Genomic DNA, 51,336 nt, shown 5'->3' with positions numbered 1-51,336 from the left:
ATCCTTCATGGACACCTCCAACGTGGTTTCGGTGTCCACAGGATTACGCGATGGCTATTCGATTGTCAGAGAACTTTGTCTACGATGTGGTGGCACTTATTTGTGTCCACGATGTCGTGGCACTCAACACGTAGAACGTAGAACGTAGAACGTAGAACGCTGAGACGTTGAACGTTGAACGTTGAACGTTGAACGTCTTTGCTTTTTCTATTGACCCGTCTACAGCTTCACGGTTTAGTATTCCTGCTGTCATGGCCACGACGCCACTAACAGCAAAAGGAGCGAGACTATGAGCAAGGTAACGGTTGAGGAGTGGACTGCCCGGTTCCGGGCTATCGGGCTGGACGACGCGGCCATGGAACAGTGGCACCGCCTGTTCGAGAGGGAGAACCCGCAGGGGCACCAGGAGTTCCTGGAGTTCCTGGGGCTTCCCGCCGAGCGCATCGCCGCCATCCGCAAGCATCACGCCTGACCTCGCGGCCCCGGGTTCGCCCGGGGCCGCCCATCGCAGGAGGCATCATGTACCGCATCAGCCAGTTGGCCAAAAAGTTCGGCCTGTCGCGCAGCACGCTGCTCTACTACGACCAGGAAGGGCTCCTTTCCCCTTCCGGTCGCAGCGACGCCGGCTACCGCCTTTATTCCGAAGGCGATCTCGAGCGCTTGGCCGCCATCGTCTCCTTCCGCAAGGCCGGCCTCTCGGTGGAGGAGACCCGCGCCGTCCTGGAGTCGGAAGAGGGGGAAGCGTCGGTGCTCAGAAAGCGCCTGGCCGCGATCGGCGCCGAGATCCGCGCCCTCCAGGCCCAGCAGCACCTGCTGGCCCGGATGCTCCGGGTGCAGTCGGAGGGGGGGCTCCCCGAAAGCGTCGACAAGGAGACCTGGGTGGCCATGCTGCGTGCCGCGGGCATGGACGACCAGGCCATGGCAACCTGGCACGCCGAGTTCGAGCGGCGCGCGCCCCAGGCGCATCACTCCTTCCTGCTCAGCCTCGGCATTTCCGAACAGGAAGCGCAGGCGATCCGGCAGTGGTCGGCGGCCGCGGCGGCCGGCCTGTCTGCACCGCTGCGCTAGAACTTCCCGCCTCGCGTTGAATTCTCCAGGCATGTGGTTAGAATGTGCTAATTGTTTGTGCGCCATTCCAACCTGACCAAGGAGAACTCAATGAAAACAACAGAGATGTTCGCCGCCCACCCCAGAAAACTCACCATGGATATCACCGCCATTACCGAGTGCATCAACTCGCTGGTCGAGTGCGCCGACGTCTGCACCTGCTGCGCCGACGCCTGCCTGGGCGAGCAGATGGTGCAGGACCTCACCAAGTGCATCCGGCTCAACCTGGACTGCGCCGACATCTGCCAGACCACCGCCCGCATCCTTGCCCGCCAGACCGATACCGTCCCGCAACTGCTGAGGACCCAGCTCGAGAGCTGCGCCGTCGCCTGCCGGCTCTGCATGCAGGAGTGCGAGGTTCATTCCGAGATGCACCAGCACTGCCGCATCTGCCGGGCCAGCTGCCAGAACTGCGAGAAGATCTGCCAGGACCTGATCTCGCGTCTGTCCGAGGGGACCAGGACCACGTTCCTGTAACAGTGGCGGGGGCGGCTTAGGCCGCCCCTTGGCACGCGCAAGCGGGGCCAAGACAGGAGGCTGCAGATGAGCAAGCTGGCCTGTAACGTCGTTGCCTATCGACCTGATCCGGAAATGCTTGCCGCACGTTTTGAGCCGCGCCAGGTGGAGGTGCTGCTGGAGCAGGCGGAGGGGCTTTTGGCGCGCGCCGTGACGGAATTCCGTGAGTACGCGGCCCTGGACCGGGCCTGGCAGGAATTGAGCCACGACCTGGAGATCCTGGAGCAGGAACTGGAACTGGACCGGCGGCGCGTCGAAGGGGAGGAGCCGGCTGGGGAGGAGGAGCCTGCACCCGAAGCGGCGGCTGCCGAAGAGCAGGGAAAGGCACCGGAAGAAGCGCCGCATGAAGAGGCAGAGGGCGCGGCTGCCGCAGAGGGGGCCCCCGAGGAAGAGGTTGCGGAGGCCCCGGCGGCGGAGGAGCCGCTTGCCGTCACCAGCATGCTCGAACTGCGCGGCGAGTCGATCCGGCGCAGGAGGGAGCTGGCGGGCGCGGGGGGACCCCTGGCGCTCGACGAGCAGCGCGACCTGGTGCTCAGGCGCCTGTGCCGGGACTACGAGGAGGGGCTGAACCGGGTCGCGGTGGCGGAGGAGGGGTTGCGGCGCATCTTCGGCTACGAGGTCGCATCGCCGCTGAGCTCCTGGTCGGAAACCCTGGGCGCCTCCCTCGCCAGCAACATCATCTGGACCAGGAATGCCTTGGAGTGGCTCACCCTCTACCAGCAGGGAGAACAGGCCTTCACCCGCGCCTTTTCGGTCCGCGCGCTGATGAACCGCAACGCCTGGGGGCAGCTGCGCCATGCCCGGGACAGCTTCTCGGTGCGGCTCCAGATCCCGGCCGAGCTGTTCCAGGGCTTCGAGAACTGCCGCTTCCGCGGCGTGAGCGCCTCGCTGCTCGGCGAGGCGGGCGGGGTCCCCTGGTCGGCGCTGGTGCGGCTCCCCGAGGCGGCCTATTACCAGAGGTCGGGCCAGCGGGTGGAGGTGGACCAGCGCGACCTGCCCCAGATCATCCTGGGGCGGGTGGAGAACCGCCGCTCCGTGCGCCGCTCCGAGTTCTGCGGCATGGCCACCCATCTCAATGCGAGCCCGGTGGGACGGCCGGTGAACGAAGGACAGTGGTACGTGGAACTGCTGCGGCCGGTGGGCGCGGCCTCGGAGCAGTTTGCCCAGGTGGAGGACCTGGTGATAGAGGTTAAGGTTTCCGCGGTGACGCAAAGGACGGAACGTTGAGGGATGCCGGCGCATCCGGCGCCGGTACAGGACAAGGGGGTGACTCATGGAAAAGATGCGGTTGACCAGCCCGGCCTTCCAGGACAACGGGCGCATTCCTGCGCGGTATACCTGCGACGGTGACAACATGAACCCCGAACTGAGGTTCGAGAACGTCCCGGCCGGCACCAAATCCCTGGCGCTGGTCATGGAGGACCCGGACGCCCCGAACGGGTTGTGGGTGCACTGGATACTCTGGAACATCGGCCCCAGGGTGACGACGCTTGTGGAGCAGGCCGAGCCGCGCGAGGTGGTGATCGGGAAGAACAGTTGGGGGCATAACCAGTACGGCGGGCCGTGCCCCCCCTCGGGGAGCCACCGCTACATCTTCCGGCTCTACGCGCTCGACACCACCCTGGACCTGGCGGGGACGGCCAGCAAGGGGCAGCTGGACGTGGCCATGCAGGACCACATTCTGGCGGAGGCCTCGCTTACCGGGCTCTACGGCGGGGGGTAACAGGAAGCAAAGAGAAGGGACGGGGGCACCCGGCAGCTGTCACAGGGCCGGGTGCCTTTTTCGTTCAGAGCTCGGTGCGCTCGCTGATGAAGTTGGTGAAGGCGCGATCGGTGTTCTGGATGTGCCCCACCAGCCAATCCTTGAGGAAGACCAGCACGTCGATGGCTACGAAGGATTCGCCGGCATCGGAGCGGTCCTTGAAGTTGTGGATGGAGTTGATGAACTTGCGGTGGGCGGCGGCGTGCGACGGTGCCGCGGCATAGTGCAGTTGCGCCATCAACTGCTCCTCCGTCGCGAAATGGTACTGGGTGTAATCGAGCAGCTCCGCGACCACTTCCTGCAGTTCGTGGCTGTGGTCGTGCAGCATGAGCGCACGGTAGCACCGGTTCAGGATGTTGACCAGCTTGTGGTGATCTTCATCTATCTGCGGCATTCCCAGGATCAGCGTGTCGTCCCACTCTACCAGTGTCATTGGTTGCTCCGACCTGTAACTGTGAAAAGTAATCCCCTCGTTTCATTCTTCGGCAAAAAACGGACTGAACTGCAACCTTTTTTGCGGCTACTTGAAAGCGATCACTTCCAGGTGACCGTAGTCCCCACGCTGTGCCTTCAGGGCGCGCCGCTCGAACTCTCTCTCCCTTCTTTGCCGCGCGACCTCTGCCGGCTCACCGCTGCCGGCGCGCGAAAGCGCCCGCTGCAGGACCAGCCCGCCCACCAGCAGCGAGGCCAGGGCGTACCTGCGCCTGTAGATCAGGCCGAGCGCACCTCCCACCAGCAGCGCCGCCCGGGGGTCGGCCAGCAGGTCCAGGGCCGACTGCAGCCCGAGCTTCAGGTTCAACTGCCTCACTTGCGGGTCCAGGTTGCCCCGCTGGTCCTCCCGGTAGTTGAGGGGGAGGTCCGCCAGCTGTGCCAGATTGTCGCTGTTCATGCGTTAGCTCCTTTTGCCGGGGATGTCGACGAAGGTTATCTTAACAGCGCCGCACGCTTACTCAATACCGTCACGTTTTTTTCGCCGGCGCAGGAAGGTGGCTATGCCGGCGCTTGACTTCGCCACCATCACCGATAAAGTGAGGATTTGTTAATTTTCCGGAGTGGTGTGGGGGAATGGTCATGGCTGCCAACGTGCGCAGGGAGCTGGCCGAGGGGACCCTCGGCAGCAGTGTCAGCATCATCGACCCGCTGCGTAACCACCGCTGGGATCGCTTCGTGGAGCAGCACCCTTACGGCTGGATTACGCACCTGTCGGGATGGAAGCGGGTACTGGACAAGAACTTTCCTCACATGACCGGCTACTACCTGGTCCTCAAGGACCCCCTGGGGGGGATCCGGGCCGCGCTCCCGGTGTACGCCGTGGAGAGCTGGCTCACGGGACGGCGGCTGGTCAGCATCCCCTTCGCCACCCTGTGCGACCCGCTGGCGACCGAAGCCGCCGACGTGGAACTCTTGAGCGAGGCGGTGCTGCGCCTGGGGGAGCGGCTGGGCATCTCGCGGATCGAGATCAGGACCGCCGCGGCCGCGCACCTGCTGGACCGGGACCGGTTCCACGTCGACTGCCTGCGCAAGCACCACTTCCTGCCGCTTTGCGAGGACCCGGAACTGGTCAGACAGCGCTTTCACCGCACCTGCGTGCGCCAGCGCATCGCCCGCGCCGAGAAGAGCGACCTCTGCTTGATCCGGGGCAAGCGCGAGTCCGATCTCAGGGAGTTTTACCTGCTGCACCGGATCACCCGGAAGAGGAAGGGGCTGCCGCCTCACCCCTACCACTTGGTGAAGGCGCTCTGGCAGACCTTCGAGCCGCAGGGGATGGTGGAGCTTTTGCTGTGCCGCAGGGGGAACGAGACCATCGGCGGGTTGCTCCTTCTCAAGTACAAAAGCCGCGTCTCCATCGAGTACTCCGCCGTCAACGCCCTGCACAACGACTTGAGCCCGGTGCATTTCCTGTTCTGGAACGCGATCCGGGAGGCCTGCCGGGAGGGGTACGGGGTGCTCGACTTCGGGCAGACCTCGCAGCACAACAAGAGCCTGATGGAGTTCAAATCCCACTGGGGGGCGCAGGTCATCGACCTCCCCCATTTCCTCTACCCCAACGTCCCACCCCGCTCCTGCGCCGCGGGCGAGGAGTCGATGTCCAAGAAGCTGCTGCAGTTCGTCTGCAACAAGGCGCCCGACACGGCGCTCAGCTACCTGGGGAATTTCTGTTACCGTCACCTGGGCTAGCGACGGTTGGTTTTGAGGGTTTCTCTGCTACCCTTTTCAACGCCGGGTTAGCATGGATTAATGGCCCGGCGAGCCACAGCGGTTCGGGATCATCCCACACCGGGATGGAAGGAGGAAAACATGGCCGAGGCAAGAAGGATACAGATCCAAGAGGCGCGCAGGAAGGTGCAGGCAGGTGAGGCGCTCTTCGTCTGCGCATACGACAGCGAGGAGATGTGCGGCGGCATCCGCCTGGAGAAGGCCTGGACCCTGGGGGAGTTCAACGCCAGGCTTCCCGAGGTGAAGAAGGACCAGGAGATCATCTTCTACTGCAATTGACCGCAGGAGCACACGTCTGCCGGTCGGGCAGCTGAATTTGCAGAGAAGGGATACACCAGGGTATGGGCGCTGCAGGGTGGGGTGAACGCCTGGAAAGAGGCGGGGTACAAGTAAAGGGGAGATGCATCGAGTGAAAAGGGTCCTCCGGCAGCTGCCGGAGGGCCCTTTTGCGTTATTCGGCGTCGTTCGCCTCGGTGGACTCCTTTTTGTCCGGCGCCTCGCCCAGGAAGGTGGCGATGCCGTCCCGGGTCCACATGACCGCCTGTTTGCTCCGGAAGGGCTGCAGGAAGTAGTAGTCCTTGGGGTTTATGGGCACCGTGTCCTTCTCGTAGCTGATCAGCGCGATCCTGTCGTGGCTCGCCGCGTAGGCGCGGATCTGGTCGCGGCTGCGGAGCTCGACCAGGGGCTGGCTCAGCCGCCCCATGAAATGGAACTGGCCGTGGTACTTGCCGGTGTGCAGCACCTGGTATCCCTCGGCCTGTTTCTGGCGCACCGCCTGCGCGATCGGGTGCAGGTCGTAGCGCTGGAACATGGCGTTGCCGCCGACCAGGACCAGCATGCAGCAGGCAAGGGAGGCCAGGGCGACCTGGTTGACCAGGGCCGGCATGGTGCGCGGGCGCAGCAAGAAGAGCACCGCGCCCAGCACGATCAGCCCGGCGGCAGCGATCCTGATCTCCATCAGGTCGAAGTGCTTCAAAAGCCGGCCGTGCTTGATGACCGACGCCGCGATCAGCCCGGCGCCGAGGAAGACGTACAGGCCGGCAATGGGAAACCGGAAGCGCGCCACCTCACCCTGCTCTTCGGCGACGCTCCTGGCCATGAGCAGGCTGAAGGTCGGCAGCACCGGGATCAGGTAGTGCACCTGCTTGCCGCTCAGAAGCGAAAAGATGACCAGGCTCCCCGCGCACCAGATGAGCACCATTTTGAAGCCGGGGTCGCCGGAGAGGCGCTTCCAGGCCCGCCAGGCGGGAGGGAACAGGGTCCAGGGCATCAACAGGGTCGGGATCCAGGGGAGATACCACCAGATCGGGCGCCTGTGTGCGAAGGACTTGGCCATCCGGTTTACCGTCTGCCCCCACAGGATGGCGCGCCGGTAGGTTTCGCCCCCGGTGAGCGCGGCCGGGACCAGCCAGAAGAGCACCACCCCGATGCCGATCAATATCGAGAGCCCAAGCCAGGCGTACCACTTGCCGGAGAAACGCTCCTTGGGTACCCAGAGAAAGCCGAGCAGGGCCACCGGGAGGACGTACACCAGCACCACCGGCCCCTTGGTGAGGATGCCGCCGCCGATGGCGACGCCCAGCTGCAGGTACCAGGCGAGCCGGTGCTCCCGGGCCGCCGAGACCACCGCCAGCACGGCGAGGAGCACCCAGAAGGCCAGGATCACGTCGAACATGATCACCGAGGACCAGAGCAGGTAGGAGAGCATGGAAGCGAGGATGACCGCGGCGTAGCGCGCCACCTGCCGGTCGTCCCACAGCTTGAGCGCGATGCGGTACACCAGGGTGAGGTTCAGCAGGCTGAAGATGAGCGGGATGAAGCGCAGCGTCCCCTCGTTGACCCCGAACAGGAGCCAGTCCAGGTTCAGCAGCCAGAAAAGGAGCGGCGGCTTGTGCGAGTAGGGGAGCCCGTTTTGCAGCGGCACGATGAAGGAGTGGTTGTTCCACATCTCCCAGGCCACGCCGAGATAGCGGGTTTCGTCCACCGGGAAGTAGGGGAGCAGCAGGGACAGCACGATCCCCGGGATGATCAGGATCGCGAAGGGGAGGCCCAGCTCCCTAATCAGCGGCCGGGTCGGTTGCGACATCTTTCTTTTCCTTGTGGATGAAGAAGAGGTTCCTGAGGTAGACGGTGGTGCCGAAGGCCTGTCCCAGGATGAAGACCGGGTCCTTGCGGTACAGGGAGTAGACCAGCAGGATCAGCGAGCCGAAGATGCTGAAGTACCAGAACGACTCCGGAATGACGCTCTTTCTCTTTCTCTCGGTGGCGATCCATTGCACCACGAAGCGCATGGTGAAGAAGAACTGCCCGGCCAGGCCGATGGCCACCCAGGCCTTTTCCGTTAAAACCATCTAGTCACACCTCGTGATCTTGACGTTCTTGGCGCGCATGCGCAGCCAGCACACCCCGAAGATGTCGACGATGCCGACCCAGAGGCGGTTCAGGGTGCCGTACTTGGAGACCCCGGCGGTGCGCGGGCGGTGGTGTACCTCGACGGAAATGACGTCCCCCCCCTTCATCTTGATCAACGCGGGGAGGAAACGGTGCATGTGGTCGAAGAAGGGGAGCTCCAGGAAGGCGGAGCGGTAGAAGACCTTGAGGCCGCAGCCGGTGTCGGGGGTCTCGTCGCGCAGGAAGGAGCGGCGGTACGCGTTGGCGAGCTTGGAGGAGATGATGCGCCAGGGGGGATCGTCCCTCTTCTTGCGGTACCCGGCCACCATCTTCAGGTTGGGATTGTCGCTGTTCAGGATCGCCTCGACCATCTTCGGCACGTCGGCCGGGTTGTTCTGGCCGTCGCCGTCCATGGTGGCGATGATGGCGCCGCTGGCCTGCCTGATGCCGGTGGCGACGGCGGCACTCTGCCCGTAGGCACGGTCGTGCTGGACCACCTTCAGGGAGGGGACCGTGTTCTTCAGGGCGAGCAGCCGCTTGTGGGTGTCGTCGGTGCTGCCGTCGTCCACGACGACGATCTCACACTCAAGCCCGGTGACGACGATTTCCTGTACCAGGGTGCCGATATTGTCGGCCTCGTTATGGGCAGGTATCACGATTGAGATAGTGTTCATAAATTCTCTGCTTTTTCACATGGATGCTGCAACAATATGTGCCAGTGGACAATTCGACAACATAGCACAAGCCTGTGCGCAAATCATAGCTTTTTCTATATGACAAAGCTGTCATCTTCCGCTGCTATCAAGGCTGATCGAGGACCTGCCCGGCAGACAGCGGCGAGGAGCAAGAGAGCAAGGAAAATTTGGTATACGCGGTTACGTTTACAACTGTTTAGTGCTAGTCTTTGCCAATGGTTACTTCACTGCTCTCCACCGACGATCTCACCCAGGCCCGGGCCCTGCTGGAAGCAACCGGCCTGCAGTTCGAGACCCCCTATGACGACATGGTCGGCATCTTCGAGGCCGGGCGCCTGGTCGCGGTCGGCGCGAGGCAGGGGCGCACCCTGAAGATGCTGGCGGTAGCGCCGTCGCACCAGGGGGGGACCCTCCTGGACGAGGTGGTCACCGAACTGGTCGGGCGCGGCTACCAGGAGGGGGTGGACTCCTTTTTCGTCTTCACCTCGCCCGCCCTGGCGCCCAACTTCGAGACGCTCAATTTCCACCTCCTGGCGGCTTCCGGCAAGACGGCGCTGCTCGAGTACGGCGACGGCCTCAAGCGCTACCTCGCCCGTTTCACCCGCCTGGTGCGCCCCGGCAACAACGGCGCCATCGTCGCCAACTGCAACCCATTCACGCTGGGGCACCGCTACCTGGTGGAGCAGGCCGCGGCCGCCGTGGACCAGCTCTTCCTGTTCGTGGTGCGCGAGGAACGCTCCCTGTTTCCCTTCGGCGCCCGCATGCGCATGGTGCAGGACGGCACCGCCGATCTCGCCAACGTCACCGTGGTGGACACCTCGTGGTACGCCATCTCCAGCATCACCTTCCCGACCTATTTCCTGAAAGACGGGGACCCCGGCGGGGCCATCCAGATGGAACTCGACCTCACGCTCTTCGCGCAGCGGATCGCGCCGCACTTTTACGTGAAGACCCGTTTCGTCGGGAGCGAGCCGTTGTGCGGCACCACCGCCGCCTACAACGAGGCCATGCACCGGATACTCCCCCCCCTGGGGATCGAGGTGCGCGAGATAGAGAGAAAGAACGCGGACCAGCAACCGATCTCCGCCTCCCGCGTGCGCGACATGCTGCTGCGCGGCGAGCTGGAGGGGATCGCGGAGCTGGTGCCGGTCAGCACCCTGGACTTCCTCCTCTCCAGCGAGGGGATCAAGATCTGGGACAAGGGAGGAGCTAGATGAAGATCGTGAAGAAGGCGCAGGCCGGGACCATGCAGTCCAGCGACCTGATGGTGTTCCTGGAGCCGGCCGAGACGCTGAACGTGACCATAGAGTCGACGGTTCTGAAGCAGTTCGGGCCGCTGATCCGGGCCAAGGTGGACGAGGTGCTGCAAAAGCACGGAGTCGAGGCGGGAGAGGTGCGCATCACCGACCGCGGGGCGCTCGACTACGCCATCGAGGCGCGCCTGGAGACGGCGATCATGCGGGCAACGGAGGGGTAAATGGAAGGTCTCTGGTACAAGGAGTGCAGTAACGGCAGGCGCTTCATCATCAAGATCACACCCGGGGAAAGCCTCACCACCCGGCTGTTGCAGTTCGCCCACCTGACCGACGTGCGCTACGCCATGATCGTGTCGGCGCTGGGGAGCGTCAAGAACGTGCGCCTGCGGGGGATCAAGACCGGCGCCAAGCTGCCCATCACCACGCCGCGGGTGACCATCCACGACATCGAGGGGCCCTGCGAACTGTTGGGTCTGCAGGGGAACATCGTCCCCGGCGAGGACGATCTTTTGGACTGCCACTTCCACATCATCATGTCCAAGTCGTCGGGCGAGGTGGTGGGGGGGCATCTCTACGACGCCGAGGTCTTCGCCACCTGCGAGATCGTGCTCACCGAGCTGGACGTCTCCGGCGTCGAGCGCCACGTTTCCAAGGTCGGGGGGATCCCCACCATCTACATCGACGAGGAGGCGCCCTGATGGCCGGCTTCAAGCTGCGACGCTCCCTGCTCTACGTCCCGGGCAACATGCCCTCCATGCTCCAGAACATCCCCATCTTCAACTGCGACAGCGTCATCATCGACCTCGAGGACGCGGTGCCCCTCTCCGAGAAGGACGCGGCGCGCCACCTGGTCAAGCGCTTCCTGTTGAACTACACCGACCGCAACAAGGAACTCTTGGTGCGCATCAATCCGCTGGACACCAAGTGGGGCTACGAGGACCTGAAGGTGGTGCTGCCGGCCATGCCCGACGGCATCCGGCTTCCCAAGGCGGACACCCCGGAGATCGTGGAGCGGCTGGACACGCTTTTGACCGAATTCGAGGAGGAACTCGAGGTGGAGATCGGCCGCTTCGGCATCCTCCCCTCGCTGGAGAGCGCGCTCGGCGTCATCAACGCCGTCGGCATCGCCAACAGCTCCGAGCGCATCTTCGCCCTCGCCTTCGGCGCCGAGGACTACACCGCCAGCATGGAGATCGAGCGAAGCCGCGGCGGCGAGGAGCTCTTCAACGCCCGCACCCGGGTGCTCTGGGCCGCCAAGGCCAAGGGGATCCAGGCGGTGGACACCATCTTCGCCGACGTCTCCGACATGGAGGGGCTGCGGGCCGAGACCGAGCTGGCCAAGAGGCTCGGCTACACCGGCAAGTGCCTGGTCAACCCGCGCCAGATCGAGGTGGTGCACGACGTCTTCGCTCCCAAGCAGCACGAGGTGGAGTACGCCCTGCAGGTCATCGAGGCGATCCAGCGGGCGCGCCAGCTGGGGACCGGCGTCATCGCCCTGGGGGGCAAGATGGTGGACGCCCCGGTGGTGAAGCGCGCCGCCCGCGTGCTGCGCACCGCCTACGCCCACGGCATGGTGGACACCCTGATCGACGAGGAGGCGATACATGGCGCTCAATAGCCTGGGACGGGAGATCCCGGAAAGTTACGCGGGGAAACCGCTCATCCCTTACGGCGACCCCTACGCCATCCGGCCGCAGGGGAACGTGGCGGCCCGCCCCCTGAAGCGGGTCAACCCCGGGCACAACAAGCGCCTCTCCTCGCTGCGGGAGGCGATCGAGGCCAGCGGGCTGAAGGACGGCATGACCATCGCCACCCACCACAGCCTGAGAAACGGCGATTTCCTCCTGAACCGCATCGTCGCCGAGATCGCGGCAATGGGGCTGAAGGGGATCTGGATCGCCTCCTCCTCGGTGCACCCGGTGCACGCCGAGATCATCCCGCACATTAAAAGCGGCGTCATCGCCGGCTTCCAGTGCGGCGTGAACGGCCTGATCGGCGAGATGGCCACCAAAGGGGAGCTCACCTGCCCCATCGTGGTCCGCACCCACGGCGGTCGCGCCCGCTCGGTCATCGAGGGGAGCGTGCACATCGACGTCGCCTTCATCGCGGCGCCGTGCTGCGACGAGTACGGCAACATGAACGGCTACTACGGCCCCTCGGCCTGCGGCAGCCTCGGCTACGCCCAGATCGACGCCACCTACGCCTCCTGCGTCATCGCGGTCACCGACAACCTGGTCCCGTTCCCGGTGGTCCCGGTCAGCATCCCGCAGACCCTGGTGGACTACGTGGTGGTCGTGGACCGGCTCGGCGACCCGGCCAAGATCGTCTCCACCACCACCCGCGTCACCACCGACCCGGTCGGCCTGCAGATTGCGAGCTACGCCTCGCAGGTGATCGAGGCGTCGGGCCTGTTGCGGGACGGCTTCTCCTTCCAGACCGGCTCGGGCGGCATCTCGCTCGCCGTGGCCGAAAAGGTGCGTAACGCCATGCGCAAGGGCTCCATCAAGGGGAGCTTCGGCTGCGGCGGCATCACTGGCTACTTCGTGGACATGCTGGAGGAGGGGCTCTTCTCGGCCCTCATGGACGTGCAGTGCTTCGACCAGGAGGCGGTGCAGTCCATCGGCAGGAACCGCGCCCACCAGGAGATCAGCGCCGACATGTACGCCAACCCCTTCAACGCCGGGGCGGTGGTGAACCGGCTCGACTGCGTCATCCTCGGCGCCACCGAGGTGGATACCTCTTTCAACGTCAACGTGAACACCGAGTCCAACGGCTACCTGCTGCACAACACCGGAGGGCACTCCGACACCGCGGCCGGCGCCAAGCTCTCCATCATCGTCGCCCCCTCCATCCGCGGGCGCCTCCCCATCGTCAGGGACCGGGTCACCACCATCACCACGCCGGGCGAGACCATCGGGGTGGTGGTCACCGAGCGCGGCATCGCGGTGAACGAGAAGCACGCCGAGCTGAAGGAGGAGCTGGTCCGGAGAAAGCTCCCGGTGAAGGACATCGCCGAGCTGCAGCGGGAAATCTGCCGGGTCACCGGCACGCCGCGGCCGCTCGAGTTCGAGGACGAGGTGGTGGCGGTGATCGAGTACCGGGACGGGAGCATCATCGATGTCGTCAGACGCGTTAAGGAATAGCATCCTGGCAGCGCGGGACCGCCGCCAGGAGCTTCTGGACGGGCTGTTCCCGACCCCGTTCCCTGCCACGGTGATGCTGTCGCTGAACCTGCCGGGTGCGGAGAAGAGCGGCCCGCACGCGGACCGGCTCTTTGCCTGGGGGGAAAAGGAACTCCTCTCCGCCCTGAAGGTCACCCCGGCCTTCTCCGGTGCCGATGCCCTGGGGCCGTTCGCCCTGTACCGCACCCGGCTCCAGGCCACCCAGGTGAAGCGGCTGGGCATGGCGCTGGAGGCCCTGCACCCGGCCGGGCGTCTTCTGGATCTGGACGTCTACGACCATGCCGGCCGCCAGGTCGGTCGCGCCGAGCTCGACATCGCCCCCAGGAGTTGCCTGATCTGTGGCGAGCCCGCCCTCGCCTGCATCCATGCCAAGCGCCACAGCACCGAGGAACTGGTGCTGAAGGCACGGACGGTGATCGATGCCATCTGAACTGAGGCGGCTGGCGGACAACCTGGTGCGCGGCGCCTTCCTGGAACTGTACCTGACCCCCAAGCCGGGGCTGGTCGACCTGAACGATCCCGGCTCCCACCACGACCTCTCCATCGGCCGCATGGAAGCATCCCTCGCAGTCGTCTCCGGTTACCTTGGCCGCCTGGCCGATTCGCTGGCGCAGGGGGAGGAACTTGCGGCCCAGGTGCGCCTGGGCGTCGAGGCGGAAGAGGCGATGCTGGAGCACGCCGGCACCAACTGCCACAAGGGGTACATCTTCCTGAGCGGCCTTGTGCTGACCGCGGCCGCGCGCTCCCGGGGGGGAGGGGAGGCGGCATTGAGTGCAGCGGTCGCCGACATCGCTGCCCGCCTGTTCGATCGGTCGCAGCAGGGGGAGAGTAACGGCAGCCGCGCCTGCGACAGCTACGGCGCCCGCGGCATCAGGGGCGAGGCCCTGGACGGGCTCCCGGCGCTGTTTCAGGAGGCGCTCCCCGCCTTTCGCCGCGAGCTGGCTGCGGGCAACAGGGGGAGCGCGGTGTACGCCATGCTGGGGCGCCTGATGGCCACGGTGGAGGACACCACCGCGTTGCACCGCTGCGGCAGGGAAGGGCTGGCAACGGTCAGGGAGGACGGCCGGGCGCTGGAACAGTTGGTCGAGCAGCGCGATGACTTCATGAGTTTTCTGTCCCAGCGCAACGAGCACTACGTCAGCCGCAACCTCACCATGGGGGGAGTGGCCGACCTCCTGGCCCTCTCTTTTGCCTGGCTTAGCCATACCGGCGAACTGGAGGTTCTGCCGCAGTAGCAGCACGGTTTGACAATGGCGAGTTAATGATCTTTAATTTCGCCTATGGCTCATTACACCCTGACCCATAGCGCCATCGCCCTCCTCATTTTCCTAGGCAGCGCCGCACCCGCGGCCGCCGCTGCCGACTACTCCGCCGCACCCGCATCTCAACAGTGCCAGCATTCTGTGCCTGCCGCGCCGGCAGAGTCCGGGCCGGCGACCTTGCCGTCGATACCGGCCTCCCAACCGGCGAGTTACATTCCTTCCGAACACGCCCTGGCTGAATCTGCCCTTCCCCCCCTCCCTTTGCGGGAGGGGGCTGGGGGGTGGGGGAAGCTGCCATCGCCAACAGAGCTTGCCGCTGCTGAGTCCCCCTCCGTCGAGGACCGCGATTTCCTGATCCGCCCCGATGGCGCTGCCGGTTCGAGCGCCGGTGGCCCGGCCGCCACCGGCGACCCGCGCATCAGCGCCGACTTCCCCCCACCCACTTGGCGCTGGCACCGGGCCGGGATACCCGAGTACCTTGGCATTGCCGTTCTGGGCGCAGGGGCCATCTATGTGGAAAGCGCACACGGCGATCCGGAACCAAAGTGGAAGGGGACCAACGGCTTTGACGAATCGGTGCGCGACGCCCTGCGGCTGCACTCGCGAGGCGCCCGCGAGGTGGCGCACGATGTCGGTGACGCGCTCATGTACGCGATGATTGCCGCCCCGGTGGTCGACTCCTTTGCCACCCTGGGCCTCCGTGACGGCGCCTGGGATACCTTGTGGCAGACACAGGTGGTCAACCTCGAATCGTTCGCCTTCACCTCCTTCGTGTCCTCTCTGCTGCAGAATCTGGTGGCGCGGGAAAAGCCCTTCGTGCGCAACTGCAGAAACGGCGCCTGCGAGGGTGATGCTCCCAACCGCAGCATGCCGAGCGGCCACGTCGCCTTCGCCTTTACCGGCGCGGGGCTGGTCTGCAACCACCACCAGTACCAGGAGCTCTACCACGACCCCGACGCCGACCGGGCCGCCTGCTGGACCGGCATGGGACTCGCGGCTGCCGACGGTATCGCCCGCATCATGGCCGACCACCACTACGCCACCGACGTCATGGCAGGGGCCGCCATCGGCCTCTTTTCCGGATTCCTGCTCCCCCGCCTGCTGCACTACAACGACCTTGAGAAGCCGAAACCAGAAAAAACAGGCAGTCACTCCGTCATCAAGGGACTTTCGTTCCGTCCGCTCATTATCGCGGGGGGCGCAGGTCTCGCGTGCGAGATGAGGTATTAGTCATGGGCGCTGGTGAAAGGGACGAGGCCTCCTCCAGTCATCCTTGGGAGATGGCGCGGGCCGGGGCGCTTGCCGCCTTGTTGGCCACCACGCTTCACGAGGGGGTAAAAGTGCTCGGCGTCGGCTGCGGCGACGGCTACCTGTGCCGCACCGTCTTCGGGCGGCTCTCGCGCAAGGAGGTGGCGGCGGTCGACCCGGACCTTCCCGAGGAGCGCTTGAACGAGCTGGAGGCCGAACCGGGTATCAGCTACGGCCGCGAGCTCCCACCGGCAAGAAACAGCTACGACCTGACCCTGATCGTGGACGTCCTGGAACGGGTCCAGGACGACCGGGGCTACCTGAAGCGGGTGGTGCGGCAGCACGTGGCCGCCAGGGGGCGCGTCCTGGTCACCGTCCCCGCCTTCGACGCGCTCTACAGCGGCCATGACTGGTTCCGCGGCCACTATCGGCGCTATCGGCTGCGGCAGGTGGAGCAGTTGGCCTGGAGCGCCGGGTTGGTCGTGGTCAGTTCGGGGTACCTGTTCGGCTCGCTGCTCATTCCGAGGTTCCTGTCCTCCCGGCTCTACCACTGGGGCAGGGTGCGGGACCGGGGGCGCTGGCGTGGCGGCCGCCTCTTGGGCGCACTGGTCGCCAAGCTCCTGACCTGGGACAATGCCCTGATGATCGCCCTGGCGCGGGGGGGGATACTGCTCCCCGGAGCCACCGCGTGGGCCTTGTGCGAGACCCGGCGCGGCGGCAATTGACACATTGTTTTAATTTGACAGCGGGCTCGTTGATAACGTATACAGATTTAACAAAATTACCGGGGGTTACTTGGGCATGATTGTTTCATCAGAACAAACTGCCGGTTCGGAGCCCACCACACAGAGGACGGAAAAGTACATGTTGAATCTGAAACCGGAGGTCGTAGCCCAGCTCGAGCGCGTGCTCAGCTCTGTCGAAATGTTGCTTCCCAAGGCGGTCAAGGCCGTCAACTGGGCCACCTGCCCCGCCGCCAACTGGCGCCGTCATTCCTTCTCGGGATATCTGGAAGCGGTCAAGGTCACCGACCAGACCAGGCTGGACGACCTGCTGGGCTGCGAGAAGCAGAAAGAGATCATGGTGTACAACACGCGTCAGTTCCTGAAGGGGCTCCCGGCCAACAACGCGCTCCTGTGGGGTTCGCGCGGCACCGGCAAGTCCTCCATGGTGAAGGCGCTCCTGAACGAGTATGCCGCCGAGGGGCTGCGCGTGATCCAGGTGGAGAAGGAAGACCTGATCTACCTCTCCGAGATCTTCAGCGCCGTCGAGGACCAGCCCTACCGCTTCATCCTGTTGTGCGACGACCTGACCTTCGAGATCGGCGAGCTCTCCTACAAGATGCTGAAAAGCGCACTGGACGGTTCGGTGTACTCGGCGCCGGAAAACGTGCTCATCTACGTCACCTCCAACCGGCGCCACCTGCTGCCGCAGTACAACACTGACCTCTTGGGCGGCAAGTACGTGAACGGTGAACTGCAGGAGAGCGAGGCGATGGAGGAGAAGGTTTCCCTGTCCGACCGTTTCGGCCTCTGGGTCGCCTTCCACGTCTTCACCCAGGACCGCTACCTCGACGCGGTGCGCCAGTGCGTGGAGCGCGAGGCGAAAAACCGCAACGTCAGCATCCCCTGGAGCAAGGAACTGGAGCTGGACGCGATCCAGTGGTCGCACGACAAGACCAAGCGCTGCGGCCGTACCGCGATGCAGTTTTCCAGGCACTGGGTGGGGCGCTACCTGCTCAACCAGCCCTCCGCCTAGGTAGGCGGCAACCCGCACAATCACGACCGGCGTGCTCCAGGTGGAGCACGCCGGTTTTTTTTTGCCATGCCGTAGCGACCGTTTTTTTCATGTGAAAGCGGACGGCCCCTTCCTAAGTGATAGAATGTTTCCGTTCTGCACCTCCCAAATCCTTCCGAAACCGTTGCTTATGCAGTTATTACCTTGACAACTGTTGAGTCTGCATATATACAAGAATTCGAATATATCTTCAGTCAACATTCCGCCTGTACCGGCAAGGAGGTTTCGGGTGAATCACGGGTTTTTGCCGCTCATCGCTGTGCTCGTCGTCTCGTTGGCGGCGCCGGCCTTTGGCGAGGTGGTCACGCTGCCGGAGGCGGTCCAGCGCGCCCTGCAGAGCAACCACCTGCTCAAGGCCGCCGCTCTGGAGCGGGGCGCGGCGGAGCAGGACGCGGCCGCCAGCCGGAGCCGTTACCTGCCCCGCGTGGCGCTGGAAAGCGGCGCCGTCCTCTCTACTACGCCGAGCACCGTGTTCATGATGAAGCTGGACGAGGGGCGCATCAACCCCGGCAAGGACTTCGCCGCCGACACGCTGAACAATCCCTCAGCACGCGGCGACTTCAAGACCGCGGTGACGCTGGAGCAGCCGCTGCTCGATTTCGGCATCGCCACCGGCGTGGCTGTGGCCGGCAAGGGTTCCGAGGCGGCGGCCCTGGTCGAGGAGGCGAAGCGCGAGGAGATCGCGTTCCGGGTCTACCTGGCCTACCTGGGGGTGCGCAAGGCGCTGGCCTACCGGGAGGTGGCCGACCAGGCGCTTTTGAACGCGCGGGAGCACGACCGGTTGGCGGCGGTGCGCGAGAAGGACGGCATCGGGCTCAAATCGGACCGGCTGCGCACCGCGACATCGGTGGCCCAGGCGGAGCAGCGCGTGATCTCCGCCAAGAACGATCTGCTGCTTGCGCGCCTGAGGCTCAACCTGGTGGTGGGGGGCGCGCAGGGAGAGCCGCTGGACGTGGCCGAGCTCCCCAAACTGGCGGAGCCCGCGCCGGAGCTGGAACAGCTGATCGCCCTGGCCAGGCACAATCGCGCCGACCTGAAGCTGGCCGAGAATTCGGAGCAGCGCGGTGAGCTGGCGGTCCGGCAGGCCAGGAATGCCTATCTCCCCACCCTCTACGCGCGGGGGAGCTACCAGATCAACGACCGTGACCTGCCGCTTGGGACCGACAAGGATTCCTGGACCGTCGGCGTCAACCTGCGCTGGGACCTCTTCGATGGCGGCAAGCGCTCACACGACAGGAAGAAGGCGGAGCTTGCGCGCCAGGGCGCGGCGGAACTGCTGGAAAACGAGCGCAGGGAAGTGGCGCTGCAGGTGACCGAGAGCGTGCTGCACCGCCAGGAGGCGCGCCTGAAACTGGAGAGCGCGCAGTCCGCGGTGCGCGATGCCGAGGAGAGCCGGCGCCTGGTGACGCTGCGCTTTGGCAACGGCCTCTCCTCCCTGGTCGAGGTGATGGACGCGGAAAGCGCGCTCACCCAGGCCCGCGCCAACCTGGTGGAGGTCGAGAACGGCTTCCATGCCGCGACCGGAGAGATCTACTTCCGCACCGGCGTATTTGTGAAGGAGGTGCTGCAATGAGAACTTACCGGGCGGCTTTGGTTGCCCTCGTCATAGCAACCGGCTTCGGCTGCGGCAAACAGGAAGGGCACAATGCGGCCCCGGCGCCGCCGCCGGTGGTGACCGGCGCCACGGTGCAGACCCTCGCGGCGGAGGACCTGCCGGATGTCCAGGAGGCGGTCGGCACGGTGCGGGCGCGCAACAGCGCCCAGATCGCCGCCCGCATTCCCGGCAGCGTCAGCCGGGTCTTCGTGCGGGAAGGCGACCAGGTCGGGCAGGGGAAAGTGCTCGTCGCCATCGAGGCCGTGGAAAGCGGCGCCGCTGCGGCCGGTGCTGCATCCGGTGTCGAGGAGGCGGCGCGCGCCCTCTCCGAGGCGCAGGCGCAGAAGAAGCTCGCCGACGTCACCTTCGACCGATACTCCCGGCTCTTCGCCGAACAGGCGGTGACCCGGCAGGAATACGACACCAGGAAGACCGAGCAGGACGTGGCGGCCGAAGGGGTGGCACGGGCGCAGGCGCGCCTGGCCCAGGCACGGCACAGCGCGCAGGCGGCCGGTGCCGTGGCCGGCTACGGCAGGGTGGTCTCCCCGATTTCAGGCGTGGTGGTGGCCAAGCAGGTCGAGGCGGGGCAGACCGTCTTCCCCGGCACGCCGCTGATGACCGTCGAGGGTGACCAAGGGTTCCGCCTGGAAGTGGCCGCTCCGGAGACGCTTTTGGGCAAGGTGAAGGCCGGCGACCAGGTCGCCATCGCGGTCGAGGGGGCGCCGGCGACCGGCCGCGTCTCCGAGGTGGTCCCGGTGGTGGATTCCGCCACCCGCACCTTCACCGTCAAGGTCGATCTCCCCTCCAAGGGGCTTCGTTCCGGCAGCTACGGCAAGGCCTTCTTCAGGACCGGTTCCCGCAAGGGCGTCGCGGTCCCGGCGAGCGCGGTCGTACAGCGTTCCTCGCTCACCTCGGTGTGGGTGGTGTCCCCCGAGGGGGTGGCCCGCCTGCGCCTGGTCAAGCCGGGGCGGACCCAGGGCGGCCGCGTGGAGATCCTCTCCGGTCTCGCCCCCGGCGACAAGGTGGTCACGGCAGGTATCGACAAGATGGTAGACGGCGCCAGGGTGCAGTAGCGGAGAACTTATGAACAACCTCGGCTTCGCGGGGAGGATTGCCCGCGCTTTCATAGATTCCAAGCTGACGCCGCTCATCGTGGCGGCTTCGCTCCTGATCGGGCTCTACTCGGTCATCGCGACGCCGCGCGAGGAGGAGCCGCAGATCGTGGTCCCCATGGTGGACATCTACCTCCCCATGCCCGGCTCCTCACCGAAGGAGGTCGAAGAGCGGGTGGTGACCACCTTCGAGAAGAAGATCTGGGAGATCAACGGCGTCGAGTACATATACTCCGCCAGCCGCCAGGGGATGGGCATCATCACGGTCCGCTTCCTCGTCGGCGAAAGCATGGAAGACTCCCTGGTCAAGCTCTACAACAAGGTGATGAGCAACCGCAACCTCCTCCCGCCCGGCGCGGGGGAGCCGCTGGTGGTCTCCAAATCCATAGACGACGTCCCGATCCTGTCGCTCACCCTCTGGTCGGACCGCTACGACCACAACGCCCTGCGCCGCGTGGCCCGCGAACTGTGCGACGACCTGCAGAAGGTGGAGAATGTCGCCCACTCCGAGATCAAGGGGGGGCTGTCGCGCGAACTGAAGGTGCAGCTCGACCCGGCCCGGCTCGCCTCGTACGGCCTTACCCCGCTGACGGTGATGGGAGCCCTGGAGAAGGGGAACGTGTCGCAGCGGGCGGGGACCTTCGCCTCGGGGAACCGCGAGTACAGCCTGGAAGCCGGCGGCTTCATCGCCGACCCGGCCGACGCCGGTCGCCTGGTGGTGAGCGTGAAGGAGGGCCGTCCGGTCTACCTCTCCGATGTCGCCACCGTGACGGACGGTGTGCAGGAACCAAAGGACTACGTCTTCTTCGGCCTCGGCCCCGCCGCAGCGCACAAGAGCCTGAAAGGGGGCGCCGCCGACTATCCTGCAGTGACCATCGCCATCGCTAAGCGCAAGGGGGCCAACGCCACCTGGGTCGCCGAAGACCTCCTGAAGCGGGTGGAGTTCCAGAAGGGTAAGCTGATCCCGTCGGAGATGCAGGTCACCGTGACCAGGAACTACGGGGAGACCGCCAAGGACAAGAACGACGAGCTGTTGTTCCACATGTTCCTGGCGGCCATCTCGGTCACCATCCTGATCGCGGTGTTCATGGGGTGGCGCGCGGGCGCCGTGGCGGCCATCGCGATTCCCGTGACGCTGGCGCTCACCATGTTCATCTTCAACCGGATCGGCTACACGCTGAACCGGATCACCCTGTTCGCGCTGATCTTTTCCATCGGCATCCTGGTGGACGACGCCATCGTGGTGGTGGAGAACATCCACCGCTACTTCACCACGACCAAGTTCAAGCCGCTGGAGGCGGCGGTACGGGCGGTGGACGAGATCGGCAATCCGACCATGCTGGCCACCCTAGCGGTGATCGCCTCCATCCTCCCCATGGGCTTCGTGGGCGGTCTCATGGGCCCCTACATGCGCCCCATCCCGGTCGGCGCCTCCATGGCCATGGTCTTCTCGCTCCTGATCGCGCTCATCGTCACCCCCTACTTCGCCTACCGTTTCATGAAGGGGGAGTCGCACTACGGCACCGAGGTGGCTCCCGAAGAGACCTGGATGACCCGCTTCTACCGGCGCATGATGGGGCGGCTTCTGCACGACACCAAGGTGCGCCACGGCTTCCTCGCCATGGTGGTGGTGCTCCTGGTCCTCTCGTGTTCGCTGATCTACTTCAAGGCCGTGACGGTCAAGATGCTCCCCTTCGACAACAAGAGCGAACTGCAGCTGATCGTGGACGCGCCGGAGGGGACCACGCTCGAGGAGAACGCGCGCATGGTGGCCGAACTCGGGGACGCGCTCCGGAAGGTGCCCGAGGTGACCGATTTCCAGAGCTACGTCGGCACCAGTTCCCCCTTCAACTTCAACGGCCTGGTGCGCCACTACTACCTGCGCCAGGGGCCGAGCGTGGCCGAGATCCAGGTCAACCTGGAGAGCAAGGACGAGCGCAGCAGCCAGTCGCACGACATAGCCAAAAGGATCCGCCCCACGCTGAAGGCGATCACCGACCGTTACGGGGCGCGGCTCAAGGTCGCCGAGATCCCCCCCGGACCGCCGGTCCTTTCCACGCTGGTGGCGGAGGTCTACGGCCCGGACCAGCAAAGCCGCGTGGACATCGCCCGCAAGATACGGGAGATCTTCCGCACCACGGCCGGCGTGGTCGACGTCGACTGGTACCAGGAGGACGATCAGCCCACGCTGCGCTTCCAGGTGGACAGGGAGAAGGCGGCCCTTTCCGGTGTCGATGCCGCCCAGGTGGTGCAGACCCTGAAGATGGCGGTGGGGGGGACGGACGTCGGGCTCATGCACGTGCCGCAGGAGAAGGAGCCGGTCCGGATCAACCTGCGCCTGCCGGTAGGCTCCCGCAGCGACGTTTCCTCGCTCTCCTCCATCTACGTGGCCGGGAGCAAGGGGAACGTGCCGCTATCCGAACTGGTGCGCGTGGTGCGCGGCGTAGAAGAGAAGTCGCTGTACCGCAAGAACATGAAGAGCGTGGTCTACGTCATCGGCGACGTCGCGGGCAAAATCGAGGCGCCGGTGTACGCCATCCTCAAGATGCACAAGGATATCGACAACATCCCGCTGCCGGGCGGTTACCACATCGAGCAGCGCGCCGCTACCCAGCCTTGGAGCGAGGAACGCCCCGGCATCAAGTGGGACGGCGAGTGGCACATCACCTACGAGGTGTTCCGCGACCTGGGCGCCGCCTTCGCCGCCGTCATGGTGCTCATCTACGTGCTGGTGGTGGCCTGGTTCCGGGACTTCACCACGCCGCTGGTGATCATGGCGCCCATCCCGCTCACCCTGATCGGCATCCTGCCGGGGCACGCCATCATGGGGGCTTTCTTCACGGCCACCAGTATGATAGGCTTCATCGCCCTGGCCGGGATCATCGTGCGGAACTCGATCATCCTGATCGACTTCGCCGAACTGCGGCGCCGGGAGGGGATGGCGCTGGACGAGGCCATCATCGACGCCGGCGCGGTCCGCTTCCGCCCCATGCTGCTCACCGCGGCGGCGGTCGTGGTGGGGAGCTTCGTGATCCTGTTCGACCCGATCTTCCAGGGGCTCGCGCTGGCCATGATGTGCGGCGAGATCGCCTCCACCACGCTTTCCAGGATCACCATCCCGATCCTGTACTTCATGGTGCAGTCCTGGAAGGAAAAACATAAGAAGCAGGTCGAGGTGGTTTAACCTGCCTTTAGGAGGTTTTAGTGTTCTGGTTGCGCAAGAATGTGGCTGAAAAAGTGAACGGCGAGTCGGTGGCCGAGAAGGTGGCCAACGAGGCGGAAGGGTTCTACCGCTCCGGGAAGATGCACTGCGCCGAGGCGGTGCTGGCCGCGGTGAAAAACGAGTTCCTGCCCGAGGCCGGTGACGAACTGGTGCACCTCGCATCCGGTTTCGGCGGCGGTTCCGGTGCCGGCTGCATCTGCGGCGCGGTGGCCGGCGGCACCATGGCCATCGGTCTCGTGGTCAAGGACCGCAAGGCGGCCGCGGCGCTCACCAAGGAGTTGCACCACTGGTTCAAGGATCAGTACCGCGTCACCTGCTGCAAGGCCCTCACCGCCGACGGCAAGAAACGCTGCGTGGAATTCACCGCCAACACGGCGGGCAAGGTGGCCGAACTGCTGCAGCAGAAAAAGTGATCGGATTTAGCAAACGGAGGTTTTCCTGGTTCCCAAGCTCCAGCTTGGGAACCCCAGATGGCGCAAAGCTCCAGCTTGGCATCCGAGGGAAGTTGTAGCTTCGGAGAGGCTTTGCGTTCCCAAGGTGGACCTTGGGAACGAGATCAAATCCCCCTAAATCCCCCTTTGACAAGTGGGACTTTTAGCGGCTAAACCGCTTTAGCAAACGGAGGTTCCTATGTACATCGACAGAATGTTGAGACTCATCGCCGGCACCTTCACCCTCATTTCGCTGGCGCTGGCCCACTACCACGATCCGCGCTGGCTCTGGTTCACCGCCTTCATCGGCCTGAACCTGCTCCAGTCCGGGTTCACCAACTGGTGCCCGATGATGACCATCCTGGACAAGCTGGGCGTGCCCAAGCTGCCGCCGGCCGAGTGCCGCAAATGATCTGCCGCATCAAGGTCCTCTGCGACAACACTGCCGGCGCCATCTCCGGCACCCTGGGCGAGCACGGCTTTGCCGCCCTGGTGCAGGCGGGCGACCAGTCGCTTTTGTTCGACACCGGCGGCGGGCATACCCTGTTGCACAATGCCCAGCGCATGAACGTGGACCTGAAGGGCGTGGACCAGGTGGTCCTCTCCCACGGCCATTACGACCATGCCGGCGGGCTGTGGCCGCTGTTGCAGGCGGCCGGCCCCAAGAGGATACTGGCGCACCCCGGCATCTTCACGCGGCGCTACGTGCTGCGCGAGGGGAGCACCCGCTCGGTCGGGGTCCCCTATTCCGAGGAGTTCCTCACCGGTCTCGGGGCGAGCTTCTCCTACAGCGACACGTTTCGCGAGGTGCTCCCCGGCGTCTTCCTGACCGGCGAGGTGCCGCGCAGCACCAGCTTCGAGGAGGGGGACGCGGGCCTTTTCTGCGACGAGGCCGGATGCCATAGGGACCGGGTGATGGACGATCAATCCCTGGTCATCGTGACCGGGAAGGGGCTGTTGCTGCTGCTGGGCTGCTGCCATGCCGGGGTGGTGAACACCGTGGAGTTGGCGCGGCAGCGGACCGGGGTGGAGCAGGTGTACGGGGTGGTGGGGGGATGCCATCTCGCCTTTTCGCCGCAGACCCAGGTCGACGCGACCATCAAGGCGCTGAAGCGCTACGGGCTGAAGAAGATCTGTCCCGGTCACTGCACCGGGTTCCATGCCGCCGCCCGGCTCGCGACCGCCTTTCCGGGTGGGTTCAAGGCCATGCAGGTGGGATACGTACTCGAAGTCGATTAGTCACTTTGCAAGGAGAGTTTTAGACATGAGAATCATCGCCATGCTGTTTTCCGTTTTGCTGTTGACCGCTTCCCTTTCGCTGGCCGTCGAGCCCGCCAACGTCACCTCCAAGCAGGCCCAGGCGCTGCTGGCCAAGACCCCCAAGCTGGTGCTGCTCGACGTGCGCACCCCGGACGAGTACCGTCAGGCGCACCTGAAGGGGGCGCAGCTGATCCCGCTGGGGGAGTTGAACCGTCGTGTGCAGGAAGTCCCGCGTGACCGGCCGGTGCTGGTCTACTGCGCGGTAGGCGCCCGTTCCTCCACCGCCGCCAGTTTCCTGGCTTCCAAGGGGTACCGCCAGGTGTACAACATGACCGACGGCATCGTCGGCTGGTACAACAACCGCCTGCCGCTGGAGTTGGGGCGCTAGCCGTCCCTCCCCCCAGCCCCTCCCCGACCCTCCCCCTCCGGGGGAGGGGGCACCCCCACAGTAAAGCTCCCCCCGCAAAGCTCGCAGAAAATCTCCCGCTTTCCCATCACTCCCATAAATTCCCATCCCTCCCATAATTCCCATTCCGCCTTACTTTGGTAAACTTTTGCAGTTCTTTTGGCTCAAGCTATGCAGACAGGTTCCGATAAGCCAAACAGGGCTTTGAAGCTGGAGGTGGCATGCAGGAGGAACGCGATAATCTGGCGGCGCGCCTGCTGGAGGAGGTGGACTGCGGAGCGGTCTATCTCGACGCCGGCGGCACGGTGCTCTTCGTCAACCGCAGGGCGGAGGAGATCCTGCACGTCGAGCGTGGCAAGGTGCTGGGCAAGCGGGTGGACATGCTGCCGCTCAGGACACCCATCTACCGGGTGCTCAGCGAGAACGCGCAGGACGAGCCGGTGGAGGTCAGCATCGACGGCGCCGTGATCCAGGTCCGCTCCATCCCCCTCGGCGGTGCTGCCCCGGCAGGGGAACTGTACCAACTGCGCGACATCAGCCATGACAAGCGGGAAAAACGCCAGCGCGAAGAATTCGTGGCCATGATGACCCACGACCTCAAGTCGCCGCTTACCGTCATCATGGGGTACATGCAGGCGCTCATGGGGGAGATGCCCTCGAAGATGGACCCTTCGCTGCACCTCTTCGTCAAGGAGATGGAGAAGAGCGCGGTCAAAATGCTCTCCATGATCGACGACGTGCTGGACGCCTACCGGCTGGAGGCGGGGCTTTTGCAGATCGACCGCCAGCCCTGCGACGCCCGCGCCCTCCTGGAGGGGTGCTGCCGCGACGGCGAACAGGAGGCCGCGGTGCACGGCTCCTACTTCCTGAGCGATATCTGCGACGGCATCCCGACGCTCGAACTGGACGAGAAGCAGATCACCCGGGTCTTCGCCAACCTGATCGCCAACGCGGTGAAGTTCACCCCCAGGCGCGGCACCATCAGCGTCACCAGCGTCATCGAGGACAGCTGCCTGCTGGTCCGGGTCAGCGATACCGGCATCGGCATCCCGGAAAGCGAACTGCCGCGTATCTTCAACAAGTACTTCCGCGCCTCGGGAGCCCAGGGGTTCAAGGGGACCGGGCTCGGGCTCACCATCAGCAAGGCGATCGTGGAGGCGCACGGCGGCAGTATCCGCGTCGAGAGCAGCGCCGGCAAGGGGAGCTGCTTCTCGGTCCTGTTGCCGCTGCACGAGGAACGGTGCAGCTTCAAGTCCTGATTACGTTAAAGTTCCCGCGCGTAAGCGCCGATTAGGCAGTCACGGGCCGGAGCCCGCAGAGAAAAAAAGCCGCCCTGTGCGAGCACAGATAACCATCCAAGGAGGAGAACAGCATGGGCAACGTATTGATAGTGGACGATTCCTCGACCATGAGAAAGATCATTTCCCGCAGCCTGCGCCAGGCGGGGCTCGCCATCGACGACATCTATGAGGCCGGCGACGGTATCGAGGCCCTTTCCACCATGGAGGGGAAAACGATCGACCTGATCCTGTCGGACATCAACATGCCCAACATGGACGGGCTGGAATTCATCAAGTGCGTCCGCGGCAAGGGCGTCAACACCCCGATCGTGATGATCACCACCGAGGGGGGCGAGGACATCCTCAAGGAGGCGATCAGCAACGGCGCCAGCGACAGCATCAAGAAGCCGTTCACGCCCGACCAGTTGAACGAGAAGCTCGGAGGACTTTTATGATGTCCCTGAACCAGGATATCGCAGCCGCGACACACCTTGAGGAGGCGGACCTGGCATCCTATGTCATCAACGCCACCAAGGAGGTGTTCGAAACCATGGTGATGATGGCCCTGGAGGACAGCTACCCCCTCAAGGAGCCGGTCACCTCGTTCCACTGCTCGGTCACCGGCATGGTCGGCCTGGCGGGGACTTACACCGGCATCCTGTCCATCCACTGTCCGCAGCACCTGGCCTTGCGGATCACCTCCAACATGCTGGGGATGGACGTGGAAGAAGTCGGAGAGGATGTCAACGACGCCCTGGGCGAAATCGCCAACATGCTGGGCGGCTACGTGAAGCAGATCCTCTCCAAGGGGGGGCTGGACATCAACCTCTCCATCCCGACCGTCATCTCCGGCGAGGACTACACGGTCAACTCCATGGCCGACAGCGACTGCGTCATCATCCCCTTCACCAACGAGGGTGACCGCTTCCTGGTCGGCTTGAAACTCAGGAAGGAAGTCTAGGCGGTACGGTAATGGCTGCATTCGAAAAGCTACAATCCATGTTGGACGCCGCCATGAAGCAGGCCGGGGAGGAGAGCAGCATGCTCCTGGGCCAGGCCATGTCCGTGGCCGCCTCCGACGTCCTCAACACCAACCGCAAGAGCTATCTTGGCGACGAGGACAATCCCATCTACGTGGTGGGGGTGGAGTCGCGCGAGGCGTACCCCGGCTTCTTCTACCTCCTCTTCTCGCTGGGCGACACCATCGTCATGAGCTCGATCCTGCTCGGGATCCCGGGTCCCAGGATCCAGGAGAAGCGCCGGCTTTCCATCCAGGAACCGGACGACGTGGACGCCTTCGGCGAGATCGCCAACCAGATCATCGGCTCCTTCAACTCGGTGTTCCAGCCCAACCTGCCGGACAAGGTGCATCTGAAGCTCCTCCCGCCGCAGAAGTACGTCCCCGGCACCGATCCGCTCAGCGACGAGGTCCCCTTCCCGGACGGCGAGTACCTGATGTACCGTGCCCCCCTGCAGATCGAGGGGCACGAGATGAACATGGTGGACATCCTGATCCCGCACCCGCTGGCCAACCTCTTCGACCCGCAGCCGGAGGAGGCTGCGGTCGAGGTTGTCGCCGAGGTCGAGGCGGTGGCCGAGGAGAGCGCGCCGCTCCCCTCGATCCTGGTACTGGGGGACGACCAGGGGCGCGAGGAACTGGTGCAGGGGCTGGCCGACACCGGTCTGAACCTGATCGACGCGCCGCTGGGGGCCGACCTCCCCGGGCTCTTCGCTCAGGGCGACGTGCGCGCCGCCTTCATCTACCTCAAGCAGACCTCGGACCGCGACCTGGCCATCTGCAAGCGCGTGGTGCCCATGGTGGACAGAAGCGGCGGCGCGGTGCTCCTCTCGGCCCCCGAGTGGACCCGCACCGCGGTGCTCAAGGCGCTCAAGGCGGGGGTGAAGGGTGTGGTCATGCCCCCCTACGCCCCGCACGAGCTCGCCGACAAGCTGGAGAAGATCCTGCACCACTGACAGGCGAGTCAAAAAAACATCCCCGCCCTTCGTTTTTTTGACTGGCCGCCCCCCTTCGGCGCGCAACCGGCGCCACGGAAAATTCCAGCGCGGACAAAATGCCGTAATCCTGCCAAGTTAGCGCGCCCTCCCTCGCGCGCGCCCCTACGGCATGCCTTTTGCCTTGTACTCCCCCATGACCTTTACGCTGCGCATACCCGGCCCGGGGCTTTTCCTGGGGCTCGTCACCATACTGCTCGCCTGCGCCCTGCCGCACAACGCCCTGGCGCAGCAGGAAAACCGCCTGTTGCGCATCGCGGTGCACCCCCGCCAGGGCTTCACCAGGGTCAACCTCTCCTTCCAGTCCCCCCCCGACTACACGCTGCGGGTCTTGCCCGGGCGGGTCAGGCTCGAGGTGCGCGGGGCAGACTCCCCCAGCTTCAAGAAACTGCGCGCCCTGAACGACAAGCAACTGGCCGGCATCACCACGACCGAAGTGCGCGGCGTGCTCAGCGTCTCCATCCCGCTGCGCGTGGCGGACCCCGGGGTCCAGGTGGTCTCCTGCGCCAACCCCAGCGTCCTGTCGCTGGACATAGGTCCCGGCGTGAAGCGTGCGGCGCGGGTGGACATCGCCCCGGGGCGCGAACCGATCCTCTCCGGGACCGAGCGCTTCGTGCGCGACTTCGACGCCGATCCCGGCGGGGTCCCCTTCGCCCCCACCGACGGCAAGGTGCTCAAGGGGCTCCTCCCCGAGGGGGAAGCGCTCCTGTTCCAGCAGGGGGAGAGCCTTTTGTACCGCGACCGGGCCGAGGAGGCGGTCAACGTCTTCTCCATGTTCACCAACAAGGCCACCGCTCCCAAGGCGCTGGCCTGCTACCGGCTGGGGGAGGCGCTGGAGCGGCTGGGGCGGCACCAGGATGCCCTCTCCTACTTCCGGCAGGGGGAGGGGCTGTGGCCCCAGTACCTGGAGCAGTCCCCGGAGCTTTTGCAGCCCTACTCCGAGGCGCTGGCCCGCACCGGCAACTTCCCCGCCGCCCGCGCCATGCTGCTGCGCCTCATGGAGCGCTACCTGGGCACCCCCTACCAGGCGGAGCTTTTGAACCGCCTGGCCGACCTCACCGAGCGCAACGGCCAGAAAGAGGCGGCCCTGGCCATGTACCGCAGCGTGGTGGTCTATTCGGCCGGGAGCCCCGCGGCGGGCAGGGCGCGCCTGAAGCTTGCCGACCGTGAACTGTTCACCCTCTCCCGCGACCGCTACCGGGAACTCTTGGCCAAGTACCAGGCGGTCTACCAGGAACCGGGGGACCCCGCCTCGCGCGACGAGGCCCTGTTCAAGATGACGCTGCTCCTCTCGCTGTACGCCTCACCGAAGGAGGCGCTGGAGACCGTGGTCACCTACGACCGGCGCTACCCGCGCGGCATCTTCAGCACCATCATCAAGAAGATGCGCGAGGAGATCCTCCTCCCCGTGTACCAGGAGACCGCCGCCGCTGGCAACGACCAGGGGCTGGTCCAACTCGCCCTGGACAACCGGGAGTACCTGGCCCGCTGCTTCGCCGACCCCGGCTTCGCCCCCAGGGTGTCCCAGGCCTTCGAGAAGACCGGCGCCACCGCCAAGGAACTGGAGCTCTTCGGTTACCTGCAGCAGAAGAACTGGGCCGCCGGGAGCGCGCCGTTCCTCATGGCCCGCATGGTGGACGACGCCGTCGCCCTGGGTAACGTGCCGCTGGCCGAGGCGACCGCCCGCGACTTCCTGGCCCGCTTCCCCCGCGACCCCAACCTGGGGCGGGTGCGCGAGCAGCTGGGGCGGCTTGCCTTCGAGCGGGGCGACCTCCCCGGCGCGGCGGCGCAACTCGCCTTCCTGGGGGGCAAGGGCGCCAGGGCGCAGCTGCCGGAGAGCGACTATTACCTGGGCAAGGCGCTTGCGGCCGCCAAGGATCACGGCGGCGCGGTGCGCAGCCTGTCCCGTTTCACGACCGCGGCCAAACGGGACGACCCGTTCCTCCCGGACGGCTACTTCACCCTGGCCACGGCGCTTGCCGCCGGCAAGGATTACCAGCGGGCCCTGGCGGCCTGCCAGGTGGGGGGGAGCATCGCCTCCGGCGAGATGAGCGGCCAGTTCCTCTACCAGACCGGTGAGCTGCAGCTGCAGCTGGGCGAGGTGCGCCAGGCCAGGGCGAGTTGGGACAAGGCGGCCGGGCTCGGGGGGACCTGGGGCAGGCTTGCCTCCGAGGCGCTCAACGACCTCAACTGGCGCATGAAGATCGCCGGCCAGCTCCCCTGACAGTGTCAAAAAGATGACCCGGTCTTGGCCCGTCGGCGTAACCTGCCGATAACACGGGCCGGCCGTGGGTGGTACGCCTTTTGCTGTTGCAGCTTGGCGACCAAGGAGGAAGAGATGCCAGTACAAGGAATATTCGGGACCACCGTGGAACTGCTGGGCAAGACCCTGGACCTGAGGGCGAAGCGCCAGACCATGATCTCGGCCAATCTCGCCAACGTGGAGACGCCGGGCTATACCAGCACCGACCTCTCCTTCGAGGGGCAGTTGAAGAGCGCCCTGAAGCAGGGCCCCGCTGCCGGTTCGGTGACCCACCCGCGTCACATCCCGCTCAAGGGGGCCTCCGCGGCCTCCCTGGAGAAGGTGCAGGGTGACGTGGTCGAGGTGAGCTCCCGCAACATGGCCCCCGACGGCAACGGCGTGGAGCTGGAGGCCGAGATGGGGCGTCTGGCCGAGAACCAGATCATGTACAACGCCAGCGTGCAGCTCCTCGCCAAGAAGTTCGAGGGGCTGAAGCAGGCCATAAGGGGTACCTTATAATGGACTTTTTCACTTCCATGGACATCAGCGCCTCGGCCCTCGCCGCCGAGCGCACCAGGATGAACCTGATCTCCTCCAACCTGGCCAACGTCAACTCCACCAGGACCGCGGAGGGGGGACCGTACCGGCGCAAGGACGCGGTGTTCACCGCCACCCCGGTGAAGGAAGGGAACTCCTTCGGCGCCGCGCTCTCCCGCGCCAACCAGGCCAGGAGCGTCCAGGTGACCCAGATCAACGAGGACCAGCGTCCCCCGCGGCTGCAGTACGAGCCGGGGCACCCGGACGCGGATGCCAACGGCTACGTGGCCTATCCCAACGTCAACGTGGTCGAGGAGATGGCGGACATGATCACGGCCAGCCGCAGCTACGAGGCGAACATAACGGCGACCAATGCAGCCAAGAGCATGGCCTTGAAGACGCTCGACCTGCTGCGCTAGGTAACGGAGGTTATACATGGAAATATCGGCACTTACCAAGGTAGGCGGACTCTCCCAGGCTTTTCCCGCCCAGGAGACGCAGGGCATCCAGGGGACGCAGGGCAACCCCACCGTCGGCTTCGGCAAGTTTCTGGAGGAGATGGTCTCCAAGGTGAACCAGCAGCAAGCCGCCGCGGACCAGTCGATCCAGGCGCTCGCCACCGGCGAGAGCAAGGGGCTGCACGAGGTGATGCTCGCGGTGGAAAAGGCGAGCGTCTCCTTCCAGATGCTGACCCAGGTGCGCAACAAGGCCGTCGAGGCGTACCAGGAGATCATGAGGATGCCGGTATAAAAGGCAGATTGAGATTAAGGTAAAGATTGAGAAGAGGCGTCCTCAACATCAGCGCCGGGCGGCTCAAGGCCGGCCAGGGTTTTTCTCAGTCTCAATCTCAGTCTTAATCTTTGTTTTGGAGACACCATGCCGGAAGGGCTTAAAAAACTGCTGGAACCTTTTCTCGCCATGTCGACCGGGAAGCGGATGGTCGTCGCGGGGGTCGCGCTCGCGTCGCTGCTCGCCTTCGCCGCGCTGATCACCGTGGCCAACAAGACCGACTACCGTCCGCTGTTCGCCAACCTGAACAGCGACGACGCCGGCGAGATTGTCAAAAAATTGAAAGAGCAGAAGGTCCCCTACCAGATCGCCGCCGACGGCAAGGCGATCCTGGTCCCCTCGGACAAGGTGTACGACCTGAGGCTCTCCATGGCCAGTGACGGGCTCCCCCAGGGGGGCGGCATCGGCTACGAGATCTTCGACCGCAAGAACTTCGGCATGACCGAGTTCGTGCAGAAGCTGAACTACCAGCGCGCCCTGCAGGGCGAACTGTCCCGCACCATCTCCCAGATCGCCGGCGTCGAGTCGGCACGGGTGCACCTGGCCATCCCCGAGAAGACCCTGTTCAAGGAGTCCGAGAAGCCGGCCACGGCGTCGGTGGTACTGAAGATGAAGTCGAACCGGATGCTGAGGGAGGGCGAGGTGCAGGGGATCGTGCACCTGGTCGCCTCGTCCATCGAGGGGATGGACCCTGAGCAGATCACCGTTCTCGACAGCCGGGGCAAGATGCTCTCCGGCAACACCCCCTCCGACCCGGCCAGCAAGCTGACCGGCTCGCGCCAGGAGACCCAGCGCAACTTCGAGAAGACCCAGGAGGACAAGCTGCAGTCGCTTCTGGACCGCGTGGTCGGCTCCGGCAAGTGCGTGGCGCGGGTCACCGCGAACTTCGACTTCAAGCAGGTTGAGAAGTACGAGGAGCGCTACGACCCGGAATCCGCCGCGGTCAGAAGCGAACAGAGAAGCGAGGAGAAGGGAGGCACCACGACCAGCGCCTCCGGCGTTCCCGGAGCGCAGACCAACCTCGGCCGCGCCCCCGGGGCGGCCCCCGGGCAGAGCGGCGGCGGCTCCAAGACCGACGAGACCCTGAACTACGAGGTGAGCCGCTCCACCGCCCGCATCATCGAGCCGGTGGGGGCGCTGTCCAAGGTGTCGGTGGCGGTGCTGGTGGACGGGAAATACGACCTTCCGGTGGGGGCGAAACCGGGTGCCACGCCCAAGTACCAGCCCCGCACCCCGGACGAGATGCAGAAGATCGAGGCGCTGGTGAAGAGCGCCGTCGGCTTCAACGCCGAGCGCGGCGACCAGGTCACCGTGGCCAACATCCCCTTCCAGGAGACCGGCGACGGCGGCAGCGAGGCGCCCAAGTGGTACGACGCCCCCGTCGTGCAGACCCTGATCAAGAACGGCCTGATCGGCCTGGGCTTCCTGGCCCTGATCCTGTTCGTGCTCCGGCCGCTGTTGAAGATGCTGAAGAGCGAGAGGCCCGCCACGTCGTTCCTCCCGGTGCAGGACGACGCGGAGACCGCCCACATGCTCGAGATGCAGAAGATCGCCCAGGAGAAGATGCGGGTGACCCAGATCGAGCTGGTGGAGAAGGTGAAGCAGGACCCCTACCAGGCCGCCCAGATCCTGCAGAACTGGCTGTCGCGCAAGGACTAGATGAGAACCATGACCTTTAGAGGTGCAGCATGACCGGAGCCGAGAAGGCCGCCGTACTCCTTTTATACTTGGGCCCCGAGGCGACCGCCAAGGTCTTCGGGCATATGGACGACGGCGACATCAAGCGGATCAGCCAGAGCATGTCCAAGCTCGGCCACGTACCGCGCGAGGAGATCGCCTCGGTGGTGGAGGAGTTCACCGACATCACCAATCCGGAGACCGGCTTCTTCTCCCAGGGGGAGGAGTTCGTCAAGAAGATCCTGGAGAAGGCCCTGGGGCCGCTGCGGGCGGAGACTCTGTTGCAGGAGATCCGCACCTCCGGCATCGGCGACATGGCCGACATCCTCTCCACCATGGACGCGCGTACCATCGCCAACTTCTTCTCCCAGGAACACCCGCAGACCATCGCCGTTGTGCTGGCAAAACTCAAGCCCAAGCAGACCAGCGAGATCATTGCCCTTCTGCCGCAGGAGCTGCAGGCCGAGGTGGTGATCCGGATCGCCGAGGTGGACCAGGTCTCCCCGGAGATCCTCTCCGAGATCGACGAGGTGATCCGGGTGGAGCTGACCGCCCTGGGCGGGGTGCAGCGCTTCAAGGTCGGCGGCGTGGAGAAGGTGGTGGACATGTTCGCGCACCTGGACCGCAGCCGCGAGAAGAAGATCCTGGACAAGCTGGACACCATGAACCCGCCGCTGGCCGAGGTGATCAGGAAGCACCTGTTCACCTTCGAGGACATCTTCAAGCTGGACGACCGCGCCATCCAGTCCATCATGCGCGAGGTCTCCAACGACACCCTGACCCTGGCCATGAAGACCTCGGTGGACGAGGTCAAGGACAAGATCTTCCGCAACATCTCCAGCCGCGCGGCCGAGATGATCAAGGAGGACCTGGAGGTCATGGGTCCGGTGCGCCTCTCCGACGTGGAGAAGGCCCAGAGCGAGATCATCAAGATCGTGCGCAAGATGGAGGAGGAAGGGAAGGTGGTCATCGCGGGACGCGGGGCGGAAGATGTCCTCGTCTAAGATCATCAGGAAGGGGGTGGACTCCGAGGCCTACACCCTGGAACCGCTGGGGGCGGTGCTGGTCCCCCCGGCCGGGCAGGAGGTGTTCCGCCCCATCCAGCTTGGCGGCGAGGAAGCCCCTCCGGTCGAGGAAGAAGAGGAACCCGAGGCCCCTCCCGCCGTGATCGCCGAGGACGAGGCCCTGAGAAGGATCCAGCAGGCGCACGCCGAGGGGATCAAGAAGGGGCGGCAGCAGGCCGAGGAGGACCTGGCCAAGGTGAGCGAGGCGCTGGCCCAGGCGCTTCTCTCCACCGGCGCCCTGCGCGCCCAGCTCATGCACGACGCGGAGGAGGACCTCTTAAAGCTCTCCGTGCTGATCGCGCGCAAGGTGATGATGCGCGAGCTCTCCCTGGACCCGGGGCTGGTCGCCGGCCTGGTGCACGGGGCGGTGGAGTTGGCCGCGGACGAAGGTGAGATCGTGGTGCGGCTGAACCCCGAGGAATACCAGGTGGTTGCCTACTCGCCGCAGTTCCAGGCGCTGACCCGGGACCGCAAGAAAATGACGCTGCGCGAGGACCCGACCCTGGGGCCGGCCAGCTGCCTGGTGGAGACGGTGCGCGGCAACATCGACGCCGGCCTGGACGCCCAGCTCGATGAGATCATGCGCCGGCTCTCCGAGGAGCGCAACGCGCGGCGGGAGGAAGAAGAAAGTGGGGATTGATCTGGCGCGCTACCTGCCGGTGGTCGAGGCGGCCAAGCCGGTGCGCTTTCACGGCAAGGTGACCCAGGTGGTCGGCCTGGTCATCGAGGGGTACTGCCCCGAGACCGCGGTGGGGAGCGTGTGCGAGGTGCACTCCGAGGGGCATCCCTCCATCCCCGCCGAGGTGGTCGGGTTCCGGGAGAACAAGACCCTGTTGATGCCGCTGGGCGAGCTGCGCGGCGTGGGACTGGGGAGCGTGATCTCGGTCCGGCGCGAGAAGGCGGCCATGGGGGTCGGCCCGGCCCTCTTGGGGCGGGTCATCGACGGCCTGGGCGAGCCTATCGACGACAAGGGGCCCATCGAGACCGTGGACGAGTACCCGATCTACGCGCTGCCGGTCAACCCGATGAAGAGGCGCCCGATAAGAAAGCCCCTGAACCTGGGCATCCGCCCCATCAACGGTCTTCTCACCTGCGGCGAGGGGCAGAGGGTCGGCATCATGGCCGGCTCCGGCGTCGGCAAGTCGACCCTTCTCGGCATGATCGCCCGTTACACCGAGGCCGACGTCAACGTGATCGCCCTGATCGGCGAGCGCGGCCGTGAGCTCAGGGAATTCATCGAGAAGGACCTGCAGGCGGAAGGACTCAGGAAATCGGTCGTGGTGGTGGCCACCTCGGATCAGCCCCCGCTGGTCAGGATGCGCGGCGCCTACATAGCGACCACCATCGCCGAGTACTTCCAGGCCCAGGGGAAGAAGGTGCTCCTGATGATGGACTCCGCCACCCGTTTCGCCATGGCGATGCGCGAGGTGGGGCTGGCCATCGGCGAGCCCCCCACCACCAAGGGGTACACCCCGAGCGTTTTCGCCGCGCTGCCGAGGCTTTTGGAGCGGACCGGCAACTTCCAGGGGGGGAGCATCACCGGCCTGTACACGGTCCTGGTCGAGGGGGACGACTTCAACGAGCCGATCTCCGACGCCATGCGCAGCATCCTGGACGGGCACATCATCCTGACCCGCGAGCTGGCGGCGCGCAACATCTATCCACCCATCGACCTCCTGAACAGCGCGAGCCGCGTCATGAGCGACGTGACCAGCCGGGAGCACCGCGCGCTGGCCGGGCAGTTCAAGGAGACCCTGGCCACCTACCGGCAGGCCGAGGACATGATCAACATCGGCGCCTACAAGGCGGGGAGCAATGCGAAGATCGATCTCGCCATAGCCCGGATGGACCAGATGATCGCCTACCTGAAGCAGGACGTGGCGGACCAGGTCACCTTCGAGGAATCGATCGAGGCGCTGGCCCGCATCTTCGGGGTAGGAAGCCTGAACGATTAGCAGACCGAAGCAAAGTTCTACGGTGTGGGCTTGCCCACCGTAGCCTTGGCGAAGGTGGGAGGAGCACACCATGGCAGGACAGGAATTCAGGCTCGAACAGGTGCTCAAGTTCCGCAAGGAAGTGGAAAAGATGCACCAGCTGGAACTCGCGGCGGCCAAGCAGCAGCACGAGAGCGCCAGGGAGCGGCTGAGGAACGAAAAGGCCATGATGGAGCAGCTGGAGCAGGAATGCGCCCAGCGGCAGATGACCGGAATCGAGGCCAAGGACCTGCAGCTCTACGGCGACTTCTCGCGCAGGAAGGCCCAGGAGATCCAGCAGTTGCGGGAGAGCCTGGTGGTGCTTGAGAAGGCGGTCCAGGAAAAGCGCGAGGCGCTTCTGGCCGCGGCCAAGGAGAAGAAGGCGCTCGAGGTCTTCAAGGAGAAGAAGATGCGCGACCTGCGCATGGAGCAGTTGAACCGGGAACGCGCTTTCCTGGACGAGATAGCGGTCCAGGGGAGGGGGCATAAGTGAAAAAGCTGATAGGCGCGCTGGTGCTGCTCGTGGCCCTGCCGCTGTTATGGAACGAACGCCAGGTGTTTATCGCCCAGGCGGCCGAGGTGAAGAATCCGCCCCGGAACATCTCCAGCGAGAGCGCGGCCCTGGAGGCCAAGCGGCAGCAGCTGGCGCAGAAGGAGGCGGCGTTGGCCGCCAAGGAAGCGGCCCTGAACCAGCTCTCCGCCAAGCTGGACGCCCGGGTGGCGGAGCTGAACGCGGCCAAGAAGGGGATCGAGGAGTCGCTCACCGCCAAGAAGAAGCAGGACGACGACCGCTACAAGAAGATGATCAAGATCTACAAGGGGCTCAAACCGGAGGAGGCGGGCAACCTGCTCAACAAGCTGGACGAGAAGATGGTGATCCAGATGTTGAACCAGATGGACCAGAAGACCGCCGTCAAGCTGATCCCCTTCATCAACCAGCCCCGGGTCCTGGAGTGGACCAGGCTGAACCTGGCCGGGAAGTGACCCGGGCTGACCTCACTGTGAACCGCCGCTCGCCGCGGCGGATTCCGGCCGGCTGCGTATCGGCGCAGCCGTATTTCAGGCAAAAGGAGGTGACACGTACATGATGGTTCAAAACGCAGCATTCATTCCAGACGCCATCCCGGCCCCAGCGGCGCAAAGCGGGATGGCAAGCGCAGCGGCAGCCCCCGGTGCGGGGGTGTTCCAGCAGCTGCTGCAGGGGAGGCAGACCCCGGACAAACCCGCCGAGACGCCGGCACGGCCGACGCCTGAGCGTCCGGCAAAATCCTCTGCCCATGCCCAAAAGGCCGACGACAAGGCCCGTCCGGCACAGGCGCAGGAAAGCCACGCGCAGGTCGGGGAGAAAGCGACCCCTGCGGCACAGGCTTCGGCCACGGCCAAGGCAGCGGTCGACGTCAAGCAGCAGGCCCGCAAGGCCGACCCGGACCAGGACGCGGCGCCAGCGGTGCAGGACCCGGCCGCCCAGGCCGCCGGGAACGTGGCGCAAAACGCGGGGACGGAACCGGCACCGCCGGCAACCGTTGCCGGGGAGGGAGCAACGATGGCAACCGGGACGGTCCCGGAAGCGCAACCCGATCCGAACCCGGGATTGGTCGTGGCCATGGCCGTGATCGAGCCCACGGTGGCGGCAAGGAGCGAAGAGACCAACGCGGCGGCAGGCACCACCGCGCTGGAAAGGCTCGCCACCCTGCAGCAGCGCATGCAGCCGGACGCGGCACCGGTGACCACACCGGAGACGGCGCCGGTAACGGCAGGCGCAGGCAAGGCACAACCGGAGCTGCCGCAGCAGGCAGCGCAACCGCAGCAACCGCAGCAAACGCAGCAAACGCAGCAACAGACCGCCACCGGCAGCACCGGCAGCCAACCCGGCCAGAAGGTCGAGCAGGCACAGCTCTCCCCGGCACCGGGGAAAGTCCAGGTGGTCCCTTCGACGGGCGCAACAGAAGGAGCGCAGGTTGAGACGCCCCAGGCGCAGGTTGCGCCCGTAGCGGGCGAGCGGCAGCAAGCCCCGGTCCTGCCGGAGGCCGCCAAAACAGCGGTAACGCCCGATCAGACCGTGGCAGCCACCCATCTGGCCGCCAAGGAAACCGGCGCGGGGCGCTTCGTGGCCATGCCGGTCAGGACCCAGGCCGAGCCCGCAGCGGTAACCGATGCCGCAACCGCGGCGACGGCGCAGGAGCAAGCGCCGGCGCAGCAGGACCAGGCAGTAACGCAGACCACAGCAGCACAGCAGGATGCGACCCCGCAACTGCAGACCCCGGCTCCTGAAACGGCCGCCATGGCGAACCCCGACAGCAAAGGCGCCACGGTCCGTGAGACCAAGCCCGAGGCGGCAGCGCCCCAGGTGAAGGTGCAACCGGAACAGCAGGGAGAAACGGCAGCGGTATCCCAAGGGCAGGCCGGCCAGGTCGAGCAGGCGGCACAACCGCAGCGTAAGGACGCACACCAGGCCGAAGCCGTGACCGGGAAGCAGGTGCGGGAAGCGGTGCAGGCCCAGCAGGTAAACGTGGCCAAACCTTCGGGTGAGGACGTTTCCGGCACCAAGAGTGCAACGACGGCCACTGTCAACACCGTGTCCGAACTGGGGGCGGCGCGCGATGCCTCGGGCACCCAGGGCGAGCAGGGACAGTCGCACCAGAAAGGGCAGGAAAATCAGAACGGCCAGATGCTGGGCGTGGGACTGACGGCGCAGGGGACCCCGGCGGAAGCGGTACCGGGCGAAACCAGGCTGTCCGGCGCCAAGGGCCAGCTGCACGAAAGCATCCTCTCCCAGATTAGGGAAGGGGTGGTGACCCACGACGGCAAGGGGAACGGCCAGATGAGCATCAGGCTGAACCCGGGCGAGCTGGGCGAGTTGAAGATCCAGCTGCGCATGGACAACAACCGGCTCAACGTGGAGGTCCAGGCGGACAACCGCATGGTCAAGGACCTCTTGATGAGCAACCTCGACTCGCTGCGCGAGGCCCTTTCCGGGAAGAACCTCACCATGGAAGGGTTCAACGTCTCTACCGGCGGTGGCGGGTTCAACGGCCCCCTCAACGAGGAGCGGGGCAACCAGCGGCAGCAACAGCCCCAGAGATTCGCCAGGGGCGCAGGTTACGACGGTCAGGATGCACCCCGGGTCAATTATCTGACAGCCGAGGTCAACAGCCTGCTCGACGTACGATTCTGACAAGGAGGTAAGGATGATAACCGACGCAACATCCGCAGCAACCACGGCCTCGGCCGCGGCCGCGATGAAAAAGGCGACGGGCATGAACAAGGACGACTTCCTGAAGCTGTTCGTGACCCAGCTGCAGAACCAGGACCCCCTGAATCCCCAGGACGGAACCCAGTTCATCTCGCAGCTCGCCCAGCTCACCCAGGTCGAGCAGGCCTACAACACCAACACCAACCTGCAGAACCTGCTGAGCCAGGGGAGCAATGCCGGCACCTTGGCGGCGGTATCGCTGATCGGCAAGCAGGTGGAGGCGGCCGGCTCACAGGTGGAACTCGCCTCGGGGAGCAGCAGCGCCATCAACTACAACCTGGGGAGGAGCGCGCAAAGCGTGACGGTTTCCATCCTCGATGCCAACGGCAAGGTGGTCAAGACCATCACCGGCGGCGCCCAGAACTCGGGCAACAACAGCGTCACTTGGGACGGCACCGACAACTCCGGCGCTGCCCTCACCCCGGGCGCCTACAGCTTCACCGTCTCCGCCAAGGATGCGGCGGGTAGCGCCATCAGCGCCACCGGCCTGGTGCGGGGCAAGGTGAACGGCGTCGACATGTCCGGCAGCACCCCGGTGCTTTCCATCGGGGCATTGAAAGTAAACCTGACCGATGTCAACTCGGTGACCGAGGGAGCCTAAGATGATCGACAACAGCATCTTGTTTCCCCAACCGATCCAGGCGCCGGTCAAGCCGAACCAAAACGGCGCCAAGCCGGCCGCCAAGAGCACGGGCAGCAGTACCCCGTTCGCCCAGGTCCTGGACCAGAAACTGCCGGGGCAGCCGGTCAGGCTCTCCCAGCACGCCCAGGAACGGCTCAAGTCCCGCGGCATCACCCTCTCCGACGCCGACATGAAGCAGCTGGAAGGGGCGGTGGACAGCGTGGCGCAAAAGGGTGGCCGGGAATCGCTGATCCTGATGGGCGACGCGGCCCTGGTGGTGAGCGTCAAAAACCGGACAGTGGTGACCGCCATGGATCGTCAGGGGATGAAGGGGACCGTTTTCACCAACATCGATTCGGCAGTTTTTTTCTAACCGCAAACGACAACTGAAACGGGCTGGCCCTCCAGAAGGAAAGCCCGCGGGACACCGACCGACTGAGGAGTCCCACAACCAAGCCTAAGGAGGCAAAAAAATGAGTGTTACTTCCGCATTGTTTACCGGCGTTACCGGTCTGCTGCAAAACGGCGAAGCGATGAACGTCATCGGCAACAACATCTCCAACGTCAACACCGTGGGGTTCAAGGGGGCCAGGACCCTCTTCTCCGACATGCTCTCCCAGAACATCGGCGGCGGCTCCCAGATCGGCAAGGGCGTGCAGATGCAGGTGGTGCAGAACGTGTTCAGCCAGGGCTCGACCCAGAGCTCCGAGAACGTGACCGACCTCGCCATCCAGGGGAACAGCTTCTTCGCCCTCGCTCCGCCGACCGCTACCGTGCCGGTGGCGGCGCAAAGCTCCGCCTTCCTGTCCCGTGCCGGCGCCTTCCAGGTGGACAACAACCTGACCCTGGTCAACCCGGACGGCTACCAGGTGCTGGACACCCAGGGTAACCCGATCAAGTTTCTGAACTCCGGCGCCGCCCCGACCACCGACTTCGGCAAGATCATCAGCATCGACAACTCCGGCCTGATCACCTATCTCGCCACCGACGGCATCACCCAGAACTACTACAACACCTCCGGCGCCGTCGGCGTCGCCGCCACCCCTGCCAACGCCGCCACCGTGCAGCGCCTGGCCGTGGTCACCGCTTCCGACCCGACCGCGCTGACCAAACAAGGGGGCTCGCTGTACCAGGCCACCGCCGACGCCGGCGTCTCCGGGGCCGGCTTCTCCCTGGCCGCCAACAAGCCCAACGGCGTCAGCGAGAAGATCCTCTCCAACACCCTCGAGCAGAGCAACGTGGACATGGCGAGCGAATTCGTCAAGATGATCATCACGCAGAGGGCCTACTCCGCCAACTCCAAGACCATCACCACCACGGACCAGATGACGCAGGAAGTCCTGCAACTGATCCGCTAACGGCAGCAGGGGGCGCGGCGCACGCCGCGCCCCTCATCCTTGCCGTGTCAAAGGCGCCCCCGGCGTCGAAGCTCTGACACCGGCCCCGCCGGCCGGATCTCCGACCCGCACCGGCACAAGCACCGCCGGTTCCGGGCGTCACGGCACCGGTGCGCCCGGTTCACCCGTTTTTTCCCGGTGATCCGCGCATACCGGGACATGAGCACTCAGGGCACCCCCTTCCTTGACGGGAGGGGGGACCAATAGCAGTTCTCCCTGTAATCCACTCAAGGGCCCTTTCTTCCCGCCCGGGCCCCCCGTGCGCCCTCTGGCCGGGCCGTGTCGAGGTTCCGTCGCCCCCGCATGCGGGTCAAAAAGTTGACCCCGTCCTTTTTTTACCCCTCTCCCCCCACCGTCGGCAATATCTGCGCTGACCATGCAAGATTCCGTAACATAACGATTTACCCGCCCCTTTTCGCCCCCCGGCAACGGCTCCTCAAGGCATATCTGGCGCGGTGCTACGGATCTGGCACTTGGGTTGCAAGGTGGTTCAGATCGAATACACCAGCTTGAGCTGTTTCAAAAAGGAGAACCCAGCATGGCCGAACCGGCGAAGCCGCAAGAGACCCCGGAAAAGAACAACAAGAAGCTCTTCATCATCATCGGCGCCGTGGTAGCGGTCCTTGCCATCGGAGGGGCGGCAGCCTTCTTCATGGGGGGGAGCAAGAAGGAAAAGGCGCCCGAAGGGGCCAAGGTGGAAGCCAAGGCGGAAGGGGGCGGCGAGCACGGCGCGCCCGCCAAGGGAGGCGAGGGGGCGGCTGCCGGCGGCGGCACCGTCTATCCCCTGGAGCCTTTCATCGTCAACATCTACGACGGCCAGGAGCTGCGTTACCTGAAGCTCAAGGTCGAATTCGAGATGGCCAACCCGCAGGCGAAGGCAGAGCTCGATGCCAAGCTCGCCCCGCTGCGTGACGCCATCCTGATCCTTCTGACCACCAAGACCATGCAGGAGATCCAGGACCTGCAGGGGAAAAACCAGCTGCGCGAGCAGATCCTGGCGGCGGTCTCCAAGGTGGTCCCGCCCAGCAAGGTGACCAAGGTTTACTTCACTGACTTCGTGGTGCAGTAAAAGGTGCCATCGATGGAAAAGCTCCTTACCAAGGAAGAGATCGACGCCCTCGTGGCGGCCGTTTTCGACGGGACCCTGGTCCCCGACAACGAGCTGGCCAAGGCCGGGCCCCAGGCGCAGCAGTTCGACCTGCTCGACATCGAGGCCCACCGCGCCATCCCGAACCTGGACATCGTCTACGACGGCTTCATCCGCTACAACCGCGTCACCATGTCGAACCGGCTGGGGCGCATGGTGGATATCAAGAAGGAGGAGGCGGTCCCCTACAAGTTCGGGGATTTCCTGAGCGTGCTCCCGTCCCCGGTCTGCATGGCCATCTACAAGATGGACCCGTTGAAGGGGGCGGCGCTGATCGCCTTCGACAGCACCCTGGTGTTCACCATCGTGGACAGCATCCTCGGCGGGTCGGGCGTGCCGTCGGGGCAGGGGATGAACCGGCTCTTCACCTCCATCGAACTGCGCCTGGTGGAGAAGATCGTCAAGGACGCGCTGGCCGACCTGGAGCGTGCCTGGGCGCCGCTCTGTCCGGCCAGCATGAACCTTTTGCGCCTGGAGATGAACCCGCGCCTGGTCAACATCGTCCCCCCGGAGTACCAGGTGGTCACCATGAGCATGAAGATCCAGATCGAGGAGACCGTGGGCAACATGATCCTCGCCATCCCGTTTCTGACCATCGAGCCGATCCGCGACAAGCTGAAGCGCGGCGTGCAGATGGACATGATGGTGGTGGATCCCCTCTGGTCCTACCGTCTCTCCGAGGAACTCATGGGTGCGCCCATGGACATGTCGGTGGAGATGGGGGGCGCGACCATATCGCTGGCGGACCTGATGGGACTCACCCCCGGCGACGTGATCATGCTCGACTCCAGCGGCAAGGACGAACTGGTGGTGAAGGTGGGGGGGACTAAGAAGTTTATGGGAATTGCCGGGGTAAGCGGCGGCAACAAGGCAGTACAGATCACCCGCACCCTGACAGGAGGTGAAGATTGAGCGAAAAACTCGCTTTAGACGAACAGAAGGAAGTTCCGCAGCCGAAGAACCTGGACTTCATCATGGACATCCCGCTGCAGCTCACGGTGGAGCTGGGGCGGACCAAGCTCCTGGTGCGGGACGTGCTGCAACTGAACCAGGGCTCGGTGGTGGAGCTGACCAAGCTCGCGGGCGAGCCGCTGGACGTCTTCGTGAACTCCAAGCTGGTGGCGCGCGGCGAGGCGGTGGTGGTGAACGACAAGTTCGGCATCCGGCTCCTGGACATCGTGAGCCCCAACGAGAGGGTGGACAAGGTGCTATGAGAAAGCTCGCGGCGGTGACAACGGCGGCGTTGCTCCTCCCGGCGGCGGCCCATGCCGACAGCGGCGGCCCCGACCTGGTGGGGAGCCTGGCGCAGATGGCGGGATCGCTGATCCTGGTGATCGGCATCATCCTGATCCTGTACTACCTGGCCGGCAAGCTCATGAAGATGCCGCAGGGGAAGTCGGCGGGGTACATCCGCGTGGTGGAGACCAAGCACCTGGCCCCCAAGAAGTCGCTGATGCTGGTCGAGGTGGGTGGCGAATACCTGCTCCTGTCCAACAGCGGCGAAGGGGTGAGCCTGATCAAGCAGGTGGAGATGCTGGAAGAGATCGAGGTGGTCGAGGAGAAAAGCGCCGCGGCGCTCATCCCGGGCCAGCTCAGGAAGAAGCTGGAGGCTCTCGCCGGCGGGCTCCCCCGTAAGGAGGCGCCGCTTGGGCAACTCGGCAAAAGCGGTGGGTTTGCGTGAAACATAAAAAGATACTGGGGGCGCTGCTCCTGGTGGCTCTATCCCTGATACTGGCGGCGACCGCGGGCGCGGAGCCGCTTTCCCTTCCCACGGTCAGCGTCGGGGTCGGCAAGGTCAGCAAGCCGGCCGACGTCTCCGTGGTGCTGCAGATCTTCTTCGTGATGACCATCATCTCGCTGGCGCCGAGCCTGCTGATGATGACCACCTCCTTCACCCGCATCGTCGTGGTGCTCTCCTTTCTCCGGTCGGCGCTGGGGACCCAGCAGGCCCCCTCCAACCAGATCGTGGTGGGGCTGTCGCTGTTTCTCACCTTCTTCATCATGGCCCCGGTCTGGCAGCAGGTGAACACCCAGGCGCTGCAGCCGTACAAGGCGCAGACCATCACCCAGGAGGAGGCCCTGAAGCGCGGCGTGGCGCCCCTGAGGAAGTTCATGCTGTCGCAGGTGCGCGAGAAGGACCTGGGCCTGTTCATCAGCCTCTCCAAGCTCCCCAGGCCGCGCAACGCCGACGACATCCCGACCATGACGCTCATTCCCGCCTACATGGTGAGCGAGCTGAAGACCGCGTTCCAGATCGGCTTTTTGATCTTCATCCCGTTCCTGGTGCTGGACATGGTGGTCGCCTCGGTGCTCATGTCCATGGGTATGATGATGCTGCCGCCGGTGATGATATCGCTCCCCTTCAAGATTCTCTTGTTCGTGCTGGTGGACGGCTGGGGACTGGTCATCGGATCGCTGGTGAAGAGCTTCGGATAGCCGGTTCCGGCTTTGGGTGGACCCGGTGGACCACGTGGACGAAGAAGTGGACCCGGAAAAAGATAGTATGGGCTGGTGACGGTGTGAGGCGCTGCGCGCCTTCAATCGATAGGAGTTGGTATGACCCCGGAAATGGTAGTTCAACTGGGCAGGAGAAGCTTCGAGGCGGTGATACTGCTGTCGGCGCCCTTGCTCATCTGCGCCCTGGTGGTGGGCCTGCTCATCAGCATCTTCCAGGCGGTGACCTCGATCAACGAGGCGACGCTCGCCTTCGCTCCCAAGATCATCGCGGTCATGGTGGCCATGGTCATCTTCTTCCCCTGGATGATGATGTACATGAGCGACTTCACCCACGAGATCTACGGCATGATCGCCAACATGAGGCATTAGGTGTTCGACGCCCTCCCGCTCAAGGCCCTGGCCGACCTGATCCCCTTCGCCCTGGTCCTGGCCCGGGTCGCGGCGCTGTTCATGGCCATCCCGATGTTCGGCGCCCGCCTGGTCCCCAACCGCATCAAGGTGGCGCTCATCTTCGCCATGGCGCTGGTCATCTTCCCCATCATCCGGCTGAAGGCCGTCCCCGTCGAGACCGACTCCCTCTCCCTGATGATCCTGGTGCTGCGCGAAACGCTGGTAGGGCTCACGCTGGGGGCGATCTCGCAGTTCGTCTTCGCCGCGGTGGAGTTCGGCGGTCAGCTGGTGGGGACCCAGATGGGCATCTCCATCGCCGCCCAGTTCGACCCGACCACCCAGAACAACGTCCCCACCATGGCCATCTTCGAGGGGGTGCTGGCCACCCTGATCTTCCTCGCCCTCGACGTGCACCACTTCTTCATCAAGGGGATCGTGGAGAGCTACCAGCTCATTCCCTTGGGAGCCTGGCACGTGAGCGGCGGGCTGCTGAAATTCCTGATCGAGACCAGCACCGGCATCTTCGTCATCGCCCTCAAGCTGGCGGCGCCGGTCTCGGTGGCGCTCCTGGCCACCACGGTGGCGCTGGGGATCGTGGCGCGCAGCTTCCCGGCCATGAACGTCTTCATGGTCAGCATGCCGCTCAACATCGGCATCGGCTTCCTGATCCTCGGCATCACGCTGCCGGTGTTCCTGCGCGTCCTTAACGGCAGCTTCGGTGCGTTCGTGCAGCAGATGCACACCCTGTTCAAACTGCTCGCCTAGGCCTTCGCCATGTCCGACGACAAACACTCCAAAACAGAGAAACCTACCAGTAAAAAGATCTCCGATGCCAAGAGCAAGGGGAACGTAGCGCGCAGCCGCGAGATGACCTCCGCAGTGACGCTGATCGCGGCCATGGTGGCGCTCTACGCCACTTCCAGCGTGATGCTCAAGACCTTGCAGGGGACCATGAGGGAGATCTTCGGCGGACTCGCCACCATCGAGATCACCCCGGCCGGCGTGCACCACCTGATGATCAAGCAATTCGCCAACCTGGGCATCATGCTGACGCCGTTCATGCTGGTCTGCCTGATCGCGGGGGTCGCCGTAGAGATCAGCCAGGGAGGGATCAACCTCAGTTCCGAGAAGCTCAAGTTCGACCTGGGGCGCCTGAACCCGGTGCAGGGGGTGGGGAGGCTCTTCAACAAGGACTCGCTGTTCGAGGTGGCCAAGTCCTTCCTGAAGATGGGGATCGTGGGGTACATGGCCTACAAGATCCTGGCCGAGGAGATGGAAGGGATCATCTTCCTGGTCGACCAGGACCTGCAGGGGATCCTGCAGTTCATCGGCCACATCGCCTTCAAGATCGTGCTGCACACCTGCGGGGTGCTGATCATCCTGGCGGTGCTCGACCTGGCCTTCGTCAAGTGGCGCTTCCTGGACAACCTGAAGATGACCAAGCAGGAGGTGAAGGACGAGCACAAGAACACCGAGGGCGACCCGGCCATCAAGGGAAAGCAGCGCCAGAAGGCGTTCCAGATGGCGCGCCGGCGCATGCGCCAGGTCATCCCGACCGCGGACGTGGTGGTGACCAACCCGACCCACTACGCCGTGGCGCTCAAGTACGACCGCTTCAAGATGTCGGCCCCGGTGGTGCTCTTCAAGGGGGTGGACCAGATGGCGCTGCAGATGAAGATCGTGGCGCGGGAAAACAACGTGACCCTGGTGGAGAACCGCTTCCTGGCCCGCGAGCTCTACGCCCAGGTGGAGGAGGGGTACGAGATCCCGGAAGGGCTCTTCGCCGCCGTCGCCGAGATCCTCGCCTACGTCTACAGCTTAAAAAAGAGGTGAGGCACTCGCCTCACCTCCCTTGATTCAACCTGCTGAATTCGTCCTTGCCGGACCCGTCCCAATCGACTAAGGGGACTGCACCTGACCGACTAAGGGGACAGGCACCTGGCGGAGCCAGTCCCCTCCCTGGCGGAGCAGTCCCCCGTCACCCCCACAGGATGAGGCCGGGGTCGTACACGGTGCCCAGTTCCGGGTGCCGCGGCATGACCCGCAGCAGAAAACCGTGCCGGCCGCAGAAGCGGCATTCCAGCTCGCCGCCAAAATGCCCCACCTTGTCCGGGTCCGGGGCGGGGTCGAGCGGCACCACCTCCCCACCCATGATGGCGCCCCGCGAATCGAGCACCCCGAAGTAGACCTCGACCGCGATCTCGGACAGCGGCACCTCGCCCGGCGTGATCTGCACCGAGATGGGGACCTTCTGCCCCACGGTCACCTCCCGCTCGCACTGGGCCTGGACCGCCACGATGGCAAGCCCGCCCCACACGCCGTGCAGCCTTTCCTTCCAGCGCGCCAGTTCCACCGCGAGCCTCAGATCGTCCCGGTTCAGCCGCTCCCAGTTCTCGAAGGACGGGAGGTAGCAGCGCCGGGCGTACTCCTGCACCATGCGGTCGGTGGAAAAGACCGGGCAGAGGGTCTGCATGGACGCCTTCATGAAGGCGGTCCAGCCGCGCGGCACGCCGTCGCTGCCGCGGTTGTAGAACAGCGGCACGATCTCCTTCTCCAACAGGTCGTAGATGGCCCTGCTTTCCACCTCGTTCTGGTAGGTGAGGTCGTCGTACACCTCGCCCCTGCCGATGGCCCAGCCGTTGTTGCCGCGGTACCCCTCGCACCACCAGCCGTCCAGGATGCTCATGTTCAGCCCGCCGTTGAAGGCGACCTTCATGCCGCTGGTGCCGCTGGCCTCCTGCGGCCGAAGCGGCGTATTGAGCCAGACGTCCACCCCCTGTACCAGGCGGCGCGCCACCGAGATGTCGTAATCCTCCAGGAAGACGATGCGGCGCCGGAACTTCTCCTGCTGGGCGAGTTGCACGATCTGCCGGATCAGCTCCTTGCCCTGGTGGTCGGCGGGGTGGGCCTTGCCGGCGAAGACGATCTGCACCGGCCGCTCCGGGTGGTTCAGGATCCGCTCCAGCCGCTCCTTGTCCTGCAACAGCAGCGTGCCGCGCTTGTAGGTGGCGAAGCGGCGCGCGAAGCCGATGGTGAGGATCTCCGGGTCGAGCACGTCGCCGGCGCGGTCGATCTCCTTGGGCCCGGCGTCGAGTTTCTGCAGCTGCGCCCGGAGGCTGAAGCGGGCGTAGTCGACCAGGCGCTCGGTGCCGCGGCGGTGGGTGCGCCAGAGTTCGGCGTCGGGGATGCGGGACACCTTGCGCCAGAGCGCGTCGTCGCTCTGCTCCAGCCAGCGCGTGCCCAGGTAGCGGATCAGGAGGTTGCTCATCTCCTCGGAGAGCCAGCTCTTCTGGTGCACGCCGTTGGTGACGTAGGTGAGGGGGAGTTGTTCTTCGGGAAGGTCGGGCCAGACGTCGGCCCACATGCGGCGCGACACCATGCCGTGCAGCTCGCTGACGCCGTTTGAGTGCAGCGAGAGCTTCATGGCCAGCACCGCCATGCAGAAGTTCTCGTTGCTGCGGCCGTGGTTCTGCATCCCCAGGGTAAGGAACTGCTCGCGGGTGAGCCCCAGGTGGCGGTAGTAGCAGCCCAGGTAGCGCTCGATCAGCTCGGGTGGGAAGTGGTCGATCCCCGCCTCGACCGGGGTGTGGGTGGTGAATACGTTGCCGCCGCGAACGGCCTCCATCGCCTCGCCGAAGCTGAGCGCACGCTCCTCCATGAGGATCCGGATCCGTTCCAGGGCGAGGAAGGCGGCGTGCCCCTCGTTCATGTGGCAGACGTTGGGCTCGATGCCCAGGAGGCGCAGGGCGCGGATGCCGCCGATGCCGAGCAGGATCTCCTGCCTGATGCGCATCTCCTGGTCGCCGCCGTAGAGCCTCGTGGTGATCTCGCGGTCGGCCGGCGTGTTCTCCTCCAGGTTGCTGTCCAAGAGGTAGAGCCGCACCCGCCCCACCTGGACGCGCCAGATCTGCACCCGCACGCTGCGGCCGGGGTATTCCAGCTCCAGGGTAAGCGGCGTTCCCGCCGCGTCCCGCTCCAGGTGCAGGGGGAGGTTGTAGAAGTCGTTCTCGGGGTAGACCTCCTGCTGCCACCCCTCGAAGTTCAGGTGCTGCCGGAAGTACCCCTGGCGGTACAGAAGTCCCACCCCGACCAGCGGCAGCCCGAGGTCGCTGGCCGACTTCAGGTGGTCGCCGGCCAGGATGCCGAGGCCCCCGGAGTAGATGGGGAGCGACTCGTGCAGGCCGAACTCCATCGAGAAGTAGGCGATGCGCGTGCGCGGGTTGCCGTGCCGCTCGTACCAGGTGCGCGAGGCGAGGTACTCGTCGAGCCTCTCCTCCACCTGGGCCAGGTGCGACATGAACCCTTCGTCCAGCATCAGGCTGTCGTAGGTGGCCTGCTGCAGGCACCCCAGCATCTCCAGGGGGTTGTGGCGCGTCGCCCGCCAAAGTTCCGGGTCGAGGCGCTTGAAAAGTCCGATGGCCTCCGGTTCCCACGTCCACCAGAGGTTGTATGCGATCCGTTGCAGCCCGGAGAGCTCCCTGGGGAGCGAGGGGACAACGGTGAAGCGGTGCAGCGTCGAGAAGAGGTTCATACCGCCTCCTCGCTACTTACTCCGGCCTCCCTATACCGAACTTCTCCAGCCGGTATTGTAGCGTTTTGTAACTCATACCGAGAAGTGGTGCCGCTTTGGCGATGACCCAGTCGGCCCGTTGCATGGCCTTCGTGATCAGGTCGCGTTCCAGGTTGTCGATGGAAATCCCTTCGGCCGGGAAGTCGAAGGGGAGGGACCCGGCCAGGGAGGCGTCATGGTGCACCTCGGCGGGCAGGTCCTCGGGTTGAATATAGTCGCTCTCGGCCATGAGCACGCCGCGCTCGATCACGCTTTCCAGCTGGCGCACGTTGCCGGGCCAGTTGTAGTCTAACAGGATCTTGAGCGCCGGCTTGCCGATTCCCTTCACCGAGATGCCGGAGGCCTGGCTGTACTTCTTCAGGAAGAAGTTGGCCAGGGTGACGATGTCGTTGCCCCGCTCGCGCAAGGGGGGCAGGGTGATGCGGATCACGTTCAAGCGGTAGAAGAGGTCCTCGCGGAAGTTGCC

57 protein-coding genes (1 of these 57 only partly in view) are annotated in these 51,336 nt (G+C 65.1%); 50 read left to right on the top strand and 7 right to left on the bottom strand.

Translation table 11 applies throughout. The features are described 5' to 3' along the window. The first annotated feature begins 289 nt into the window (after window positions 1–289). From H7687_RS18750 to H7687_RS18730, 5 genes are all read left to right on the top strand, one after another. Entirely contained in the window at window positions 290–472 is a 183-nt protein-coding gene (locus tag H7687_RS18750) for a MerR family transcriptional regulator (protein ID WP_183350236.1), read from the top strand. Between the two features lie 47 nt (window positions 473–519). Beyond that, window positions 520–1,068, top strand: coding sequence for a MerR family transcriptional regulator (locus tag H7687_RS18745; RefSeq protein ID WP_183350234.1), 549 nt, complete (start codon window positions 520–522; stop codon window positions 1,066–1,068). A 90-nt stretch (window positions 1,069–1,158) separates the two neighbouring features. Further along, the gene (locus tag H7687_RS18740) at window positions 1,159–1,584 is read left to right on the top strand and encodes a four-helix bundle copper-binding protein (RefSeq protein ID WP_183350232.1); all 426 of its coding nucleotides are present in this window, start codon (window positions 1,159–1,161) and stop codon (window positions 1,582–1,584) included. A gap of 66 nt (window positions 1,585–1,650) precedes the next feature. Further along, on the top strand, window positions 1,651–2,850 hold the full coding sequence (locus H7687_RS18735; protein WP_183350230.1) for a hypothetical protein: 1,200 nt from the start codon (window positions 1,651–1,653) through the stop codon (window positions 2,848–2,850). 46 nt (window positions 2,851–2,896) lie between these two features. Further along, on the top strand, window positions 2,897–3,346 hold the full coding sequence (locus H7687_RS18730; RefSeq protein ID WP_183350228.1) for a YbhB/YbcL family Raf kinase inhibitor-like protein: 450 nt from the start codon (window positions 2,897–2,899) through the stop codon (window positions 3,344–3,346). 64 nt (window positions 3,347–3,410) lie between these two features. Here the strand turns inward: H7687_RS18730 and H7687_RS18725 are convergent, their stop codons facing one another. Next, window positions 3,411–3,818: a bacteriohemerythrin gene (locus H7687_RS18725; protein WP_183350226.1), complete on the bottom strand. Its 408-nt coding sequence runs from the start codon at window positions 3,816–3,818 to the stop codon at window positions 3,411–3,413. An 87-nt stretch (window positions 3,819–3,905) separates the two neighbouring features. Continuing rightward, window positions 3,906–4,274, bottom strand: coding sequence for a hypothetical protein (locus tag H7687_RS18720; RefSeq protein WP_183350223.1), 369 nt, complete (start codon window positions 4,272–4,274; stop codon window positions 3,906–3,908). A 182-nt stretch (window positions 4,275–4,456) separates the two neighbouring features. On the opposite strand from H7687_RS18720, the gene H7687_RS18715 reads away from it, so the two are divergent. Then, entirely contained in the window at window positions 4,457–5,563 is a 1,107-nt protein-coding gene (locus H7687_RS18715) for a lipid II:glycine glycyltransferase FemX (protein ID WP_183350221.1), read from the top strand. Between the two features lie 120 nt (window positions 5,564–5,683). Next, on the top strand, window positions 5,684–5,881 hold the full coding sequence (locus H7687_RS18710) for a rhodanese-like domain-containing protein (RefSeq protein WP_183350219.1): 198 nt from the start codon (window positions 5,684–5,686) through the stop codon (window positions 5,879–5,881). Between the two features lie 172 nt (window positions 5,882–6,053). Here H7687_RS18710 and H7687_RS18705 read toward each other — a convergent pair whose 3' ends face one another. The 3 genes from H7687_RS18705 to H7687_RS18695 are packed head-to-tail and all read right to left on the bottom strand — an operon-like array spanning window position 6,054 to window position 8,667. Next, window positions 6,054–7,688, bottom strand: coding sequence for an ArnT family glycosyltransferase (locus H7687_RS18705; protein WP_183350217.1), 1,635 nt, complete (start codon window positions 7,686–7,688; stop codon window positions 6,054–6,056). Further along, on the bottom strand, window positions 7,660–7,953 hold the full coding sequence (locus H7687_RS18700) for a lipid-A-disaccharide synthase N-terminal domain-containing protein (RefSeq protein ID WP_183350215.1): 294 nt from the start codon (window positions 7,951–7,953) through the stop codon (window positions 7,660–7,662). Before H7687_RS18700 ends, H7687_RS18705 begins: the two co-directional genes overlap by 29 nt. Next, on the bottom strand, window positions 7,954–8,667 hold the full coding sequence (locus tag H7687_RS18695; RefSeq protein WP_183350213.1) for a glycosyltransferase family 2 protein: 714 nt from the start codon (window positions 8,665–8,667) through the stop codon (window positions 7,954–7,956). A gap of 236 nt (window positions 8,668–8,903) precedes the next feature. Here H7687_RS18695 and citC point away from each other — a divergent pair, with 236 nt between their 5' ends. The 43 genes from citC (at window position 8,904) to flhB (ending at window position 48,133) form a co-directional block, all read left to right on the top strand. Continuing rightward, window positions 8,904–9,905, top strand: coding sequence for a [citrate (pro-3S)-lyase] ligase (gene citC / locus H7687_RS18690; protein WP_183350211.1), 1,002 nt, complete (start codon window positions 8,904–8,906; stop codon window positions 9,903–9,905). Further along, window positions 9,902–10,165, top strand: coding sequence for a citrate lyase acyl carrier protein (gene citD, locus H7687_RS18685; protein ID WP_183350209.1), 264 nt, complete (start codon window positions 9,902–9,904; stop codon window positions 10,163–10,165). Before citC ends, citD begins: the two co-directional genes overlap by 4 nt. Continuing rightward, window positions 10,166–10,642, top strand: a complete 477-nt coding sequence (locus H7687_RS18680) for a PPC domain-containing DNA-binding protein (protein WP_183350207.1) — start codon at window positions 10,166–10,168, stop codon at window positions 10,640–10,642. Then, window positions 10,642–11,562 (top strand): HpcH/HpaI aldolase/citrate lyase family protein, encoded by a 921-nt coding sequence (locus H7687_RS18675; RefSeq protein ID WP_183350205.1) that lies wholly within the window; start codon window positions 10,642–10,644, stop codon window positions 11,560–11,562. Before H7687_RS18680 ends, H7687_RS18675 begins: the two co-directional genes overlap by 1 nt. Beyond that, window positions 11,549–13,087, top strand: coding sequence for a citrate lyase subunit alpha (citF, locus tag H7687_RS18670; RefSeq protein WP_183350203.1), 1,539 nt, complete (start codon window positions 11,549–11,551; stop codon window positions 13,085–13,087). The genes H7687_RS18675 and citF overlap by 14 nt, the downstream gene beginning before the upstream one ends. After that, a complete protein-coding gene (locus H7687_RS18665) occupies window positions 13,062–13,556 on the top strand; it encodes a citrate lyase holo-[acyl-carrier protein] synthase (RefSeq protein ID WP_183350201.1) in 495 nt (164 codons plus the stop codon). The genes citF and H7687_RS18665 overlap by 26 nt, the downstream gene beginning before the upstream one ends. Further along, window positions 13,546–14,361: a triphosphoribosyl-dephospho-CoA synthase gene (locus tag H7687_RS18660; RefSeq protein WP_183350200.1), complete on the top strand. Its 816-nt coding sequence runs from the start codon at window positions 13,546–13,548 to the stop codon at window positions 14,359–14,361. Before H7687_RS18665 ends, H7687_RS18660 begins: the two co-directional genes overlap by 11 nt. Before the next feature lie 45 nt (window positions 14,362–14,406). Next, entirely contained in the window at window positions 14,407–15,618 is a 1,212-nt protein-coding gene (locus H7687_RS18655) for a phosphatase PAP2 family protein (RefSeq protein WP_183350198.1), read from the top strand. Window positions 15,619–15,620: 2 nt separating this feature from the next. Then, window positions 15,621–16,361 (top strand): methyltransferase domain-containing protein, encoded by a 741-nt coding sequence (locus H7687_RS18650; RefSeq protein WP_183350196.1) that lies wholly within the window; start codon window positions 15,621–15,623, stop codon window positions 16,359–16,361. 139 nt (window positions 16,362–16,500) lie between these two features. Next, the gene (locus tag H7687_RS18645; protein ID WP_183350194.1) at window positions 16,501–17,394 is read left to right on the top strand and encodes an ATP-binding protein; all 894 of its coding nucleotides are present in this window, start codon (window positions 16,501–16,503) and stop codon (window positions 17,392–17,394) included. Between the two features lie 268 nt (window positions 17,395–17,662). Beyond that, window positions 17,663–19,006: a TolC family protein gene (locus H7687_RS18640; protein ID WP_183350192.1), complete on the top strand. Its 1,344-nt coding sequence runs from the start codon at window positions 17,663–17,665 to the stop codon at window positions 19,004–19,006. Further along, window positions 19,003–20,100 (top strand): efflux RND transporter periplasmic adaptor subunit, encoded by a 1,098-nt coding sequence (locus H7687_RS18635; RefSeq protein WP_183350191.1) that lies wholly within the window; start codon window positions 19,003–19,005, stop codon window positions 20,098–20,100. Before H7687_RS18640 ends, H7687_RS18635 begins: the two co-directional genes overlap by 4 nt. Before the next feature lie 10 nt (window positions 20,101–20,110). Further along, window positions 20,111–23,323 carry an efflux RND transporter permease subunit gene (locus H7687_RS18630; protein ID WP_183350189.1) on the top strand — a complete coding sequence of 1,071 codons (3,213 nt, stop codon included), beginning with the start codon at window positions 20,111–20,113 and terminating at the stop codon, window positions 23,321–23,323. A gap of 20 nt (window positions 23,324–23,343) precedes the next feature. After that, complete coding sequence (locus tag H7687_RS18625) at window positions 23,344–23,775, top strand: C-GCAxxG-C-C family protein (RefSeq protein WP_183350187.1); 432 nt, start codon at window positions 23,344–23,346, stop codon at window positions 23,773–23,775. 217 nt (window positions 23,776–23,992) lie between these two features. Next, on the top strand, window positions 23,993–24,205 hold the full coding sequence (locus H7687_RS18620) for a YgaP family membrane protein (protein ID WP_183350185.1): 213 nt from the start codon (window positions 23,993–23,995) through the stop codon (window positions 24,203–24,205). Beyond that, window positions 24,202–25,032 carry an MBL fold metallo-hydrolase gene (locus H7687_RS18615; RefSeq protein ID WP_183350184.1) on the top strand — a complete coding sequence of 277 codons (831 nt, stop codon included), beginning with the start codon at window positions 24,202–24,204 and terminating at the stop codon, window positions 25,030–25,032. The genes H7687_RS18620 and H7687_RS18615 overlap by 4 nt, the downstream gene beginning before the upstream one ends. Before the next feature lie 25 nt (window positions 25,033–25,057). Then, window positions 25,058–25,441 carry a rhodanese-like domain-containing protein gene (locus H7687_RS18610; RefSeq protein WP_183350182.1) on the top strand — a complete coding sequence of 128 codons (384 nt, stop codon included), beginning with the start codon at window positions 25,058–25,060 and terminating at the stop codon, window positions 25,439–25,441. A gap of 239 nt (window positions 25,442–25,680) precedes the next feature. Then, window positions 25,681–26,718, top strand: coding sequence for a sensor histidine kinase (locus H7687_RS18605; RefSeq protein ID WP_183350180.1), 1,038 nt, complete (start codon window positions 25,681–25,683; stop codon window positions 26,716–26,718). A gap of 113 nt (window positions 26,719–26,831) precedes the next feature. Then, window positions 26,832–27,194, top strand: a complete 363-nt coding sequence (locus tag H7687_RS18600; RefSeq protein WP_183350178.1) for a response regulator — start codon at window positions 26,832–26,834, stop codon at window positions 27,192–27,194. After that, window positions 27,191–27,700, top strand: coding sequence for a chemotaxis protein CheX (locus H7687_RS18595; RefSeq protein ID WP_371877586.1), 510 nt, complete (start codon window positions 27,191–27,193; stop codon window positions 27,698–27,700). Before H7687_RS18600 ends, H7687_RS18595 begins: the two co-directional genes overlap by 4 nt. 11 nt (window positions 27,701–27,711) lie before the next feature. Continuing rightward, window positions 27,712–28,713 carry a response regulator gene (locus tag H7687_RS18590; RefSeq protein ID WP_183350176.1) on the top strand — a complete coding sequence of 334 codons (1,002 nt, stop codon included), beginning with the start codon at window positions 27,712–27,714 and terminating at the stop codon, window positions 28,711–28,713. A gap of 175 nt (window positions 28,714–28,888) precedes the next feature. Further along, window positions 28,889–30,976 carry a tetratricopeptide repeat protein gene (locus tag H7687_RS18585; protein WP_183350174.1) on the top strand — a complete coding sequence of 696 codons (2,088 nt, stop codon included), beginning with the start codon at window positions 28,889–28,891 and terminating at the stop codon, window positions 30,974–30,976. A 114-nt stretch (window positions 30,977–31,090) separates the two neighbouring features. Next, window positions 31,091–31,513 carry a flagellar basal body rod protein FlgB gene (flgB, locus tag H7687_RS18580; RefSeq protein ID WP_183350172.1) on the top strand — a complete coding sequence of 141 codons (423 nt, stop codon included), beginning with the start codon at window positions 31,091–31,093 and terminating at the stop codon, window positions 31,511–31,513. Beyond that, the gene (gene flgC, locus H7687_RS18575) at window positions 31,513–31,950 is read left to right on the top strand and encodes a flagellar basal body rod protein FlgC (protein ID WP_183350170.1); all 438 of its coding nucleotides are present in this window, start codon (window positions 31,513–31,515) and stop codon (window positions 31,948–31,950) included. The genes flgB and flgC overlap by 1 nt, the downstream gene beginning before the upstream one ends. A gap of 16 nt (window positions 31,951–31,966) precedes the next feature. After that, window positions 31,967–32,281 (top strand): flagellar hook-basal body complex protein FliE, encoded by a 315-nt coding sequence (fliE, locus tag H7687_RS18570; protein WP_183350168.1) that lies wholly within the window; start codon window positions 31,967–31,969, stop codon window positions 32,279–32,281. A 126-nt stretch (window positions 32,282–32,407) separates the two neighbouring features. Beyond that, on the top strand, window positions 32,408–33,979 hold the full coding sequence (fliF, locus tag H7687_RS18565) for a flagellar basal-body MS-ring/collar protein FliF (protein WP_183350166.1): 1,572 nt from the start codon (window positions 32,408–32,410) through the stop codon (window positions 33,977–33,979). Between the two features lie 29 nt (window positions 33,980–34,008). Beyond that, complete coding sequence (gene fliG, locus H7687_RS18560) at window positions 34,009–35,001, top strand: flagellar motor switch protein FliG (protein ID WP_183350163.1); 993 nt, start codon at window positions 34,009–34,011, stop codon at window positions 34,999–35,001. Further along, complete coding sequence (locus tag H7687_RS18555; RefSeq protein WP_183350161.1) at window positions 34,988–35,701, top strand: FliH/SctL family protein; 714 nt, start codon at window positions 34,988–34,990, stop codon at window positions 35,699–35,701. Before fliG ends, H7687_RS18555 begins: the two co-directional genes overlap by 14 nt. Next, window positions 35,691–37,016 carry a flagellar protein export ATPase FliI gene (gene fliI / locus H7687_RS18550; RefSeq protein WP_183350159.1) on the top strand — a complete coding sequence of 442 codons (1,326 nt, stop codon included), beginning with the start codon at window positions 35,691–35,693 and terminating at the stop codon, window positions 37,014–37,016. Before H7687_RS18555 ends, fliI begins: the two co-directional genes overlap by 11 nt. A gap of 70 nt (window positions 37,017–37,086) precedes the next feature. Next, a complete protein-coding gene (fliJ, locus tag H7687_RS18545; RefSeq protein WP_183350157.1) occupies window positions 37,087–37,527 on the top strand; it encodes a flagellar export protein FliJ in 441 nt (146 codons plus the stop codon). Continuing rightward, complete coding sequence (locus tag H7687_RS18540; protein ID WP_183350155.1) at window positions 37,524–38,018, top strand: MotE family protein; 495 nt, start codon at window positions 37,524–37,526, stop codon at window positions 38,016–38,018. Before fliJ ends, H7687_RS18540 begins: the two co-directional genes overlap by 4 nt. 100 nt (window positions 38,019–38,118) lie before the next feature. Continuing rightward, window positions 38,119–40,209, top strand: a complete 2,091-nt coding sequence (locus tag H7687_RS18535) for a flagellar hook-length control protein FliK (RefSeq protein ID WP_183350153.1) — start codon at window positions 38,119–38,121, stop codon at window positions 40,207–40,209. A 13-nt stretch (window positions 40,210–40,222) separates the two neighbouring features. After that, complete coding sequence (locus tag H7687_RS18530) at window positions 40,223–40,888, top strand: flagellar hook assembly protein FlgD (protein WP_183350151.1); 666 nt, start codon at window positions 40,223–40,225, stop codon at window positions 40,886–40,888. Between the two features lies 1 nt (window position 40,889). Beyond that, window positions 40,890–41,282: a TIGR02530 family flagellar biosynthesis protein gene (locus H7687_RS18525; RefSeq protein ID WP_183350149.1), complete on the top strand. Its 393-nt coding sequence runs from the start codon at window positions 40,890–40,892 to the stop codon at window positions 41,280–41,282. 100 nt (window positions 41,283–41,382) lie between these two features. Beyond that, window positions 41,383–42,267, top strand: a complete 885-nt coding sequence (locus tag H7687_RS18520; protein WP_183350147.1) for a flagellar hook-basal body protein — start codon at window positions 41,383–41,385, stop codon at window positions 42,265–42,267. Window positions 42,268–42,844: 577 nt separating this feature from the next. After that, on the top strand, window positions 42,845–43,375 hold the full coding sequence (locus H7687_RS18515) for a flagellar basal body-associated FliL family protein (protein ID WP_183350145.1): 531 nt from the start codon (window positions 42,845–42,847) through the stop codon (window positions 43,373–43,375). A gap of 12 nt (window positions 43,376–43,387) precedes the next feature. Then, window positions 43,388–44,365: a flagellar motor switch protein FliM gene (gene fliM / locus H7687_RS18510; RefSeq protein WP_183350143.1), complete on the top strand. Its 978-nt coding sequence runs from the start codon at window positions 43,388–43,390 to the stop codon at window positions 44,363–44,365. Beyond that, on the top strand, window positions 44,362–44,667 hold the full coding sequence (fliN, locus tag H7687_RS18505; RefSeq protein ID WP_183350141.1) for a flagellar motor switch protein FliN: 306 nt from the start codon (window positions 44,362–44,364) through the stop codon (window positions 44,665–44,667). The genes fliM and fliN overlap by 4 nt, the downstream gene beginning before the upstream one ends. Beyond that, entirely contained in the window at window positions 44,664–45,134 is a 471-nt protein-coding gene (gene fliO / locus H7687_RS18500) for a flagellar biosynthetic protein FliO (RefSeq protein ID WP_183350139.1), read from the top strand. Before fliN ends, fliO begins: the two co-directional genes overlap by 4 nt. Further along, a complete protein-coding gene (gene fliP, locus H7687_RS18495) occupies window positions 45,131–45,889 on the top strand; it encodes a flagellar type III secretion system pore protein FliP (RefSeq protein WP_246404997.1) in 759 nt (252 codons plus the stop codon). The genes fliO and fliP overlap by 4 nt, the downstream gene beginning before the upstream one ends. 120 nt (window positions 45,890–46,009) lie before the next feature. Further along, window positions 46,010–46,279, top strand: coding sequence for a flagellar biosynthesis protein FliQ (gene fliQ / locus H7687_RS18490; RefSeq protein WP_183350136.1), 270 nt, complete (start codon window positions 46,010–46,012; stop codon window positions 46,277–46,279). Further along, on the top strand, window positions 46,280–47,065 hold the full coding sequence (fliR, locus tag H7687_RS18485; RefSeq protein WP_183350134.1) for a flagellar biosynthetic protein FliR: 786 nt from the start codon (window positions 46,280–46,282) through the stop codon (window positions 47,063–47,065). Window positions 47,066–47,074: 9 nt separating this feature from the next. Then, window positions 47,075–48,133 (top strand): flagellar biosynthesis protein FlhB, encoded by a 1,059-nt coding sequence (flhB, locus tag H7687_RS18480; RefSeq protein WP_183350132.1) that lies wholly within the window; start codon window positions 47,075–47,077, stop codon window positions 48,131–48,133. A 145-nt stretch (window positions 48,134–48,278) separates the two neighbouring features. Here the strand turns inward: flhB and glgP are convergent, their stop codons facing one another. Further along, the gene (glgP, locus tag H7687_RS18475; RefSeq protein ID WP_183350130.1) at window positions 48,279–50,831 is read right to left on the bottom strand and encodes an alpha-glucan family phosphorylase; all 2,553 of its coding nucleotides are present in this window, start codon (window positions 50,829–50,831) and stop codon (window positions 48,279–48,281) included. Window positions 50,832–50,847: 16 nt separating this feature from the next. Further along, window positions 50,848–51,336, bottom strand: partial view of a sigma-54-dependent transcriptional regulator gene (locus H7687_RS18470; protein WP_183350129.1) — the final stretch only. Its footprint extends 879 nt past the window's final position; the window shows 489 of its 1,368 coding nt (coding positions 880–1,368); its start codon lies off the right edge, out of view; its stop codon occupies window positions 50,848–50,850.

The sequence above is a fragment of the Geomonas paludis genome, assembly GCF_014193585.1.
GTDB classification, from domain to species: domain Bacteria; phylum Desulfobacterota; class Desulfuromonadia; order Geobacterales; family Geobacteraceae; genus Geomonas; species Geomonas paludis.
The sequence above is the reverse complement of the archived record's forward strand: the minus strand, read 5'-3'. Positions and strand labels throughout refer to the sequence as shown.

Bases quoted from the DNA above. Each gene is read 5' to 3' on its own strand.
- H7687_RS18710 (WP_183350219.1), top strand. From the start codon at position 5,684: ATGGCCGAGGCAAGAAGGATACAGATCCAAGAGGCGCGCAGGAAGGTG.
- H7687_RS18525 (WP_183350149.1), top strand. From the start codon at position 40,890: ATGATCGACAACAGCATCTTGTTTCCCCAACCGATCCAGGCGCCGGTC.
- glgP (WP_183350130.1), bottom strand. From the start codon at position 50,831: ATGAACCTCTTCTCGACGCTGCACCGCTTCACCGTTGTCCCCTCGCTC.
- H7687_RS18720 (WP_183350223.1), bottom strand. From the start codon at position 4,274: ATGAACAGCGACAATCTGGCACAGCTGGCGGACCTCCCCCTCAACTAC.
- citF (WP_183350203.1), top strand. From the start codon at position 11,549: ATGGCGCTCAATAGCCTGGGACGGGAGATCCCGGAAAGTTACGCGGGG.
- fliJ (WP_183350157.1), top strand. From the start codon at position 37,087: ATGGCAGGACAGGAATTCAGGCTCGAACAGGTGCTCAAGTTCCGCAAG.
- flgB (WP_183350172.1), top strand. From the start codon at position 31,091: ATGCCAGTACAAGGAATATTCGGGACCACCGTGGAACTGCTGGGCAAG.
- H7687_RS18530 (WP_183350151.1), top strand. From the start codon at position 40,223: ATGATAACCGACGCAACATCCGCAGCAACCACGGCCTCGGCCGCGGCC.
- flhB (WP_183350132.1), top strand. From the start codon at position 47,075: ATGTCCGACGACAAACACTCCAAAACAGAGAAACCTACCAGTAAAAAG.
- H7687_RS18665 (WP_183350201.1), top strand. From the start codon at position 13,062: ATGTCGTCAGACGCGTTAAGGAATAGCATCCTGGCAGCGCGGGACCGC.
- H7687_RS18535 (WP_183350153.1), top strand. From the start codon at position 38,119: ATGATGGTTCAAAACGCAGCATTCATTCCAGACGCCATCCCGGCCCCA.
- H7687_RS18740 (WP_183350232.1), top strand. From the start codon at position 1,159: ATGAAAACAACAGAGATGTTCGCCGCCCACCCCAGAAAACTCACCATG.
- H7687_RS18600 (WP_183350178.1), top strand. From the start codon at position 26,832: ATGGGCAACGTATTGATAGTGGACGATTCCTCGACCATGAGAAAGATC.
- fliF (WP_183350166.1), top strand. From the start codon at position 32,408: ATGCCGGAAGGGCTTAAAAAACTGCTGGAACCTTTTCTCGCCATGTCG.
- fliQ (WP_183350136.1), top strand. From the start codon at position 46,010: ATGACCCCGGAAATGGTAGTTCAACTGGGCAGGAGAAGCTTCGAGGCG.
- H7687_RS18680 (WP_183350207.1), top strand. From the start codon at position 10,166: ATGGAAGGTCTCTGGTACAAGGAGTGCAGTAACGGCAGGCGCTTCATC.
- H7687_RS18730 (WP_183350228.1), top strand. From the start codon at position 2,897: ATGGAAAAGATGCGGTTGACCAGCCCGGCCTTCCAGGACAACGGGCGC.
- H7687_RS18555 (WP_183350161.1), top strand. From the start codon at position 34,988: ATGTCCTCGTCTAAGATCATCAGGAAGGGGGTGGACTCCGAGGCCTAC.
- H7687_RS18695 (WP_183350213.1), bottom strand. From the start codon at position 8,667: ATGAACACTATCTCAATCGTGATACCTGCCCATAACGAGGCCGACAAT.
- H7687_RS18725 (WP_183350226.1), bottom strand. From the start codon at position 3,818: ATGACACTGGTAGAGTGGGACGACACGCTGATCCTGGGAATGCCGCAG.
- fliE (WP_183350168.1), top strand. From the start codon at position 31,967: ATGGAAATATCGGCACTTACCAAGGTAGGCGGACTCTCCCAGGCTTTT.
- H7687_RS18595 (WP_371877586.1), top strand. From the start codon at position 27,191: ATGATGTCCCTGAACCAGGATATCGCAGCCGCGACACACCTTGAGGAG.
- H7687_RS18645 (WP_183350194.1), top strand. From the start codon at position 16,501: ATGTTGAATCTGAAACCGGAGGTCGTAGCCCAGCTCGAGCGCGTGCTC.
- H7687_RS18635 (WP_183350191.1), top strand. From the start codon at position 19,003: ATGAGAACTTACCGGGCGGCTTTGGTTGCCCTCGTCATAGCAACCGGC.
- citD (WP_183350209.1), top strand. From the start codon at position 9,902: ATGAAGATCGTGAAGAAGGCGCAGGCCGGGACCATGCAGTCCAGCGAC.
- fliM (WP_183350143.1), top strand. From the start codon at position 43,388: ATGGAAAAGCTCCTTACCAAGGAAGAGATCGACGCCCTCGTGGCGGCC.
- H7687_RS18515 (WP_183350145.1), top strand. From the start codon at position 42,845: ATGGCCGAACCGGCGAAGCCGCAAGAGACCCCGGAAAAGAACAACAAG.
- fliG (WP_183350163.1), top strand. From the start codon at position 34,009: ATGACCGGAGCCGAGAAGGCCGCCGTACTCCTTTTATACTTGGGCCCC.
- H7687_RS18705 (WP_183350217.1), bottom strand. From the start codon at position 7,688: ATGTCGCAACCGACCCGGCCGCTGATTAGGGAGCTGGGCCTCCCCTTC.
- H7687_RS18615 (WP_183350184.1), top strand. From the start codon at position 24,202: ATGATCTGCCGCATCAAGGTCCTCTGCGACAACACTGCCGGCGCCATC.
- H7687_RS18620 (WP_183350185.1), top strand. From the start codon at position 23,993: ATGTACATCGACAGAATGTTGAGACTCATCGCCGGCACCTTCACCCTC.
- H7687_RS18630 (WP_183350189.1), top strand. From the start codon at position 20,111: ATGAACAACCTCGGCTTCGCGGGGAGGATTGCCCGCGCTTTCATAGAT.
- H7687_RS18745 (WP_183350234.1), top strand. From the start codon at position 520: ATGTACCGCATCAGCCAGTTGGCCAAAAAGTTCGGCCTGTCGCGCAGC.
- H7687_RS18590 (WP_183350176.1), top strand. From the start codon at position 27,712: ATGGCTGCATTCGAAAAGCTACAATCCATGTTGGACGCCGCCATGAAG.
- H7687_RS18715 (WP_183350221.1), top strand. From the start codon at position 4,457: ATGGCTGCCAACGTGCGCAGGGAGCTGGCCGAGGGGACCCTCGGCAGC.
- H7687_RS18520 (WP_183350147.1), top strand. From the start codon at position 41,383: ATGAGTGTTACTTCCGCATTGTTTACCGGCGTTACCGGTCTGCTGCAA.
- H7687_RS18735 (WP_183350230.1), top strand. From the start codon at position 1,651: ATGAGCAAGCTGGCCTGTAACGTCGTTGCCTATCGACCTGATCCGGAA.
- H7687_RS18610 (WP_183350182.1), top strand. From the start codon at position 25,058: ATGAGAATCATCGCCATGCTGTTTTCCGTTTTGCTGTTGACCGCTTCC.
- H7687_RS18700 (WP_183350215.1), bottom strand. From the start codon at position 7,953: ATGGTTTTAACGGAAAAGGCCTGGGTGGCCATCGGCCTGGCCGGGCAG.
- citC (WP_183350211.1), top strand. From the start codon at position 8,904: ATGGTTACTTCACTGCTCTCCACCGACGATCTCACCCAGGCCCGGGCC.
- H7687_RS18605 (WP_183350180.1), top strand. From the start codon at position 25,681: ATGCAGGAGGAACGCGATAATCTGGCGGCGCGCCTGCTGGAGGAGGTG.
- H7687_RS18585 (WP_183350174.1), top strand. From the start codon at position 28,889: ATGACCTTTACGCTGCGCATACCCGGCCCGGGGCTTTTCCTGGGGCTC.
- fliO (WP_183350139.1), top strand. From the start codon at position 44,664: ATGAGAAAGCTCGCGGCGGTGACAACGGCGGCGTTGCTCCTCCCGGCG.
- flgC (WP_183350170.1), top strand. From the start codon at position 31,513: ATGGACTTTTTCACTTCCATGGACATCAGCGCCTCGGCCCTCGCCGCC.
- H7687_RS18650 (WP_183350196.1), top strand. From the start codon at position 15,621: ATGGGCGCTGGTGAAAGGGACGAGGCCTCCTCCAGTCATCCTTGGGAG.
- H7687_RS18675 (WP_183350205.1), top strand. From the start codon at position 10,642: ATGGCCGGCTTCAAGCTGCGACGCTCCCTGCTCTACGTCCCGGGCAAC.
- H7687_RS18750 (WP_183350236.1), top strand. From the start codon at position 290: ATGAGCAAGGTAACGGTTGAGGAGTGGACTGCCCGGTTCCGGGCTATC.
- H7687_RS18655 (WP_183350198.1), top strand. From the start codon at position 14,407: ATGGCTCATTACACCCTGACCCATAGCGCCATCGCCCTCCTCATTTTC.
- H7687_RS18660 (WP_183350200.1), top strand. From the start codon at position 13,546: ATGCCATCTGAACTGAGGCGGCTGGCGGACAACCTGGTGCGCGGCGCC.